The organism is Rhodopila globiformis (assembly GCF_002937115.1).
GTDB lineage: Bacteria > Pseudomonadota > Alphaproteobacteria > Acetobacterales > Acetobacteraceae > Rhodopila > Rhodopila globiformis.
Genome location: NZ_NHRY01000231.1, coordinates 1 through 50,192, shown reverse-complemented (window position 1 = coordinate 50,192; position 50,192 = coordinate 1). Strand labels below are relative to the sequence as shown.

General features: G+C 67.9%; 39 protein-coding genes, 1 tRNA gene and 1 pseudogene. 22 read left to right on the top strand and 19 right to left on the bottom strand.

What is annotated here, in order from left to right:
* Positions 1-2,377: recombinase (locus tag CCS01_RS22565; RefSeq protein WP_104521018.1), on the bottom strand; the 2,377-nt coding region annotated here is incomplete at its 3' end.
* Between the two features lie 126 nt (positions 2,378-2,503).
* Between CCS01_RS22565 and CCS01_RS22560 the strand changes: the two genes are divergently transcribed.
* Together CCS01_RS22560 and CCS01_RS22555 are read left to right on the top strand one after the other, a co-directional pair.
* On the top strand, positions 2,504-3,877 hold the full coding sequence (locus CCS01_RS22560; RefSeq protein WP_104521017.1) for an alkaline phosphatase family protein: 1,374 nt from the start codon (positions 2,504-2,506) through the stop codon (positions 3,875-3,877).
* Between the two features lie 66 nt (positions 3,878-3,943).
* Positions 3,944-4,753 carry a bestrophin-like domain gene (locus CCS01_RS22555; RefSeq protein ID WP_104521016.1) on the top strand — a complete coding sequence of 270 codons (810 nt, stop codon included), beginning with the start codon at positions 3,944-3,946 and terminating at the stop codon, positions 4,751-4,753.
* 7 nt (positions 4,754-4,760) lie between these two features.
* Here CCS01_RS22555 and CCS01_RS22550 read toward each other — a convergent pair whose 3' ends face one another.
* The 4 genes from CCS01_RS22550 to CCS01_RS22535 all read right to left on the bottom strand — a co-directional run bounded on the left by CCS01_RS22550 (position 4,761) and on the right by CCS01_RS22535 (position 8,397).
* Positions 4,761-5,243 carry a MaoC family dehydratase gene (locus tag CCS01_RS22550; RefSeq protein WP_104521015.1) on the bottom strand — a complete coding sequence of 161 codons (483 nt, stop codon included), beginning with the start codon at positions 5,241-5,243 and terminating at the stop codon, positions 4,761-4,763.
* Positions 5,221-5,886: a TetR/AcrR family transcriptional regulator gene (locus tag CCS01_RS22545; RefSeq protein ID WP_158258547.1), complete on the bottom strand. Its 666-nt coding sequence runs from the start codon at positions 5,884-5,886 to the stop codon at positions 5,221-5,223. The genes CCS01_RS22550 and CCS01_RS22545 overlap by 23 nt, the downstream gene beginning before the upstream one ends.
* A gap of 88 nt (positions 5,887-5,974) precedes the next feature.
* The gene (locus CCS01_RS22540) at positions 5,975-6,736 is read right to left on the bottom strand and encodes an enoyl-CoA hydratase/isomerase family protein (RefSeq protein ID WP_104521013.1); all 762 of its coding nucleotides are present in this window, start codon (positions 6,734-6,736) and stop codon (positions 5,975-5,977) included.
* Between the two features lie 8 nt (positions 6,737-6,744).
* Complete coding sequence (locus CCS01_RS22535; RefSeq protein ID WP_104521012.1) at positions 6,745-8,397, bottom strand: AMP-binding protein; 1,653 nt, start codon at positions 8,395-8,397, stop codon at positions 6,745-6,747.
* Positions 8,398-8,566: 169 nt separating this feature from the next.
* Between CCS01_RS22535 and CCS01_RS22530 the strand changes: the two genes are divergently transcribed.
* Complete coding sequence (locus tag CCS01_RS22530; protein WP_104521011.1) at positions 8,567-9,700, top strand: CaiB/BaiF CoA transferase family protein; 1,134 nt, start codon at positions 8,567-8,569, stop codon at positions 9,698-9,700.
* A 281-nt stretch (positions 9,701-9,981) separates the two neighbouring features.
* Here the strand turns inward: CCS01_RS22530 and CCS01_RS22525 are convergent, their stop codons facing one another.
* On the bottom strand, positions 9,982-10,776 hold the full coding sequence (locus tag CCS01_RS22525) for an enoyl-CoA hydratase-related protein (protein ID WP_104521010.1): 795 nt from the start codon (positions 10,774-10,776) through the stop codon (positions 9,982-9,984).
* Between the two features lie 137 nt (positions 10,777-10,913).
* Between CCS01_RS22525 and CCS01_RS22520 the strand changes: the two genes are divergently transcribed.
* The 5 genes from CCS01_RS22520 to CCS01_RS22500 are packed head-to-tail and all read left to right on the top strand — an operon-like array spanning position 10,914 to position 15,927.
* Entirely contained in the window at positions 10,914-12,047 is a 1,134-nt protein-coding gene (locus CCS01_RS22520; protein ID WP_104521009.1) for an acyl-CoA dehydrogenase family protein, read from the top strand.
* Between the two features lie 12 nt (positions 12,048-12,059).
* Entirely contained in the window at positions 12,060-12,806 is a 747-nt protein-coding gene (locus CCS01_RS22515; RefSeq protein ID WP_104521008.1) for an SDR family NAD(P)-dependent oxidoreductase, read from the top strand.
* 27 nt (positions 12,807-12,833) lie between these two features.
* Positions 12,834-13,802 (top strand): thiamine pyrophosphate-dependent dehydrogenase E1 component subunit alpha, encoded by a 969-nt coding sequence (locus tag CCS01_RS22510; RefSeq protein ID WP_104521007.1) that lies wholly within the window; start codon positions 12,834-12,836, stop codon positions 13,800-13,802.
* Between the two features lie 14 nt (positions 13,803-13,816).
* On the top strand, positions 13,817-14,830 hold the full coding sequence (locus CCS01_RS22505) for an alpha-ketoacid dehydrogenase subunit beta (RefSeq protein ID WP_104521006.1): 1,014 nt from the start codon (positions 13,817-13,819) through the stop codon (positions 14,828-14,830).
* The gene (locus tag CCS01_RS22500; protein ID WP_104521005.1) at positions 14,827-15,927 is read left to right on the top strand and encodes an acetoin dehydrogenase dihydrolipoyllysine-residue acetyltransferase subunit; all 1,101 of its coding nucleotides are present in this window, start codon (positions 14,827-14,829) and stop codon (positions 15,925-15,927) included. Before CCS01_RS22505 ends, CCS01_RS22500 begins: the two co-directional genes overlap by 4 nt.
* 5 nt (positions 15,928-15,932) lie before the next feature.
* Here CCS01_RS22500 and CCS01_RS22495 read toward each other — a convergent pair whose 3' ends face one another.
* The 3 genes from CCS01_RS22495 to CCS01_RS22485 all read right to left on the bottom strand — a co-directional run bounded on the left by CCS01_RS22495 (position 15,933) and on the right by CCS01_RS22485 (position 18,453).
* Entirely contained in the window at positions 15,933-16,364 is a 432-nt protein-coding gene (locus tag CCS01_RS22495) for a hypothetical protein (protein ID WP_104521004.1), read from the bottom strand.
* Between the two features lie 329 nt (positions 16,365-16,693).
* Positions 16,694-16,990, bottom strand: coding sequence for a hypothetical protein (locus CCS01_RS22490; RefSeq protein WP_104521003.1), 297 nt, complete (start codon positions 16,988-16,990; stop codon positions 16,694-16,696).
* 200 nt (positions 16,991-17,190) lie between these two features.
* A complete protein-coding gene (locus CCS01_RS22485) occupies positions 17,191-18,453 on the bottom strand; it encodes an NRAMP family divalent metal transporter (RefSeq protein ID WP_104521002.1) in 1,263 nt (420 codons plus the stop codon).
* A gap of 136 nt (positions 18,454-18,589) precedes the next feature.
* Between CCS01_RS22485 and cysS the strand changes: the two genes are divergently transcribed.
* Positions 18,590-19,939 (top strand): cysteine--tRNA ligase, encoded by a 1,350-nt coding sequence (gene cysS, locus CCS01_RS22480; RefSeq protein WP_104521001.1) that lies wholly within the window; start codon positions 18,590-18,592, stop codon positions 19,937-19,939.
* Positions 19,939-20,736, top strand: coding sequence for an RNA methyltransferase (locus tag CCS01_RS22475; RefSeq protein ID WP_104521000.1), 798 nt, complete (start codon positions 19,939-19,941; stop codon positions 20,734-20,736). The genes cysS and CCS01_RS22475 overlap by 1 nt, the downstream gene beginning before the upstream one ends.
* 157 nt (positions 20,737-20,893) lie before the next feature.
* On the opposite strand, the gene CCS01_RS22470 is transcribed toward CCS01_RS22475, so the two are convergent.
* The 3 genes from CCS01_RS22470 to yghU all read right to left on the bottom strand — a co-directional run bounded on the left by CCS01_RS22470 (position 20,894) and on the right by yghU (position 25,999).
* Positions 20,894-20,968: transfer RNA gene (locus CCS01_RS22470), tRNA-Thr, on the bottom strand.
* Between the two features lie 353 nt (positions 20,969-21,321).
* Positions 21,322-24,693 carry an OmpA family protein gene (locus CCS01_RS22465; RefSeq protein ID WP_146101903.1) on the bottom strand — a complete coding sequence of 1,124 codons (3,372 nt, stop codon included), beginning with the start codon at positions 24,691-24,693 and terminating at the stop codon, positions 21,322-21,324.
* A gap of 430 nt (positions 24,694-25,123) precedes the next feature.
* Positions 25,124-25,999 carry a glutathione-dependent disulfide-bond oxidoreductase gene (gene yghU / locus CCS01_RS22460; RefSeq protein WP_104520998.1) on the bottom strand — a complete coding sequence of 292 codons (876 nt, stop codon included), beginning with the start codon at positions 25,997-25,999 and terminating at the stop codon, positions 25,124-25,126.
* An 831-nt stretch (positions 26,000-26,830) separates the two neighbouring features.
* Between yghU and CCS01_RS22455 the strand changes: the two genes are divergently transcribed.
* The gene (locus CCS01_RS22455) at positions 26,831-27,307 is read left to right on the top strand and encodes a hypothetical protein (RefSeq protein WP_158258546.1); all 477 of its coding nucleotides are present in this window, start codon (positions 26,831-26,833) and stop codon (positions 27,305-27,307) included.
* A 71-nt stretch (positions 27,308-27,378) separates the two neighbouring features.
* Here the strand turns inward: CCS01_RS22455 and CCS01_RS22450 are convergent, their stop codons facing one another.
* Positions 27,379-28,380, bottom strand: coding sequence for an NAD(P)H-quinone oxidoreductase (locus CCS01_RS22450; RefSeq protein WP_104520996.1), 1,002 nt, complete (start codon positions 28,378-28,380; stop codon positions 27,379-27,381).
* 1,186 nt (positions 28,381-29,566) lie between these two features.
* Between CCS01_RS22450 and CCS01_RS22445 the strand changes: the two genes are divergently transcribed.
* The 3 genes from CCS01_RS22445 to CCS01_RS22430 all read left to right on the top strand — a co-directional run bounded on the left by CCS01_RS22445 (position 29,567) and on the right by CCS01_RS22430 (position 33,863).
* Positions 29,567-30,547, top strand: coding sequence for a hydroxyacid dehydrogenase (locus tag CCS01_RS22445; protein WP_104520995.1), 981 nt, complete (start codon positions 29,567-29,569; stop codon positions 30,545-30,547).
* Positions 30,548-30,964: 417 nt separating this feature from the next.
* Positions 30,965-31,954 carry an SGNH/GDSL hydrolase family protein gene (locus CCS01_RS22435; RefSeq protein WP_104520993.1) on the top strand — a complete coding sequence of 330 codons (990 nt, stop codon included), beginning with the start codon at positions 30,965-30,967 and terminating at the stop codon, positions 31,952-31,954.
* Positions 31,955-32,345: 391 nt separating this feature from the next.
* Positions 32,346-33,863 carry a Do family serine endopeptidase gene (locus CCS01_RS22430; protein WP_104521020.1) on the top strand — a complete coding sequence of 506 codons (1,518 nt, stop codon included), beginning with the start codon at positions 32,346-32,348 and terminating at the stop codon, positions 33,861-33,863.
* A 6-nt stretch (positions 33,864-33,869) separates the two neighbouring features.
* On the opposite strand, the pseudogene CCS01_RS36215 reads toward CCS01_RS22430, so the two are convergent.
* From CCS01_RS36215 to argE, 5 genes and pseudogenes are all read right to left on the bottom strand, one after another.
* A pseudogene (locus CCS01_RS36215) lies at positions 33,870-33,965 on the bottom strand (hypothetical protein); the annotation flags it as partial.
* A gap of 43 nt (positions 33,966-34,008) precedes the next feature.
* A complete protein-coding gene (locus CCS01_RS22425; protein ID WP_104520992.1) occupies positions 34,009-35,631 on the bottom strand; it encodes a flavin-containing monooxygenase in 1,623 nt (540 codons plus the stop codon).
* 196 nt (positions 35,632-35,827) lie between these two features.
* Positions 35,828-37,609, bottom strand: a complete 1,782-nt coding sequence (locus CCS01_RS22420) for an ABC transporter transmembrane domain-containing protein (protein WP_104521019.1) — start codon at positions 37,607-37,609, stop codon at positions 35,828-35,830.
* Positions 37,610-37,724: 115 nt separating this feature from the next.
* Positions 37,725-38,669 carry a M14 family metallopeptidase gene (locus CCS01_RS22415; protein WP_239992354.1) on the bottom strand — a complete coding sequence of 315 codons (945 nt, stop codon included), beginning with the start codon at positions 38,667-38,669 and terminating at the stop codon, positions 37,725-37,727.
* Positions 38,670-38,710: 41 nt separating this feature from the next.
* On the bottom strand, positions 38,711-39,886 hold the full coding sequence (gene argE, locus CCS01_RS22410) for an acetylornithine deacetylase (protein WP_104520990.1): 1,176 nt from the start codon (positions 39,884-39,886) through the stop codon (positions 38,711-38,713).
* Between the two features lie 269 nt (positions 39,887-40,155).
* Between argE and CCS01_RS22405 the strand changes: the two genes are divergently transcribed.
* From CCS01_RS22405 to CCS01_RS34785, 7 genes are all read left to right on the top strand, one after another.
* A complete protein-coding gene (locus tag CCS01_RS22405; RefSeq protein ID WP_204848402.1) occupies positions 40,156-41,361 on the top strand; it encodes an ABC transporter substrate-binding protein in 1,206 nt (401 codons plus the stop codon).
* A gap of 68 nt (positions 41,362-41,429) precedes the next feature.
* On the top strand, positions 41,430-41,981 hold the full coding sequence (locus CCS01_RS22400) for a hypothetical protein (protein ID WP_104520988.1): 552 nt from the start codon (positions 41,430-41,432) through the stop codon (positions 41,979-41,981).
* 429 nt (positions 41,982-42,410) lie between these two features.
* Positions 42,411-43,430 (top strand): HAD family hydrolase, encoded by a 1,020-nt coding sequence (locus CCS01_RS22395; protein WP_104520987.1) that lies wholly within the window; start codon positions 42,411-42,413, stop codon positions 43,428-43,430.
* A gap of 57 nt (positions 43,431-43,487) precedes the next feature.
* Positions 43,488-44,456 carry a formylglycine-generating enzyme family protein gene (locus tag CCS01_RS22390; RefSeq protein ID WP_104520986.1) on the top strand — a complete coding sequence of 323 codons (969 nt, stop codon included), beginning with the start codon at positions 43,488-43,490 and terminating at the stop codon, positions 44,454-44,456.
* Positions 44,453-44,665, top strand: coding sequence for a hypothetical protein (locus CCS01_RS34795; protein WP_204848399.1), 213 nt, complete (start codon positions 44,453-44,455; stop codon positions 44,663-44,665). The genes CCS01_RS22390 and CCS01_RS34795 overlap by 4 nt, the downstream gene beginning before the upstream one ends.
* A 21-nt stretch (positions 44,666-44,686) precedes the next feature.
* The gene (locus tag CCS01_RS34790; protein WP_204848398.1) at positions 44,687-45,112 is read left to right on the top strand and encodes a sulfatase-like hydrolase/transferase; all 426 of its coding nucleotides are present in this window, start codon (positions 44,687-44,689) and stop codon (positions 45,110-45,112) included.
* An 18-nt stretch (positions 45,113-45,130) separates the two neighbouring features.
* Complete coding sequence (locus CCS01_RS34785; protein ID WP_338049997.1) at positions 45,131-46,159, top strand: sulfatase-like hydrolase/transferase; 1,029 nt, start codon at positions 45,131-45,133, stop codon at positions 46,157-46,159.
* Positions 46,160-46,446: 287 nt separating this feature from the next.
* On the opposite strand, the gene CCS01_RS22380 is transcribed toward CCS01_RS34785, so the two are convergent.
* A complete protein-coding gene (locus tag CCS01_RS22380) occupies positions 46,447-48,048 on the bottom strand; it encodes an L-lactate permease (protein WP_104520985.1) in 1,602 nt (533 codons plus the stop codon).
* A 551-nt stretch (positions 48,049-48,599) separates the two neighbouring features.
* Between CCS01_RS22380 and CCS01_RS22375 the strand changes: the two genes are divergently transcribed.
* Positions 48,600-49,910 (top strand): NAD(P)/FAD-dependent oxidoreductase, encoded by a 1,311-nt coding sequence (locus tag CCS01_RS22375; protein WP_104520984.1) that lies wholly within the window; start codon positions 48,600-48,602, stop codon positions 49,908-49,910.
* The last annotated feature ends 282 nt before the right edge of the window (positions 49,911-50,192 follow it).

Sequence of the window (50,192 nt, the reverse complement as noted above, 5' to 3'; positions counted from 1 at the left end):
CCGCACACTGCAGGTGCACCAAATCCACCCCCTCCCTCGCCTCGGCATCATCAATCGCCTGCACGATCTCCGCGAACGCCTCCGCCGAGACCTCCTCCTCCGGCAGGTACTCATACCCCAACTCATGATCCGGCCGGCTCGGCAGCACCGCGCAGCACCGCACCGACGGCTGCTCATCCCGCACGATCGACCGGAACGACTCCAGGTCATGCCGATCGGTGAAGATCTTCAGCGTATAGCTGACCTGGTTGCCCTGGCGGGCGCCGATCCAGTGTTCCTCCAGCAGGCGCAGCCACAGGTACTGCGCCGCCGGCGGCGCCTCACCCGCGGTCACGCTGCGCTCGCCCAGGCCCAGGCGCATCAGCAGCGGCACGGTGGGGAACCCCACGATCGTCATGCCCGGGAAGGACTTCAGCGTCCGCATCGGGTAGCCGCGCCCGGCGTATTCCGCCAGCAGCGGGTCCGAATCCGCGGCCCATTCCCCGGTCCCCGGGTCACGCACGCCCTTGAACTGCACCCAGCGCAGGTACTGGCGGCGGGCCGGCAGGTGCGCGCCCTCGGTCAGGCCGAACAGCTTGCTGGTGGTGCCGGCCGGCTTCACCGTCGTCACCGTCACCGGATGCACCCGGCCCAGCACGTCGGCATAGCGGCGGCCTTCCTCTTTCGCGGCGTCCGACAGGCGCGCCATCATCGCCCAGAACGGCGCCGACTTCGCCTCGTCCAGCAAATCGTTGAAATCGAACCCGAAGCGCAGCCACGCATACTCATGCAGCCCGGTCGGCCCGATGCCCATGCGGTTGGTGCGGGCCACTTCCTCGGCATACAGCGCGTCCATGCCGTTGGCGCGCATCAGGAAGCGCACGCCCAGGCGCACCGAGTCCTCGACCCGCGCATCCCACAGCGCCGCGACGTCATCCGCCGGCCGGCCGGGCGTCACGTCGTCCAGCTTCACCGGGCAGGCCAGTAGCGGCGCGAAGTCGGCGATGACGCAGTAGCCGCCGGTGACGTGCAGCGCGATCTCGCCGCACGGGTTGGTGGTCACGGGAAAAGCTGACAAAGCGGCGCGGCGGGACGCTTCCGCCAGCAGGGAAGCGGCCTCGTCCACCTGGTAGCGGTCGCTGCGGAAGTCGCGGCCGTCCTCGTGCACCGGCTTGTTCCAGGCGGTGCCGGTGCGGTGGTCCTCCAGCGCGTCGCCGTTGATGAAGCCGGGCTCGCCGTTGATCCAGGCGCAGCGGGTGGCCTCCGCGAAGACCAAATGGGCGTGCCGCGACAGCGCGTCGTCCGTCGGTTCGGCCTGCACCAGGCGCCAGAAGTCGGCATCGACCATCACCGAGTGGTTCGCGGTCCACAGCCCGCCCTCCGACTTGGCGCGGATGAAGCGCAGGATGCCGGGGTCGCGCCAGGACTTGGTCGCCATGCGCGCCGCCCGCCGCGCGCCGCCGACCTGCACCTCGACCGACAGGTGGTGGTCGATCTGCAAGGCCTGTTCCCACGGCTGCATGGAACCGGCGACGTCGATGACGTGGCGGCGGATGTTCAGGAAGGCGCGCAGCAGCGACACCGGCCCGGACGCGGGCCGTCCCTGCATGCCGCGGATCGGCGCGCCGCAGGGGCGGATGTCGGACAGGTCCAGCACCAGGGTGCGGTCGCGCTCGCGCCGGAAGGTCATGGCTTCCAGGATCTCGACCGCCTTGGCCCAGCCTTCGCGGCTGTCGCCGATCTTGTGATAGACTGCGCCGGCCGGGACGGTGTCCAGGTCATAGACCAGGTGCTCGGCCAGGAAGGCGCGGACCGGATCGACGTTCTCGGCCGACGCCCCCCACGGCAGCAGCCCCAGGTCCACGCCCAGCCGGCACAGCGCCTCGTTGGAATGGGGGAAATCGACGTGCGACGGCGACAGGTGCAGCAGCAGGCGCGGCGCGTTCGCCCAGTCCACGAAGGTCAGCGCGTCGTCATAGGCGCGGCCGACGCCGGAGCCGTTCAGCAGCAGGTAGAACTTGGCGAACGAGGCGATGGCGGTGGCGCAGTTGGTGAACACCTCCATGTTGCGCCCGGGCTGTTCCAGGTCGCCGTGCTGCAGGTGGCGGCCGGAGGTCAGCAGCGCCCCGGTGGCGATGGCATTGCGCAGGCGGGCCTGCTCGATGCGCTCGGAGGGGCTGAGCGGGTGGCCGAGCAGCGCCATGTTGCCGGCGGCGACGCGATCTGCCACGCGGCCGAAGCACTCTTCGTCGATCGGCCGGAACACGGTGCGGCGGGCGACGGCGACGCCCATGCCGGCATCCAGGGGACGCGCGGGGAGTGGCGTTTCGCCGAAATGCGCGCCCGGTACAGCGGTCGATCGGGTCGCCGAGGAGAGATCGAATCCAAAGCCGTCCATAAGTGCCCTCCGTTCTGAGGGGTATATATAGCGGCGGGCGGCTTCAGGGAACACTAAATCTGGGTTTGGTGACCAAACCGGCTCGAATGCGTTGTGACTCGGCGGGAAAGCTGGAGTGACTCGGGAATGGCAGTTGATCACATCGTCGTGTTGATGATGGAGAATAATGGTTTCGATCGCATGCTCGGCTGGATGGGCGCGACGGATCGGGGCGTGGACGGAGTCGATCCGGCGAATCCGCGCGCGAATCCGGACACTGTCGGTGGCGGCCAGGTGGTCCAGGCCGAGACCCGGACCCGCACCATCGACCGCGATCCGCTGCACTACCTGGCCAACGCGCTGGCGCAGCTCGACGGCGGCACCAACCAGGGGTTTGTCAACGACTACGTCCGCACCTACCCCACCAGCACGCCGGCCGAGCGGCAGGAGATCATGGGCTGGTATCCCCGCGGATTCCTGCCCGCGCTGCACACGCTGGCCGAAACCGGGGTGGTGTTCGACCGCTGGTTCTCCTCCATGCCCGGGCCGACGTGGATGAACCGGCTGTTCGCCCACACCGGCACATCGCTGGGCCACGTGGCCGAACCGGGCAGCCTGTTCCATCCCAACCTGCACATCTATAGCGAGCGCACGCTCTACGACGAGCTGACCGACGCCGACGTGCCCTGGCACATCTATTATGGCGACGTGCCGCAGTCCCTGGTGCTGACCCACCAGTGGCGCCACCTGCACAACTACCGCGCCTTCCGCCACTGGGACGACGACGTGAAGGCCGGGAAGCTGCCGGGCTACAGCTTCATCGAGCCGACGTATTTCGGCCCCAACCAGAACGACCAGCATCCGCCGCACGACGTGATGCGCGGCGACGCGCTGATCGCCAAGGTCTACAATCCCCTGCGCGCCAACCCCGCCCTGTTCGCCCGCACCCTGCTGATCGTGCTGTACGACGAGCACGGCGGCTTCTTCGACCACGTCGTGCCGCCGGCCACGGTGCCGCCAGACGACCACACCGAGCACTACGCCTTCGACCGCCTGGGCTTCCGGGTGCCCGCGGTGTTCGTCTCGCCGCTGCTCGATCCCGGCGTGGTCAAGGCGGTGCACGACCACACCAGCCTGCTGAAGATGGCGGCGGAGATGTGGCCCGGCGTGCAGCCGCTCGGCCGCCGGGCGCAGCAGGCCAACAATCCGCTCGCCGCCCTGCGCTGGCGCGATACCCCACGGACCGACATGCCGGAGGCTCCGATCGCCTCCGACATCCAGCCGGCCTGGGCCTTGCCGAACGTCAAGGGCTTCAAGACCTCCCTGTTCGGCCTGAGCCACCACCTGGAGAGCCTGATCGGCCACGCCCGCCACCGCCTGATGGCGCGTGCGCACGAGGCACTGGACGACAGCCACATCCAGGGCCGCCTGATCACCGACCGCGTCGAAGCCTTCATGACCCATCAGCGCCGGGGGCAGGGCATGCTGGCCCGCCTGTTCGGCTGGCGCCGGCCGCGATGACTGGACGGTAGAAAGCCGTATCGTTGCACGGTAGCATTGCCGGCGGCTGCCGCCGGAGTCCTTTCAATGCTGAAGCCGACGTTTGACTGGCTGCTCAACACCCACGTGCTGGTGTTCGGGCTGGCGTGCTTCCTTCTGCTGTACCTGGTCGCCGAGATCGGCTTTCAGCTTGGCGGCCTGAGCCGCCGCCACCGCCCGTGCCAGGAGCGCGAACTGACCGGCGTCGGCACGATCACCGCCGGCATGCTCGGCCTGCTGGCCTTCACCCTGGGCATCACCATCGGCATCGCCCAGAACCGCTACGAGGCCCGCCGCGACCTGGTGGTGCAGGAGGCCAACGCCATCGGCACCGCCTGGCTGCGCGCGCACCTGGCCGGCGAGGACGGACCGGCCCTGGCCGCCCTGATCGAAGATTACGCAAAGGCGCGGCTGGCCTATACGACGGCCGATACCACGGCCTCCGAACCGGCCCTGATCGCCCGCACGAACGCCTTGCAGACCGAGATCTGGACAAAGGCGCAGGCTGTCGCCGCCCGCGCGCCGACGGCGGTCACCGCCACCCTGATCAACGCGCTGAACGACATGTTCGACCAGTCGCTGGCACAGCGCTTCGCGTTCGACAGCCAGGTACCCGCCAATCTCGCCTGGATGCTTCTGGTGGGATCGGTGCTGGCGATCGGGGCGATGGGCTTCCAGCTTGGCCTGGCCGGTACGCGGCAGGTCCTGCTGATGGTGTTGCTGCTGCTGATGTGGGGCGGCGCCATGATGCTGATCGCCGACATGAACCGGCCGCGGATCGGGGCGATCCAGGTGGACCCGGCGCCACTGCAGTGGACGATCGAAGGCTTCGGCTCCGGAGGCGCGACGCCGCATTGAGGGCGCCTTACAGGGCGCTCCTGGCCTTCACCATCCGCAACGGGTTGTATGTCAGCACCACCGTGCCGTCCTGCCGGCGGACCCGGTTGAACGTCCGCACCAGGCCGCGGTTCGGACGGCTGGCGCTGCGGCGGCTTTCCACCACCTCGCATTCCACATGGACCGTGTCGCCGGCGAAGGTCGGACCGAGGATTTTCAGTTCCATCTCCAGGAACGCGAATCCGGTGTGCTGCATCGTGGCGTGCACCAGCAGCCCCTCGGCGAAGGCATAGACCATCGCCCCCGGCACGACGCGCTGCTTGATGTCGCTTTCCGTGCGCAGGAACTCGGTGTTGGAGAACAGCACCTCGGTCATCCCGGTGACGCCGATGAAGTTCACCAGGTCCGCCTCGGTCAGCGTGCGCCCGATGGTGCGGAACTTGCGGCCAACCGGCAGGTCCTCGAAATACAGCCCAAGGCCGAGCACTTCATAGCCGTCGATGTCCGGCATTCTTCTTTCCTCCCTCAGGGGCGGCCGGCGCGACGCCGCTGGCCTCCAGCTTGCGCATCCATTTCGCGCCCGCCTTGGTCAGCACGCCGCGCAGCATCAGCCGCAGGCCGCGCTCCACGTACGTATCGACATCCATCTTCGGCGCGAAGTGCCACGCCTTCAAGGCCCAGGCATGGCAGAACATGACGATCTGGTAGACGAACAGGTCGACGTCGATGTCCTCGAACAGTCCGGCGTCGATGCAATCGCGCACGCAGGCGGCCATCAGTTCGTTTGTCTCCAGTTCCTTACGCATGATCGCGCTGCGCCGTTCCTTGCGCAGCGACTTGGTTTCGCGGTACGCCAGCACCGTGGCGTCGACCGAGTCGCCGTTCACCCGCGAATAGGCCTGCACCGCCACACAGAAACGATGCAGCGGCCCGGTGATCCCCTCCAGCGCCGGCGGGATCTGCCGCATGTAGCCGTCCAGCACCGCCTGCAAGGCCATGAACAGCAGGTCTTCCTTGTCGCCGACATACTGGTAGATCAGGCCGATGCTGACATCGGCCCGCTCGGCGACGTCGCGGATCGTGGTGGAGTGGTAGCCATGCTCGCTGAAGCAGGCGATCGCCGCCTGCGTCAGTTGCGCCCGGCGCCGTTCCACCAGCGCCGGGTCCTCCACCGTGGTCTTGATTTTCGTCGCTGGGACGGACTGGGCGGATCGTTTCAGCTTCCGGCTCCCCGTGCCAGGCCTAGCGGTTCGTGCCGGCCAGGAAAGCGCCGATCAGGCCCTGCGTCCGTTCGCTCATCAGCAGGCCGCGGGTCTGCTCCACCTCCTCGGAGAAGCCGTTAATCGCCGGGTTGTTGGCCGAGGCGATGCAGATCTTCGCCGCCTTCACCGCATGGACCGGCATCGCGGCATAGCGCTGCGCAATCGCGGCCGCCTTGTCGGCAAGCTCGGCCGCCGGCACGCACCATTGCACCAGGCCGAGCCGCAGCGCTTCGGCACCGTCCACCTGCTCCGCCCCCAGGATCAGCCGCAGCGCCGTCGGCCGCCCGGCCAGCCAGGTCAGGCGCTGCGTGCCACCGGCGCCGGGCAGCAGGCCCAGCCGCAGCTCTGGCAAGCCCATGCGAGCCTCCTGCGCGGCAATGCGCAGGTCGCAGGCCAGCGCCAGCTCGAACCCGCCGCCCAGCGCCGCACCGCCAATCTCCGCCAGGGTCACGCGCGGCAAGGCCACGATGCGGGCGAACAACGCCTGGTAGCCGCGGATGCCGTCGATCTGCCGGTACAGGCCGCTCGGCGTGTCGAACCGCTCGCGCATTTCCTTCAGGTCGGCGCCCGCGCCGAACACCTTCAGCGCGCTGCGGATCTGCAGCACCGCCCAGTCGTCGCGCATTTCCAGATCGTCCAGCACCGCATGGAAGCTCGCGACCCAGTCGTCGCTCATGGCGTTCACCGGCGGGTGGTCCATGACGATCGTCGCGACATTGTCGGCAAGTTGCAGATGAAACATGGTATCCTTTAGCCTCTTTCGTTTTCCGGCGTCAAAGTCTTGGCAATGCCCCGCAGCACGACCTTCTGGATCTTGCCGCTGGGCGTCTTCGGCATCGCCTCGATCACTTCCAGCCGTTCCGGCAGGTAGCTGCGGGCGAGGTGCTGTTGCTCCAGGAACGCCACCAGTTCCGGGAATGTCAGTGTCTGTTCCGGCCGCAGCACGGCGAAGGCGCAGGCGCGCTCGCCCAGCCGCGGGTCGGGCATGGCGACCACGGCGACCTCCTGGATCGCCGGATGGCGATAGATCAGGCCTTCGACCTCCACGACCGGAACGTTCTCGCCGCCGCGGATGATCACATCCTTGGTGCGGCCGGTGATGCGCACATAGCCGTCGGCGTCGATCCGCGCCAGGTCGCCGGTCTCGAACCAGCCCTCCGCGTCGGTGGCGTACCATTCCGGATGCTTCAGGTAGCCGACGAAGTTGCTCGCGCCCCGCGCCTGCAGCCGGCCTTCCCGGTCCGGCGGCAGCACCGCGCCGTTCTCGTCCACCACGCGGATTTCCATCCCTTTCATCGGGAAACCGTCGGTTTCGAACGTCTTGTCCGGCGGGTCGCCGATGCGCGTGGTGGTGACGGCGCCGTTCTCGGTCATGCCCCAGGCGGAGATGATATTGGCGCCCAGGCTCTCCGCCGCCCGCCGCACCAGCGCGCGGGGTATCGGCGCGCCGGCCGAGAGGAACGTGCGCAGCGTCCTGACGTCGTCCGGCCGTTTCGCCGCCTCGTCGGCCATGTCCGACAGGAACGGCGTCGCCGCCATGGTGAAGGTGACGCCCTCGGCCGCAATCAGGTCGACCGCCCGCCCCGCGTTCCACACATCCTGGTACACCACCCTGGCGCCCAGAACGATCGGCATCATCAGCCCGTACATGAACCCCGTCTGGTGCGCCAGCGGCGACGCCATCAGCACGGTATCGCCATTATCGAGGCCGAACCGCTCGGCATAGGGCAGGATGCTCGCATACAGCGTGTTCGACGTGTGCATCACGCCCTTGGGCTCGCCGGTCGTTCCGGAGGTGTAAAGCAGCTGGATCACGTCGTCCGGCCCCGGATGGTTGGGGGCCAGGCGGTCGAGCGTCGCGCCGTCCGGGTTGACCCCGCTGATCAGCTGCTCGAACGCGTTCGGCCCGTCGCCGCCGATGACCAGTACTTCCTGCAGCGCCGGCAGCGACAGGCGGATCGCCTCGACCATCGGCTCATACTGAAAGCCGCGGAATTCGCGGGGAATCACCAGCACCTTCGACTCCGCCAGGTGCAGCATGAACGACAGTTCGCGCTCGCGGAAAATCGGCATCACCGGGTTGGTGACGGCGCCCAGCCGCAGTGCCGCCAGGTGCAGCGCCAGGAACTGCCACCAGTTCGGCAACTGCATCGACACCACGTCGCCCCGCCCCACGCCGAGCCCGGCCAGCCCAGCCTCGATGCGGTTCACCCGCCGCGCGAGCTTCGCGTAGCTCATGACGGTGCGCTGCCCGGTCATGCTGTTGTGGTCGATCACCGCCACCTGGTCGGGCGTCTGCGCAACCCGGCGGTGGAAATCATCCAGCAGGATGCGGCCGGGCCACAAGCCAGACTCCGTCATCGCCCGCACGCGGGCCGGGGGCAGTATCGGTTCTGCGTGCATGTCGTTTCCCTTCCTGTCGCTCCGGTGTTCCCGGCTGCTTCGTTACTGTGGCCCGGCTTGACGCGGGCCGAATGAACGTTCATTTAGCTGCCATACTGCGCCATGACCAGTCAGAAATCCAGTGCCCATGCGTGACTGCTGATCTGTCACTTGCCGATGGAGCCGGTCGATGATTCAACCTCTTGCAGGTCTTCTTGTCCTCGACTTCACCACGCTGCTGCCGGGACCGCTGGCCGGGCTGATGCTGGCCGAGGCGGGCGCCGAGGTGGTGAAGATCGAGCGTCCCCCCGCCGGCGACGAAATGCGCGCCTACCAGCCGCGCTGGGGCGACGACAGCACCAACTTCGCGCTGCTGAACCGCGGCAAGGCCAGCGTCGTGCTGGACCTGAAGGACCCGTCGCAGAAACAGCGCCTGATGCACCTGCTGACCCGGGCCGATATCGTTATCGAGCAGTTCCGGCCCGGCGTCATGGACCGCCTGGGCCTGGGTTACAAAACACTCAGCGCGTTCAATCCACGGTTGATCTACTGTGCCATTACCGGCTACGGCCAAGCCGGTCCGAAGCGTGACGTGGCCGGGCACGACCTGAACTATATCGGCGACACCGGACTGTTGTCGCTGTCCAGCGGCGAGACGGCAAATCCGGTGGTCCCGCCGGCCCTGGTCGCCGACATCGCCGCCGGCGCCTATCCGGCGTTCATGAACATCCTGCTCGCCGTCATCGCCCGGCAGAGCAGCGGCCGCGGCACCTACCTGGACGTGGCGATGACCGACAATATCTTTCCGTTCCTGTACTGGGCCATCGGCAAGGGGTTCGGCACCGGCGAATGGCCCGGCAACGGCACCGACCTCGTCACCGGCGGCACGCCGCGCTATCGCCTGTTCCCGGCCGCGGACGGACGGCTGGTGGCGGTGGCGGCGATCGAGCAGAAATTCTGGGAGAATTTCTGCCGCCTGGTCGAGCTTGATCCCGACCTGCGCGACGATACAAGGGATCCGGCGGCGACGACCGCCGCGGTCGCGGGAATCCTGTGCCAGAAGCCGGGGGAACACTGGCGGGCGCTGTTCCAGGGGCAGGACTGCTGCTGCTCTGTCGTTGCCACGTTGCAGGAGGCAATGGAGGACCCGCAGTTCACCGAACGCGGATTGTTCCGTGGCACTGTGTCCGGCGGCGGGGGACGGCTGCCCGCGTTGCCGGTGCCGATCCTGCCGGTGTTCCGCGAGACGTGGCGGGACAAGCCGGCGCCGGCGCTTGGCGCGGACACGCATCATCTGGCGCCGGAGGTCGGACGGCCGTACTGACAGCGGCCGCTGCCGGCCGGCATTGGCGTTAAAATAGGGACACAGCCGGCGCAACTGCACCGTCGTCATGGCGATAGGGACACCGCCGGCGCGACTGCATCGTCGTCATGGCGGCCGCAGGGCCGCCATCTACGCCTTACGGTGCTGATATCAGCCAAAGGCGTGGATGGCGGGCCTTCGCCCGCCATGACGGTGTGGAAACGGCCGTGCCGCCGACCCCGCTATGTCAGCGCCTGTGCGGACACGCCAGGCCATGACGCTGATGCAACGGCCCGCCAGGCCTACTTGTAAAACTTGCGGAAGTCCGGCTTGCGCTTCTCCAGGAAGGAGGCGACCCCTTCCTTTGACTCGTCACTGTCGTAGAACAGCTTCAGCGCCTGCATCCCCAGCGCGCCGATGCCGGCAATGTTGTCGGAATCGGCATTGAACGAGCGCTTGGCGATGGCGATGGCAGTCGGGCTGCGCTCGACGATTTCCCTGCACCACGCCTCGACCTCGGCGTCCAACTGATCATCCGGCACCACCTTGTTGACCAGCCCCATCGCCTCGGCCTCCCGCGCAGTGTAGCGGCGGCAGAGGTACCAGATTTCCCGCGCCTTCTTCTCGCCGACGATGCGGGACAGATAAGCCGTGCCGAAGCCCGGGTCGATCGAGCCCATCTTGGGGCCGACCTGGCCGAACTGCGCGCTTTCGCCGGCGAGGGTCAGGTCGCACAGCGTCGCCAGCACGTTGCCGCCGCCGATGGCATAGCCGCGGACCTTGGCGATGACCGGCTGCGGCACGCTGCGGATGATGCTGTGCAGCGCCTCCATCGGCAGGCCGACGGTGCCCTTGCCGTCGTAGCTGCCCTCGTGCGCCGACTGGTCGCCGCCGGTGCAGAACGCCTTGGTGCCGGCGCCGGTCAGGACGATCACGCCGATGGCCTTGTTCCAGCCGGCGCGGTTGAACGCGTGGATCAGCTCGTCGCAGGTCTGGCCACGGAAGGCGTTGTACTTCGCCGGCCGGTTGATCGTGATGGTGGCGATACCATCCCGCTCCTCGTAGAGCAAGTCAGTGTACTGCGTCGTATCGGCCATGATTCGTCCTTCCTCCTGTTTATGGTCATGCGAAAACTGCCCGAGGCCGGTTGTCTGCGTGGCTTGACTTCGGACAGGCGCGCCGTCAACATCCCGGACTGACCGAGCACTCATTCAGTTATGGGGTCACCATACCGATGATCCTCACCGAAGAACAAGAGATGATCCGGGATACCGCGCGCGATTTCGCGCAGCGGCAGCTGGCTCCCTTTTCGGCGGAATGGGACCGCACGGCCACCTTTCCGCGCGACGCGCTGCGGGAGATGGGCAGGCTGGGCTTCCTGGGGATGACCGTCCCGGCCGAGTGGGGCGGCGCCGGCACGGACTACGTGTCCTATGCCCTGGCGATGGAGGAAATCGCCGCCGGCGACGCCGCCATCGCCACGGTCATGAGCGGCCACAATTCCGTCGGCTGCGGGCCGATCGTTGCATTCGGAACCAATGAGCAGAAGGAACGCTACCTGCGGGCGATGGCGCGCGGCGAATGCCTCAGCGCCTTCGCGCTGACCGAGCCCACCGGCGGATCGGACGCGGCGGCGCTGAAGACGCGGGCGGTGCGGCAGGGTGACGCCTATGTGCTGAACGGCTCGAAACATTACATCACCACCGGCAAGAACGCCGATATCTGCCTGGTCTTCGCCAGCACCGACCCGGCCAAGGGCAAGCGCGGCATCACCGCCTTCATCGTCGAGACCAACAGCCCCGGATACCGGGTCAGCCGGGTTGAGAAGAAGATGGGGCAGAACGCCTCCGACACCTGCGAAATCCAGTTCGAGAACCTGTCTGTGCCGGTGGCCAACCGCCTGGGCGAGGAAGGGCAGGGCTACCGAATCGCGCTGTCCAACCTGGAAGGCGGCCGTATCGGCATTGCCGCGCAGTCTGTCGGCATTGCCCGCGCGGCGTTCGAGCTCGCCCTGGCCTACGCGCAGGAACGCAAGAGCTTCGGCAAGATCATCTACGAACACCAGGCGGTGTCGCATCGTCTCGCGGAAATGGCGACGCAACTGACCGCGGCACGCCTGATGGTCCTGCACGCGGCGGACCTGCGCAGCCACGGCAGGCCGTGCCTGAAGGAGGCGTCGATGGCGAAACTGTTCGCCTCCGAGATGGCCGAACGGGTCTGCTCCGACGCGATCCAGACATTCGGCGGCGCCGGCTACATCGAGGATTCCGGCGTGGAGCGCCTGTTCCGCGCCGCCCGCGTCACCCGCATCTATGAAGGCACCAACGACATCCAGCGCCTGGTGATCAGCCGCGCGCTGGCGTCATGACGGGAGAGAAACATGAGGCTTGATGGCAAAACCGCCCTGGTCACTGGCGGCGTTTCCGGTATCGGCAAGGCGACGGCGTTCGAATTCGCCCGGCAAGGCGCGAAGGTGATCGTCGCTGACGTCAACACCGAGGGCGGCACCGCGACCGAGGCCGAGGCCAGGGCGGCCGAACTGCCGATCAAATACCTGCCGCTCGACCTGGCGAACCTGGAGTCCGTCGAGGCCTGCGCCGCCGCCGCGCTGGAGCGGCTCGAGCGCATCGATATCCTGGTGAACGCCGCCGGATGGGACCGCATCCAGCCGTTCCTGGAGAACTCCCCCGATTTTATCGACCGCGTCCTGGCGATCAACCTGCGAGGCCCCATCGGCCTGACGCAGAAGCTGGTTCCGGCGATGGCGGCGAACGGCTACGGCAAGATCGTCAACGTCGCCAGCGACGCCGGGCGCGTCGGCAGCCTGGGCGAAACGGTCTATGCCGCCGCGAAAGGCGGCATGATCGCGTTCACCAAGTCGCTCGCTCGTGAAACCGCCCGCTACCAGATCACGGTCAACTGCGTCTGCCCGGGGCCGACCGATACGCCGCTATTCCACGCGCAGCCGGACAAGCTGAAGGCGGCGCTGGAGAAAGCCATCCCGTTCCGCCGCATCGCTCAGCCGCAGGAACTGGCCGACGCGATCCTGTTCTTTGCAAGCTCGCGTTCCGATTATATAACGGCGCAGGTGCTGAGTGTCAGCGGCGGACTGACGATGGTGGGCTAACCACCCGTCAGCCAAGGGGGGAACACCATGCAACTGAACCGAGAGGCGCTTCTGAAGGCCTATCGCGACATGGTCACGATTCGCCGGTTCGAGGAGCGCGTACAGGACGAATTCTCCAAGGGCAACATCCCGGGCTTCGTGCATCTCTACGCCGGCCAGGAGGCCTCGGCGGTCGGCGTTTGCAGCCATCTCGGGCCAGACGACCATATCGCCAGCACGCACCGCGGCCACGGCCACAGCATTGCCAAGGGCTGCGACGTCGTCGGCATGATGCTGGAACTGTTCGGCCGGAAGGGCGGGCTGTGCGGCGGGAAAGGCGGGTCGATGCACATCGCCGATCTCGACCACGGCATGCTGGGTGCGAACGGCATCGTCGGCGGCGGGCCGCCTTTGGTCATCGGCGCCGCGCTGACGGCGAAGACGTTGCGAAACAGTAACGTTGCGGTTTCCTTCACCGGCGACGGCGGCTCCAACCAGGGCACCACGTTCGAGGCGATGAACATGGCGGTAGTGCTGAAGCTGCCGGCGATCTTCGTGTTCGAGAACAACGGCTACGGCGAATACACCGGCGCCGAATACGCCGTCGGCAGCCGCGACATCGCCGGCCGCGCCGCGGGCTTCGGCATGCCGGCCGTGCGGGTCGACGGCGACGACTTCTTCGCCGTCCACGACGCGATGCGGGAGGCGACGGAACGCGCCCGCGCCGGCGGCGGCCCCAGCGCGATCGAGGTCAGCACCTGCCGCTTCTACGGCCATCATTCCGGTGACGCACAGCTCTACCGCGTCAAGGACGAGGTGCGGAAACTGCGCGAGGAGCACGACTGCCTCAAGAACTTCCGCCGCCGCGTCACCGACGCGCGGCTGCTCGAAGCCGGCGACCTGGACGCGGTCGATGCCGAGGTGGCGGCGCTGATCGACCAGGCGGTCGCCGCGGCCCTGGCGGCGCCGCCGCCCGAGCCCGAGACGCTGATGACCGACGTCTATGTCTCCTACTGAGGAGGGCGCAGACCATGGCACAGAAAACCATCCGTCAGGCGCTGCATGAGGCGCTGGCACAGGAAATGCGGCGCGACCCGCGGGTCGTCGTCATTGGCGAGGACGTAGCCGGCGGTGCCGGCACCGGCGGCGGACGCGATGCCGCCGGCGGCGTGCTGGGCGTCACCAAGGGCCTGATCACCGAGTTCGGCGAGGACCGGGTGATCGACACGCCGATCACCGAATCGGCGATCATGGGCATGGCGGCGGGCTCGGCGGTCAGCGGGCTGCGGCCGGTGGCGGAGTTGATGTTCTCCGACTTCCTGGGCGTCTGCTTCGACCAGATCTACAACCAGGCCGCCAAGTTCCGCTACATGTTCGGCGGCAAGGCCCGCACGCCCCTGGTGATCCGCACCATGATCGGCGCCGGCCGCAGCGCCGCGGCGCAGCACTCGCAGAGCCCGTATGGCATTTTCACCAGCGTGCCGGGGCTGAAGGTGGTGATCCCGTCGAACGCCTACGACGCCAAGGGACTGCTGATCCAGGCCATCCGCGACGACGACCCGGTGATCTTCTGCGAACACAAGCTGATGTATGACCTCAAGACCGAGGTGCCGGACGAGGCCTATACCGTTCCGTTCGGCGAGGCCAACATCGTCCGCGACGGCGACGACGTCACCATCGTGGCCTTCGCGCGGATGGTCCATTACGCCGCCGCAGCGGCGGAAACGCTGGCGCGCGAGGGCATCGACTGCGAACTCATCGACCCGCGCACCACCTCGCCGCTGGACGCGGACACGATTCTCGACAGCGTCGCCCGCACCGGTCGCCTCGTTGTGGTGGACGAGGCTACGCCCCGCTGCAGCATGGCCGCCGACATCGCCGCCCTGGTCGCCGAGCACGCCTTCGGGGTCCTGAAAGCGCCCATCCGCCGGGTCACTGCGCCGCACACGCCGGTACCGTTCGCGCCCGGGCTGGAGAAGCTGTACATTCCGGACTCCGACCGGATCGCCGCGGTGGTGCGCGAGGCCCAAGGATACGCGCGATGAGCATCACCCCGATCACCATGCCCAAGTGGGGCCTGACCATGACCGAGGGCAAGGTCGTGCAATGGCTCAAGCCGCAGGGCGGCGCCTTCGCCAAGGGCGAGGAACTGCTGGAAATCGAAACCTCGAAAATCACCAACGTGCTGGAAGCCGAGGAGGACGGCACCCTGACGCGCATCGTCGCCCCGGAGGACACCACCCTGCCCATCGGCGCCCTGCTGGCGGTGGTTGCGCCGGAAACCACCCCGGCGGCGGAGGTCGACGCCTTCATTGCCGGCTTCGTCGTTCCGGAACCGTCCGAGGAAACAATGGCGGAGGCCGAGGCCGGCCCGCGCACGGTCGACATCGGCGGCCGAAGCCTGCGCTACCTGGAACGCGGCGCCGGCGTGCCGGTGGTGATGCTACATGGTTTCGGCGCCGACTTGAACACCTGGATGTTCACGCAGCCCGCCCTGGCTGACCGCCACCGCACCATCGCGCTGGAACTGCCGGGGCACGGCGGATCGACCAAGGATGTCGGCGCCGGCACGCTCGATGCGCTGGCCGATGCGGTCGAGGCCGCCCTGGCCACGCTGGATATCGACCGGGCGCACCTGATTGGCCACTCCATGGGCGGCGCGGTGGCCGCGGCGGTGGCGGCCCGCCGGCCGGACCGGGCGGCGACGCTGACGCTGATCGCACCGGCCGGCCTGGGGCCGGAGATCAACGCCACGTTCATCGACGGTTTCGTCCGGGCAACGCGGCGCAAGGACGCGGAAGCCGTGCTGCGGCTGCTGGTGCGCGACCCCGCCCTGGTCAGCCGCACGATGGTCGAGGACATGCTGCGCAACAAGCGCATCGACGGCGCCACCGCGGCGCTGGAGACGATCGCACACGCCTGGTTCCCCGGCGGGCATCAGGCAGTCGACATAACCGCCTCGGTGGCGGGGCTGGCCATGGCGGTGCAACTGATCTGGGGCGCGGACGACCGGATTGTCCCGGAGACGCACGCCCTGGCCGCGCGCGTGCCGGTTCATGTCGTGGAGCACGCCGGCCACCTGCCGCACATGGAAAAGGCCGGCGCGGTGAACGACCTGATCAGGCGGTTCATCGCCGCCTGAACGGGTCAGGACGTCGTGTTCTGCGACACCGCCTCGGGCGTCGCCGGCGGCGGGCTGTCGTCGATCTCGTCGCCATAGGGCGCCGCCGGATCGCCGGTCTGCACCGCCATCTCGGCCATGGTGAACTCCACCGCCGCGACGATGTGGGCGAGGTTGACCGTGGCGATCGTCGCCCCCGGCACCGGCGAGCCGAGGTAGTGCTTCGCCTTCCAGGCCAGGTCCACGCCAACCGGCACGCCCGCCACGTCCAGCAGCACGTCGAGCAGGACGATCCCGTCGGACGACAGGTGCGCCGCGGCGACCGAGGTCACCCGGATCACGTCGCCGGTGGTCAGCAGCAGCCCGAACGAGCCACGCAGCCCAACCATGCGGCCGGCGAACCAGGCGGGCAGGCAGGCTCCCACCTTCTCGGGGTCGGTTATCCGCGTCCAGGTCATTGTCCCATTCTCCCGGTCCACATCGGCGATGTGTCCTAAGATGACCATCAAAGCGGATAATTCCACCCCGGGATGCGACCGGTTGGCAAAACACAAGTTCCAACGCGGCCGGCGGGTTTCGATACGTTACGGCAGGCCGCGGGATCGGGAACAGGGCCTGGTCGTCTCCCTATCGTCATGGCCGGGACACGCCCGGCCATGACGGTGAGGCAATGGACCCGGCCCGGCCTCTTTATGTCACCGCGTCAGCGGACGAGCCGGGCCATGACGATGAAGGCAGGCCGTCGCCCTGTCCCAACCGGCCTGCGGTCTGTTGTCGTTCGCGGCTCCTACTTGCCCGCTGCGCCCTGCGCGCCGCTTCCGGCGGAATGGGTGCCCATTGCCTGCGACCCTGTCGATTTCTGGCCGCTCTTCGGAATGCCCGTGGATGGCCGCGTCGGATCGACCGACGAATGCCGGCTGGCCGGGCCAACGGCGCCGGCGCCCGGCCCCGACGAGGTTCCCTTGCCGGCGGCGGCGGAGTCGCCCATGCCGCCGGCCCCGCCGGTCTTCTGCGCCATCGCGGCCGCCGCGGGTGCCATGGCCAGCGCCGCCGCCAAGGCAAACGCATATGTCCTGTGGAGCATTGCGCAAATCCTTTTTCCTGGTTCCGCCCTTTCTGTCCCGATCCGCTCGCGGGAGCAGTCGCGCGCTCTTAACGGGCGCATGAACGCGCGGTTTGCCGGCGTTCATTGTTTTCACGCCAATGCGTCAGCCGGGACGGCCGGCGCGCAGCCAGTCGGCGCGCCCGGCGCGGCGCGGATTCGTTACAGCGGCGCGGCGCGGGCTACACCAGCCCCGCCCCGGACAGCCCGCCGAACACCCCCAGCGCGCAGGTCACCATTGCAACGCCGACGACCAGCCACAGGTACCACCCCTGTAGCCGGTACGCCCGCGGCAGCGCCCTGACCGCCAGCGCGATCAGGAACCCCAGTACCAGCGGCAGCATCAGCGCATTCATCACCTGCACGGCGACGTTCAGCGACACCAGGTCCGGCGCCACCGCCACCACGCTGGCGCCGACGATCACGCAAACCGCATAGACCCCGTAGAACCAGCGCGCCTTCAGCGGATGCATCTCCAGCGAATGGCGGTATCCGGTCACCTCGCCCAGGCCCCAGGCGAGGGCCAGCGACACCACGATCGCCGCCACCATGCCGGCGCCCAGCACGCCCAGGCCGAACACCAGGTTCCCCGTCGCGGTGCCCAGGAACGGCGTCAGCGCCTGCGCCATATCGCCGACGGAATCCAGGCTGGCCCGCGGCCGGCCGTGGCCGATGGTGGCGGCGCAGGCGATCAGCACTGCCACCATGATCAGCTGGGTCAGCAGCGCGCCGATGGCGGTGTCCCACCGCGCCGCGGTCAGGTGCTCGGGCGTCAGGCCTTTGTCCGCAACTGCCGACTGCTGGTAGAAAATCATCCACGGCATGATCACCGCGCCGATGTTCGCCGCCGACAGGTACAGGTAGTTCGGGTCGCGGTAGGGGATGCTGACCGAGCCGGTCAGCATCTCGGACAGGTTCGGATGCGCCACCCAGGCGACGAAGAAGAACGCCAGCTCGAACAGCCCGACGGCGATGGCGACCCGCTCCACCCGCCGGTACGACCCGGTGGCCACCACCGCCAGCAGCCCGATGGCGGCGATCGGCAGCGACACCAGGCGAGGCAGGCCATACAACTCGCCGACGCCGGCGACGCCGGAGAACTCGGTCAGCAGGGCGCCGATGGTGGCGACGCCGAGGCCGGCGGCGGAGATCCAGGCCCAGGCGGGGCCAAAGGTGCTGCGGATCAGCTCGCCATGGCCGCGGCCGGTGAAAATCGCCAGCCGCACCGTCAGTTCCTGCACCACATACAGGATCGGCACCAGCAGCAGTTGCAGCAGCAGCAGGCGATAGCCCCACTGCACCCCACTCTGCCCCGCGGTGATGACGCTGCCGACGTCGGTGTCCGCCAGCATGACCACGAGGCCAGGGCCGAAGACCGCCAGGAAACGGGCGAGGCGGGTTCCGGTGCGCAAAGTTGCCCCGGGAGTCACAATCGATCCGATCATTTGCAAGCAGTTCTCAGTAGCGCGTCTCCGCAGTACCGCCAGCGTATCGTGGAGTCAATGAATTCCGATTGTTTGCGTTGCGTCCGCCGCCGGTTTCCTGGAGAAAGCGCCGGCCGAACGAGGGGACAGCCCATCGATGCCTGACCTTTACCTGCACAACAGCCTGACCCGCCGCAAGGAGCGGTTCGAGCCGGCCGATTCGTCGAACATACGGATGTATGTGTGCGGCCCGACCGTCTATGACCTGGCACATCTCGGCAACGCCCGCCCGGTGGTGGTGTACGACGTCGTCGCCCGGCTGCTGCGGCGGCTGTACCCGAAGGTCACCTATGTCCGCAACATCACCGACGTGGACGACAAGATCAACGCCCGCATCCGCGAAACCGGCGAGCCCATCAGCGCGCTGACCGCCCGCACCACGGCGGATTTCCACGCCGACATGGCGGCGCTCGGCGCCCTGCCGCCGGACCGGGAGCCGCGGGCGACGGCGCACATCGCCGAGATGATCATGATCGTCCAGCGGCTGATCGAATCCGGCCACGCCTATGCAGCGGAAGGCCACGTGCTGTTCGCGGTGAAGTCCGACCCGGACTACGGCAAGCTGTCCGGCCGCAGCCAGGAGGAACTGCTCGCCGGAGCGCGCGTCGAGGTGGCGCCGTACAAGCGCGACCCGGGCGACTTCGTGCTGTGGAAGCCCTCCAGCGACGACCTGCCCGGCTGGGACAGCCCGTGGGGCCGCGGCCGCCCGGGCTGGCACATCGAGTGCTCGGCCATGTCGTGGAAATACCTCGGCGAGACGTTCGACATCCACGGCGGCGGCAGCGACCTGATCTTCCCGCACCACGAGAACGAGATGGCGCAGAGCCTGTGCGCCTTTCCCGGCAGCCACTTCGCCCACACGTGGATGCACAACGGCATGCTGCAGGTGAACGGCGAGAAGATGTCGAAAAGCCTTGGCAACTTCTTCACCGTCCGCGACGTGCTGGCCAAGGCGCCGGGCGAGGCGATCCGCCTGCTGCTGCTGCGCACGCATTACCGCTCGCTGCTGGATTTCAGCGACCAGGGCCTGGCCGAGGCGAAGAAGGAGCTCGACCGCTTCTACCGCGCCCTGGCCGCTTTCCCCGACGTGCCGGCGGGCGACCTGCCGGCCGCGGTGCTGGAGGCGCTGTGCGACGACATCAACACGCCGCAGGCCCTGGCCGTGATGCACGAGCTGGCGGCTCAGGCACTGGCGGGCGACCGCGCCGCCGCCGCCGGGCTGCGTGCCGCCGGGTTGGTGCTGGGCCTGCTGCAGCAATCCCCCGAAGCCTGGTTCCGCGGCGGCGCCGACGACGACACGGCGGCGATCGAGGCTGCCATTGCGGACCGCCTCGCCGCCCGTAAGGCCCGCGATTTCGCCCGCGCCGACGCCATCCGGGCGGAACTGGCGGCGCAGGGCATCCTGCTGGAGGATGGCCCCAAGGGGACCACCTGGCGGCGCGGCTGATGACCGGGCGGGACGGCGGCGCCGATCTGCGGCCCATCGGCAACAGCCCGGTGGTCGTGCTGGTGCGGCCTCAATTGGCCGACAATATCGGCGCTTGCGCGCGGGCCATGGCGAACGGCGGGCTGTTCCACCTGCGCCTGGTGGCGCCGCGTGACGGCTGGCCGCAGGAGAAGGCGTGGCGGAACTCATCCGGCGCCGATCGCATCCTGGACGCGGCGACGGTGCATCCGACGGTGGCCGACGCGGTGGCGGACCTGCACCACGTCTTCGCCACCTGCCCGCGGCCGCGGCACATCGTCAAGCCGGTGCTGACCGCCCGCGGCGCGGTGGCGGAACTGCGGCAAATCTGCGCCCGCGACCTGCGCGCCGGCCTGCTGTTCGGGCCGGAGCGCGCCGGGCTGGACAACGACGACATGGCCGAGGCCGACGCGCTGGTGCGCTTCCCGCTCAACCCGGCCTTCATGTCGCTGAACCTGGCGCAGGCGGTGATGGTGATGGCGTACGAGTGGTGGACCGCCGCCGACGACACGGTGCCACGGCGGCTGATGACCAACGAAAGTCAGGTGGCGACCAAGGGCCGGCTGGACAATTTCCTGACCCACCTGGTGGACCAGCTCGACGCCTGCGGCTTTCTGCGCAACCTGCCGAAGCGGCCGGGCATGGTGCGTAACCTGCGGCACCTGTTCCAGCGCGGCGAGGTGACCGAGCAGGAACTGCGCACGCTGCACGGTGTGGTGACGGAACTCGCCATCGGCCGCCGCCGGCGCGGGCGGCTGGAGACCGAGACCGAGGCGTGATAGCGGGCGCACGGGACCTCGGCAGGTTGGCGCCGGCGCGCGGGTGATGGGGACGTTCATCAGGCAGGACGCCTGCAACAAACGCCGCCGTGTCCGTCCGCGAACCACCAACATGCCATAATTCCTGTGCGGAGGTGGTGGGTGCCCCTCAAGCGGCTGGTGCCGGGTGAGGGATTTGAACCCCCGACCTTCGGTTTACAAAACCGCTGCACTACCGCTGTGCTAACCCGGCCCGGGCCTGGCTGAGGCGGGGAAAACCCGCCAACCGGCCGCCGCGCGCCGGACCATGCCACAGGATCGGCCATAATCCAAGTTGTTACGTTGCCCCTGCCCAAACCCCCGCCGCCTGAAGCCATGGACGCTCCCGGCGGCGGAAGCCGCTAACGGCATGTCCGGGAATAACCGCGGCATGTGGCGCATTCATGAAGAGCCCGGCTGCACGATGCCGTCATGGCGGGCGCAGGCCCATCATCCACGCCTTTGCCGCGATCGGCATCGCAAGGCGTGGATGGTCCGCCTTCGCGGACCATGACGGGGAGCGGCCGGTGCCCTGCACCCAATGGCGCGATTATCCCCTGACGGCCCCTACGATCGCTGCATGATCTCGAATTCCACCCGGCGGTTCTTCGCGTAGGCGGCCGGCGTGTCGCCCGGATCGATCGGCAGGCTGTCGCCGAAGCCGGCCGCGACCAGATGGTCCCGCGGCACGCCGGCCGCCTCCAGCGCCTTCACCACGGTAATGGCGCGCGCGGCGGACAGGTCAAGGTTGGGGATGCGCCCGGGCACCTTGTCGGCATGGCCCCCCACCAGCAGCATCCAGGCCGTATCGGGCGGCAGCGACGCGGTGGCGGCTTTCACCGTGTCGGCGATCTGCTGCAGCGTCTGCCGTCCGGTGGTGCTGATGGCGATGGTGCCCGGGATGAACAGGCCGTCATCTTGCACGATCAGCCGGTTATCCTCCATCGTCACGCCCGGCGCGCCCGCCAGCGCCTGCGACGCCTTGTTGTCGAAGTCGTTGCGCAAGTTCGGCACGATCGCCGCCTGCACCGCCTGTTGGGCCTCGCCGCGTGCCTCGGACAACTGCCGCTGCGTCGCCTGCAGATCGGCCAGCAGCTTCTCGCGCGCGACCGAGCCGGCGGAGATCCAGTTCCGCAGGTTCTCCTCCTGCTTCTGCATTTCCGCCTGCTTCAGCTGCGAGACCTGCAGTGCCCTGATCAGTTCCTGCGCCTTCCCCTGCGCTTCGGCGGCCTGCGCGGCGGCGTTGTCCTGCTGCTGCTTCGCCTGCGCGATCTGGTCCTGCTCGGATTTCAGCTGCTGCTGCAGGGCGTCGCGCTGCTGCACGGCCTGGTCGAGCTGCGCCTTGTCGTCCGACAGCTTGCCCTCGGCATCCGCCACGTCGTGCTGGGCGTGCTTTGCCTGGTCCTCCAGCGCGGCCACCTGCCGGGTGCGGTCATCCAGCGTCTGCTGCAGCGCGGCCAAGTGCTGCGAGGCGCTGTCGGCCTGGCTCTTCGCCTGTTCGGCGGCCTGCTGCATCGCGTCGCGGGTCTTGCCGGCTTCGTCGGCCTGGGTCTTCGCATCGGCGATCTGCTGCTGCAGCGCGTCCAGCTGGCTCTGGCTGGACGTGCGTTGCCGGATCGCCTGGTCCAGCTGCTCCTGCACGGATGCCAGTTGCCGCTGCAGGGCGTCGCGCTGCTGGGTGACCTGCTCCAGCTGCGTCCTGTCAGCGGCCAGCGTGCCGCTGGCGTCGGCCACATCGTGCTGGGCCTTGTTGGCCTGGGTTTCCAGCGCGGCCACCTGCTGGATGCGGTCTTCCAGCGTCCGCTGCACCGCGGCCAGGTGCTGCGAGGCGTTGCCGGCCTGGCTCTTCGCTCGGTCAGCGGCCTGCTGCATCGCGTCGCGGGTCTTGCCGGCTTCGTCGGCCTGGGTCTTCGCATCGGCGGTCTGCCGCTGCAACGCGGCGAGCTGGTCCTGGACGGCCGCATGTTGCTGCTTCGCCTGCGCCAGCTGGTCCTCGACGGATTTCACCTGCTGCTGCAGGGCATCGCGCTGCCGGGCGGCCTGCTCCAGCTGGGTCTTCTCGTCGCCCAGCTTGTCCTCGGCGTCGGCAACGTCATGCGCCGCCTGGCTGGCCCGGGTTTCCAGCGCGGCCACCTGCCGGGTGCGGGTGTCCAGCGTCTGTTGCAGCTCGGCCAGTTGCCGCGCCGCATCGTTGACCTGGCCATTCGCCTGGTCGGCCTGGCGCTGCACCGCCTCGCGGGTTTCATTGGCTTCCTCGGCGTCGGTCGCCGCTTCATCGACCTGCTGCCGCAGCGCGGCGAGCCGATCCTGCGCGTCCGAGCGCTGCGCCGTGGCCTGGTCCAGCGCGCCGCGCGTCGAGTCGAGCTGCGTCTTCTCGTCCGCCAGCTTTCCCCGGGCATCGGCGACCTCACGCCTCGCCTCCGTGGCCTGGTCCTGGAGCGCGGCGATTTGCTGGGTGCCGGCCTCCAGTTTCCGTTGCGTCTCGGCCAGTTGCTGCGCGGCGTCGTTGGACTGGCCTTTGGCCTGCTCGGCCGCCTGCTGCATGGCATCGCGGCTCCTGCCGGCGGCCTCGGCCTGGCTCCTCGCGTCGGCGAGCTGCTGCTGCATCGCGTCGAGCTGGGTCTGGGCGGCGGCGCGCTGCTGCATGGCCTGCTCCAGCCCGCTGCGTGCCGCCACCAGCTGCGCCTGCAGCGGCGCCGCGGCGGCCAGCACGGCGTGCAGTCCGGCCGCCATGTCGTTCTGCGTGGCCAGCAGTTTCTGCCGGGCGTCGTCAGCCGCCTTTGTGGCGTCGGGCAGCGCCGCCTCGGCCTGCTGCTGCGCGACGGTCGCGGCGTTCGCCGTGTCCGCGAGCTGGTCAAGCTGCGCCCGGTCGTCGCGGAACCGCCGCCACGCCTGCTGCCATGTGGCCTGCGCCTGGCTGCGGCTGGCGGCAATGGCATCCAGCGCCGCCTGTAGCTGGCCGATCTGGTCTTGCAGGGCGGTGCGCTGCATGCCGGCCGCGTCGCGCGCCTGCGCGGCGGTGGCGAGCCGCAACTGCGAATCCCAGAGCCGTTGCTGGGCCGCCACCACGGCCTTGCCGGCGTCGGACTGCGGCGTCTGCACGTCGGCCAGCGCCCGGGTCGCCGCCGCCAGCCGGTCGTTTGCCGCGTCCAGGTCGTGCTGGCGCTGGCTGACGGCGTCGTTCGCCTGTGCCGCCGACTGCCCGGCCTGATCGGCCTGCTGCAGGTTGGCCTGCGTCGGACCCTGGGAGTCTTCGGGCGCCGCCGCCCTGGGTGCCGCATCGGCCTCCTGCCGGACGGCCTGCAGCGCCTGCTCGGCATCTGCGCGCGCCTGGGTGGCCTGTTGCACGGCCGCTTCGGCGCTGGCCTGCTGCGCCGCGAACGCGTCCTTCGCTTCCTGCAGCGCCTTGCCGTCGGCCTCGGCCGTCTGCCGCGCGCTGGCCAGGCTGGATTCGGCCGCCTGCACCTGCTGGTCCGCCGCCTGCGCCTGTTGCTGCAGGGCGGACAGGTCCATCGCGCCCTGCATCGCCTTCGCGGTCAGCAGCGTGAGCGCCTCACGCTGTTCGGTCCCCTGCCGCTCGGCGTCCCGGGCATCCGCCTGCAGCCTGGCCTGGGCTGCCGCCGTGCCAGCCATGCTGGCCCTGGCCTGGTCCAGCGTCCGCTGGATCGCAGCCTGCCGATCCTGCGCCTCGGCCAGCGCCTTCACTGCCGCCAACATCGCATCGTGCTGCGCGCTGAGTGTCTGGGCGGCCTGCATGCCCTCGGCCTGGGCCTGCCTCAGGCTGTCGGCCTGCAGTTGCAGCTGGTCCTGCTGCGCCAGCATCTGCCGGCTGAGATCGGCCTGCGCGCCGTCAGCCCCGGTGCGTTGCGCCGGCGGGGCCGGCGGCTGGGTTTCGGCTGCATGGAGATATCCGGCACGACTGAAACCGGTCAGTGCCACAACCATGAGTGCAGTGGAAAGGTTGTGACGCTTCGTCTTTGCACGCTTGTTGTTGGACAAGGTCGTTTCCCACTTATTAAATTATCAAACTCTTTTTGACGGATGCTTCACTTAGCCTGATCCTGAAATGGCCCGCAAGCGCGGACGCCCGTGGCGAAAGCCGCCAGTGCATTCCTGCAAATTGTGAGATTTCAATTGATTGCATTGCCTCGGGCCGGACGACCGGATGCCCTGGCCCGCGGTAAAAATGCCCTGATTGGTAACCGGCTACCGGCGCGCGCGACACATCACCGCCGTCCGCGTCCGCGCTGCAGGACGCCGGGTGGAATTTCCGGCTTCCCGCCGCAGTCCGTTGCGGCCTGCGGTGCCTGCGCGGCAAGGCGGCATCGCTGGGGAAGCCATCCTCGCCGCGCAGGAAACCGGGTGTTCCCTACGATGACGCGGCCAGCTTGTCCTGTGTTTTGGTTTCGAAGTCACTGGCGTCATGACGCTCATGCAACTGCCTGGACGGGTCGCCGCTGGTGCGGTTGACCATCCGCCCGCGCCGCACGGCCGGCCGTTCGCCGATGGCGCTCGCCCAGCGCTGCACGTTGCCATAGTCCTGCACCGAGAGGAACTCGGCCGCCTCATACAGCAGGCCCTTTGCCAGGCCGCCGTACCAGGGCCAGACGGCCATGTCGGCAATGGTGTAGTCGCTGCCTGCGACATAGTCGCTCTCCGCGAGGCGGCGATCGAGCACGTCGAGCTGCCGCTTCACCTCCATCGCGAAACGATCGATGGCGTATTCGATCTTCGTCGGCGCATAGGCATAGAAGTGGCCGAAGCCGCCGCCGAGGTATGGCGCGCTGCCCATCTGCCAGAACAGCCACGACAGGCACTCGGCCCGCGCGGCCCGCCCGGTCGGCAGGAACGCGCCGAACTTCTCGGCCAGGTACATCAGGATCGCGCCCGACTCGAACACCCGCACCGGCTTCGGCTCGCTGTGGTCCACCAGCGCCGGGATCTTGGAATTCGGGTTGGCCGCGACGAAGCCGCTGCCGAACTGGTCGCCGTCGCCGATGCGGATCAGCCAGGCATCATACTCCGCGCCGGCATGGCCGAGCGCCAGCAGTTCCTCCAGCATGATGGTGACCTTCTGGCCGTTCGGCGTCCCCTGCGAGTAGAGCTGCAGCGGATGCCGGCCGATCGGCAGGTCCTTTTCGTGGGTTGGGCCGGCGATCGGGCGGTTGATGTTCGCGAACCGGCCGCCGTTCTCCTTGTCCCACTGCCAGACCCTCGGCGGCGTGTAATCAGACGAATTGGTCATTCTCACGACTCCTGAACATCAAGCGGATGCACGCTCTCTCGGCGCGGCGTAAACTTAGTGGCCGCCATGGATTAGACCAGGGCCGGCTTTCAGAGCCGTTGGGGCCGCCGCCCCATCTGTTTGATTGAATTGGGCTTTGAGTTCCGGAGCGGTTGCTGTCTGGGTGGAAACTGGTGCTGGGAGGCATGCGTGAAGGATTGAGGCGTGAGCTTCCTGGTCCGGCTTGGCCGTGGTCGGGGATGGTGCGTCTCTGGTGGGGACAGCGCGGTTGATGGCGTATTTCTGTTCGCACGGAGAATAACGGAGGGCCTTGGAGGGCCGCGGAGCGTCAGGGGGATGTCGCGCAGCCTGGTGCGGGTGTTGCCGTCGTGGCGGGTAGCGTCGCCGGTCCACCCGTGTGGCGATGCCGGGCGATTCATGGTGCGGCGGTGCCGGTTGTCATGCGCTCGCGCGTAGCGCCCAAACGTCTTCCCTGTGGCCCTCCGCGACCCTCGGCTTTCCTCTGTGGTTACATGTCAGGACGATCCACCCGCACGCCCGCCGCCAATGACCCTCAATCAGCAGAAACGCAGACATAGCCTGTCCTTGCCGCCGGCGTTCAAACCATCGGCCGCTTCCGCAAGAGGAGTTCGGTCAAACTGGCTCCGGTCTGGACGCCGCTTTTTGTTTTGGCTCCGATCTGTCGGGAAGAGCCTGCCGGAACCTCTACTCCGGCCCCGGCGCACCAGCCTGCTGCCTCCCGCGGTGGCCGTGACGCCACACGCAACAATGAACCGGCGGGCCAAGACCCCGGCGATGTCGGAGGCGTTCTGGGTGCAGGAACATACGCCGATGAAGAGACACATTCTCTGGATCGTGCCGGCACTGATGGCACTGGCCCCGGGCGGTTGCGCCCTCAATAATCTGCCCCCCGCCAACACCGTACAGGCCCGGTTCAACCCACGCGCCCGGGTGGTGCAGGTCATGGTCAGCCAACCGGAGCGGACAACACAGGCGGACCTGGTCCGGGCCGACGGTGCGCCGGTTCAGGCCGGGCGCGTGGCCTTGGTCAGTGTGCCGCATGTCTTCTACAATATTGCCAGCGGCTGCGGGTTTGGCACGCCTTTTGCGACGGCCGCGCTCCCGCCAAGCGGGCCGCCGCCGAGTTGTGTCGCCGAGGAGAGCAACCAGTATGTCATGTCCGTCTCGATCCCGGCACCGGCGGACTATGCGCAGCGCTGGACCGACTACCGCGTCAGGCTGCAGGTCGGGAACCGCTGGCTGACGGTGGCCGCGCCGCCGCCCACGGCAGGTCCGGCGCACACCTGAAGCGAACGCGCCGGCTTCGCGCCGGTGTGCCGGGAACCCGGCGCCACATCGCCAACCAGCCCGGCCCGGCTCTATTCGACGCGCAGCACGATCTTGCCGATATGCTGGCTGGATTCCATCAGCCGGTGCGCCTCGGCGGCCTCGGCGAGCGGGAAGGTCGCGTGGATCACCGGCGGGCACCGCCCAGCATCCAGCGCCGGCCAGACCTTCGCCCGCAGGTCCGCCGCGATGGCGCCTTTCTGCGCCGTCGTGCGCGGCCGCATGGTGGAGCCGGTGATCGTCAGCCGCCGCACCATCACCGGCGTGAAGTCGAAGTCCTGCACTTTCGATCCTTGCAGGAACGCGATCATGACCAACCGCCCGTCCAGCGCCAGGCTGCGGACGTTGCGGCTCATGTAGGGGGCGCCGACCATGTCCAGGATGACGTTGACGCCGCGGCCTTCGGTGAGGGTCTTCACCTCGGCGGCAAAGTCCCGGGTGCGGTAGTTGATCGCCGCGTCGGCGCCCAGCCGGAGGCAGGCGGCGCATTTCTCGTCCGATCCTGCGGTGGCGTAGATGCGGGCGCCGAACTCGTGGGCGAGCTGGATGGCGGTGACGCCGATGCCGCTGGTGCCGCCGTGCACCAGCGCGGTTTCGCCCTTTGCCAGCCGGCCGTGCTGGAACAGGTTGGCCCACACGGTGAACGCGGTTTCCGGCAGCGCGGCGGCGCGGATGACGTCGTAGCCGGCCGGCCAGGGCAGGCATTGCGGGGCCGGAACGGCGCAGTATTCGGCGTACCCGCCGCCGTTGGCCAGGGCGCAGACGCGGTCGCCGATGGCCAGGGTGGTGACCTGGTCGCCGCAGGCCACGACCTCGCCGGCGACCTCGAGGCCCAGGATCGGGCTGGCGCCGGGCGGCGGCGGATAATGTCCCTGGCGCTGTATGACATCAGGCCGGTTCACCCCGGCCGCCTGCACGCGGATTAGCACCTCGTCCGGCTTCGGCACGGGGACCGGGCCGGTGGCAAGGCCGAGCACCTCCGGCCCTCCGGTGCCGTTGGCCTGCACGTGGGTCATGGTCTGCGGGATGGTCATGGCGGGATTCTCCGATGCATCATTGAGCGAAAGCGGGCGGTGCGGCGGCCGCAACGGTTCGTGGCGCGGCCGTTGCCGTTGCGTCGCGGCCGGGGTTGGCCTCATGCGTATCAGGATAGGACGACGGGTGGAGAAGGATTTGGCGCCCGGCCCGTTGCCTCGCCGTCATGGCCGGGCGTGTCCCGGCCATCCGCCCCCAATCGTCGAAGCGCGGATGGCCGGGACACGCCCTATCAGGTTCACAGATCGTGGAAACGATTCCGTAGTGGTGTCGATAACGGACTGTTGGACGCGCTGCTGCCCGATCTGGTACTCCGAATGTATCGTAATGAGCCGAAAAAACCCGACTTTGAAGACCACCGGACGATCGTTCGCACGATGTGTGAATTTGATAGGGACACGCCCGGCCATGACGATAGGGAGAAGACCTTGCTCCGCCGGACGCCCTATCCTGATCCGCATGGGGGTTGGCCTGGCTATCCACGCCCTTGCCTGCTTCAGCACCGCCAGGCATGGATGCCGGACCGGAGCTTGTGCCCGGGCTTGTCCCGGCTACCCGGCTTGACGGGACAGCAACGGCTGTCGTGCCGTTGCACAACAGGAACCGACTCCCGGCCGTTCTGTCCCTGTTGCGCCAGCCAGGGCGAGCGGGACAAAGCCATCGCGACCGCAGATCGCCCGAATCGCTGCTCTGCGTGCTCTGCGCCCCGCTCTGCGATCTCTGCGTTGAATCGCGGTGGCCGGGGCGCCACCGATGCTTCGTATTGGCCAACCCACTGGTAACGCCGCTCTTTGTTGCATCACCGCATTTTTCAACGCAGAGATCGCAGAGCGGGGCGCAGAGGCCGCAGAGAAGAATTTGTTGCGACCTGCGGTTGCGGTGCGCCGGGGGCGATCGTCGTGCCGTACCCGGACCGGGGCGACCGACAGACCGGGCGGGCCACGTGATGACAACGCCGCCGCTTCCGGCCAGGGTGACGGAACTCCTGTCGACAGGAAGCGCATCAATCATGCCTGAGCGGCCTGCGCCGGCCACGACGGGTGGTCCCGTCCGCGCGCACTTGCCGGAAACCCGGGCGCCCGGCGTCACTTGACGCTCCCGGTCGGACCCTCAATCGTGGCCGCGACAGCCGGCCGGAACGCCTGCCGGCACCGCTGAACCGCGCAACACAGGGAAACGTCACGAATGGCAACCAACAAGCGCAAGGTCATGCTGCCTCATACAATGGGCCAGGAGGGCGTCAACCTCATCCGCGCCCGCGGCGACATCGAGACTTTGATCTATCCCGCCGGCATCAGCCAAGCCGAGTTCCTGCCGCTGCTGGCCGACTGCGCCGGCATCGCCCTGTCGCTGACGCCGTACCGCCAGGCCGAGATGGCGGCCTCGCCGGTGATGCAGGTGGTCGCCCGCATCGGCGTCGGCTACGACACGGTCGAGGTCCCGGCGCTGACCGCCCGCGGCGTGCCGCTGATGGTCGCCGGCACCGCCAACTCCACCTCGGTGGCGGAGCAGGCGTTCAACCTGATGATCGCGCTGGCGAAGAAGAACGCCCTGATGGATCGCCTGGTGCGGCAGGGCCAGTGGCACGATCGGCACGGCGGGCTACCGATGGAACTGGCGGGCAAGACCGTGCTGATCGTCGGCTTCGGCCGCATCGGCACGCGTTCGGCCCGGCGCTGCCTGGGCTTCGACATGACGGTGCTGGTGCACGACCCCTATGTCGATCCCGCGACCATCGCCGCCGCCGGCTGCGAGCCCGCCGGCGACCTGGACGCCGCGCTGCCGCGCGCCGACTTCGTGTCGATTCACTGCCCGAAGGGTCCCGAAACGGTCGGCCTGTTCAACGCGGCCAGGCTGGGTCGCATGAAGAAGGGCGCCTACATCGTCAACACCGCCCGCGGCGGGATCATCGACGAGCCGGCGCTGCACGCGGCGCTGGCCTCGGGCCATCTGGGCGGCGCCGGGCTCGACGTGTTCGAGACGGAGCCGACGCCGGTGAGCAACGACCTGCTGAAGCTGGACAGCGTGATCGCCGCGCCGCACATGGCCGGCGTGACGGTGGAGGCGCTGGCGGCGATGGCGGTGGCGACGGCGCGCAACATCCTGTCGGTGCTGGACGGCGTGCCGAACCGGGACAACGTCATCAACAAGGAGGTGCTGCGGTAGTCCCGTGGCATCCACCAGGCCACCGGCAACGCGCATCCGCCTGTCCTGACGCATCGCTCGCCGCGATGTCCGGGCCGATCGGGTCACGGCTGATGAGGCTGCTGTCCAGGAAGGAAGCGGCCCCCTTTCTCTGCCATGAAAATACGGCCTCGCCGGCGCCGGTCGTCTCTCTATCGTCATGGCCTGGCGTGTCCCGGCCATCCACCCCCGCCGCCTGTGCGCAGATGGCCGGCACACGCCCGGCCATGACGGATAGGCAACGGACCACTCTCCCATTTTCCGCCATGGCGGTGCCGGCGCGCCGGCTGGCTAACTATTTTGCATCATGCGCGTCCAGTGCCGCGAGGATGTTGCGGATTTTTAAATGATGCCCTATCGTTACACTGTCGGGGCGCTTCCCCGTGCAGGAGCTTGATCATGAGAATGAGACGCGGGGCCGCTTCCGTCGCCGGAATGCTTGCTTTCCTGGCGCTGCCCATGACGGCGCAAGCCTATTCGGCGCTGTACGTGTTCGGCGACAGCCTGTCCGACGCCGGCAACGTCTATATCGCGACCAGCGGGACTGGCGCGCAGCAGCCGGTGGCGCCGTACGCCAACGGGCAGTATTCCAACGGCCCCACCTGGGTGCAGGATCTTGCCCAGAACCTGGGCCTGGGATCGGTGACGGCGTCGCTGGCCGGCGGCACCGACTATGCCTTTGGCGGCTCCACCACCGGCTATGCGATCACCGGGGTGCTTCCCGCCACCAGCGTGCCGACGCTGACGCAGCAGATCGGCACGTTCTCCACCGCCGTCGGCGGGGCGGCGTCATCGACCGCGCTGTATGCCGTCTGGAGCGGTGCCAACGACCTGTTTGCCATCCTGGGCAGCGGTGCATCCAACGCCGCGGCGGCGGCGGCGGCGGGCGCCGCGGCAACCGAGGCCGGGGCCATCGCCACGCTCGCTGGCATGGGGGCGAAGGACTTCGTCGTGCCGCTGCTGCCGGACCTCGGCCAGACGCCGGCCATGACGGCCGTGACGGGGGCATCCGCCCTGGCGACCGCGCTTGCCGCGGCCTACAACGCGTCGCTGGTCAGCGATATCCAGAGTCTGGTCGCCGGCACCGGCATCTCGGTCAGCCTGGTTGACACCTTCAGCCTGATCGATGCCGCCGTCGCCGATCCGTCCGCCTATGGTTTCACGAACGTCACCGCCCCCTGCTATGTCGGCCCCTATACCGGCGGCGGCACCGTTTGCGCGACGCCGAATCAGTATCTGTTCTGGGACGGCGTTCACCCGACCGCAGCGGGCCAGGCGATCGTCGCGGCGGCGGCGGAGGCAGCCCTGCCGGAACCGGGGACGCTGGCCGTGCTGGGGTGCGGCCTTGCCGGACTCGGTGCCCTGCGGACCCGGCGACATCGGCGCTAACTCAGGCGACCGGCGGCACGGCCTGGCGCGCTGCCCCGTCGTCATGGCGGCCGCAGGGCCGCCATCCACGCCTTGCGGTGCTGGTATCAGCAGAAGGCGTGGATGGTGGGCCGTCGCCCACCATGACGACGGGGCGATGCGCCACGGCCGGCCGCGTGAGTCAGCGCCAATGGGACCCGGCGACGGCCATTCTGTTGCGCAAGCGCCACATCAAAGAAAAAGCCACAAACCTGAACAAGTCTTAATGCGCATGACTCCAGTTTAATCGCTCCATGCAGAGAACGGTTACCTCCTGATCCGCATGTTCACGCCGTCGTTGATGGCGGTGGTCCGCACGACTGCCGCATCGAACCACGCGATTGAACTGAAATCGGAAACAGGAGACGCGAACATGAACACCCAACCCGAACGCCACCCGGTGCGACGGGCGGCCCTCGCGGCGGTGCTGCTCGCCGGCACCAGCCTGGGCGGCTACGCGATTGGCCACACCGCCTGGGCCGACCAGACTGCCCCCGTCAACCCGCCCGGCGCCCAGGTCCAGCAGCAGAAACTGCCGGACTTCACCCATCTGGTGGAGCAGGTGAAGCCGGCGGTCGTGTCGATCACCACCAAATTCCGCGCCACCCCGGCGGCGATGGAGGATGAGGACGGCCAAGGCATGCAGGGCGAGATGCCGCAGTTGCCCTTCCCGTTCAACCAGTTGATTCCGCACGGCCAGATGCAGCAGAGCCGGCCGGTTGAGGCGCGTGGCTCGGGCTTCATCATCTCGGCCGACGGCATCATCGTCACCAACAACCACGTGGTGAAGGATGCCCGCAGCGTCAGCGTCACGCTCGACGACGGCAAGGTGCTGCCCGCCAAGGTGATCGGCACCGATCCGCGCACTGACATCGCGGTCCTGAGGGTGCATGCGGACCACCCACTGCCGTTCATCACGTTGGGCAATTCCCGCGACGTGAAGCCGGGTGAGTGGGTCATCGCCGTGGGCAACCCGTTCGGCCTGGGCGGCACCGTCACCGCCGGCATCGTCTCGGCGGTAAGCCGCGACATCGGCGACGGACCGTATGACCAGTTCATCCAGATCGACGCGCCGATCAACCCCGGCAACTCCGGCGGGCCGCTGTTCACCCAGGACGGCAAGGTCATCGGCATGGACACCGCCATCCTCTCGCCCACCGGCGGGTCGGTCGGCATCGGCTTCGCCATCCCCTCCGACATGATCCGCACCGTGGCCGCGCAGCTTGAGCACGGCGGCAAGGTGACGCGCGGCTATATCGGTGTCGAGGCGCAGGAGATCACGCCCACCACCGCCGAGGCGATGCACCTGAAGCAAGGTGAAGGCGCGCTGCTGGCCGGCATCATGCCTGACGGCCCGGCCGCCGGCGCAGGGCTGCAGCCCGGCGACGTGATCGAGTCGGTGAACGGCACCAAGGTCGCCAGCCCGCGCGACCTCGCGGTCGACATCGCCAATGTCCAGCCCGGGCAGGAGGCGCACCTGACGGTGCTGCATGACGGCCAGAACAAGGACGTGTCACTGAAGGTCGGCACCCTGCCGAACGAGCAGGTCGCCAGCAACAATAACCAGGGCGGCGCCGAGCATCACGCCCGCCTTGGCCTGGCGCTGGGCCCGCTGTCGCCGGATGTCCGCAGCCAGCTTGACGTGCCGGATGGCACCAAAGGCGCGGTGGTGCGCGGCGTGCAGCCCGGCTCGCCCGCCGAGGCCGCCGGTTTGCAGCCGGGTGACGTGATCGTCGGCGTCGGCACGCATGCGGTGACCTCGCCGTCCGATGCGGTGAAGGCGATGCGCACGGCGATGAACAACAACGACCACGCGCTGGCGCTGCGGGTGATCCGCAACGGGCAGCCGGTGTTCGTCGGCGTGAACCTGCACCAGTCCAACCAGGGCTGAGCGGGGCGGACAGGGGGCCGTTTGCCGTCGGGCGAACGGCCTCTCTTTTTTCTGAGCGCTGTTGGTCGTCTCTCTAGCTGTTGGTCGTCTCTCTATCGTCATGGCCGGGCGTCTCCCGGCCATGACGGAGGTGCAACGGCGGTCCTCAGCGGCTCAAGGCAAATCCCTCGTATCCCTTCGCCGCGACGTCGGCGCAGATCTGCCGGTAATGCGCCATGCCGCCGGCGTAGGGCATGAACACCCGCGGCTTGCCGGGCACGTTCGCGCCAAGGTACCAGGAATGCGTCGCCTGCGGCAGCAAGGTCGCGTCCGCGGCGGCGTTGACCTGCTTCACCCAGGCCTCCACCGCCTCGGGCGCCGGCTCGATCCGTTCCAGCCCCTCGGCCCGCATGTGGCCGATGCAGGCGGTGATCCATTCCACGTGCTGCTCGATCGCCACCGGCATGTTGCACAGCACCGAGGGGCTGCCAGGCCCGGTCACGGTGAACAGGTTCGGGAACCCGGCGACCTGCAGGCCGAGGTAGTTGCGCGGCCCCGCCGCCCAGGCCTCGGCCAGTTCCAGGCCGTTGCGGCCCCGGATGTTCAGCCGCAGCAGCGGGCCGGTCATCGCGTCGAAGCCGGTGGCAAAGACGATAATGTCCAGCGGATAATCGCCTTCCCGGGTCCGGATTCCCTCGGGAACGATCCGCTCGATCGGCGTTGTCCGGACATCGACCAGGGTGACGTTCGGGCGGTTAAACGTTTCGAAATAATCCGTATCGATCGGCGGACGCTTCGCCGCGTATGGATGATCGATGTCGGACAGCTTCGCCGCGGTTTCCGGGTCCTTGACGATCTCCCGGATCTTGCCGCGGATGAACGCCGAGGCGGTGTCGTTGGCTGCCTTGTCCACCAGCAGGTCCTGGAACGCGGCGCGGAACTGCAGGCCGCCTTTTTCCCAGGCGGCCTCATAGATCGCCTGGCGTTCCTCCGGCGCGATTTCCAGCGCCAGGCGTTCCGAGATGGTGAACGGATGCCCGTTCGGCGTGGCCTGGGTGACCCGGCGGATCTCGGCGGCGTTGTCCCGCACCCACTGCTTGAACTCGGGCGTCAGCGGCGCATTGCGCGCGGGCACGCTGTAGTTCGCGGTGCGCTGGAACACCGTCAGGTGCGCGGCGGTCTCGGCGATCACCGGGATGGCCTGGATGCCGGTCGATCCGGTGCCGATGATGCCGACGCGCTTGCCGGTGAAATCCACCCCCTCATGCGGCCACTGGCCGGTGTGGTACCATTTGCCGGCGAAATCATCCAGGCCGGGGATGTTGGGCACGTTGGCGGTGGACAGGCAGCCGACGGCGGTGACCAGGAATTTCGCGGTGAAGGCCGCGCCGGTCTCGGTGCGAACGCGCCAGCGGTTGGCTGCCTCGTCGTATTCCGCCGCGATGACGCGGGTGTTGAAGCGGATGTCCTTCTTGAGATCGAAACGATCCGCCACGTGGTTCAGGTAGCGCATGATCTCCGGCTGTTCCGGATAGCGTTCGGACCACTCCCATTCCTGCATCAGCTCTTCCGAGAAGGAATAGCAGTAGGCGTGGCTTTCGGAGTCGCAGCGGGCGCCGGGATAGCGGTTCCAGTACCAGGTGCCGCCGACGCCGCCCGCCGCTTCCAGCACCTGAACCGACAGGCCCAGGCGGTCGCGCAGGCACAGCAGTTGATACAGGCCGGAGAAGCCGGCGCCGATGATCAGGGCGTCGAACGCGCGGGGCGCGCCTGGCGCGACAGATGTCATGGTCCATTCCCTTCCATTGTTGAGGTAAGGGGTCGCATGGACGTGCGCGGGAGGCAATGGCTCGGGGTTGATGTTTCCGATACGGAACTTTCAGCGGCGGTGCCGTTTCGCCTATCGCTTTTTACGCGGAGGCAAATACGCCTCGGTCCCATCCCCATCGGCACGCATGAAACAAACCGGCGACGGCAGAACGAAATCACGCCTCCACGCTGAACTGCAGCCGCGCCAGCCGCGCATAGATCCCGCCCTCGCGGATCAGCGACTCATGCGTGCCCGTCGCCACCACCCGCCCGGCGTCGATCACCACGATCCGGTCCGCGTTGCGCACCGTCGCCAGCCGGTGCGCGATGACGATCGTCGTGCGGTCCCGCGACAGCGTCGCCAGCGCCTGCTGCACCGCCTGCTCCGACTCCGCATCCAGCGCGCTGGTCGCCTCGTCCAGCAGCAGCACCGCCGGATCGCGCAGGATCGCCCGCGCGATGGCAATGCGCTGCCGCTGCCCGCCCGACAGGCGGATGCCCTTCTCGCCCAGGAACGTGTCGTACCCCTCCGGCAACAAATCGAGGAAACCGGCATGCGCGGCCTTGCCGGCGGCGCGGACCTCGGCCTCGATCGCCTCCGGCCGCCCATAGCGGATGTTCTCCAGAGCGGAGGCGCTGAAGATCACCGGGTCCTGCGGCACGATGCCGATGCGCCGGCGCAGGTCCTCCGGCGCCACCTGGGCGATGTCGACGCCGTCGAGGCGGATCACTCCGCGCCCGGGATCGTAGAAGCGCAACAGCAGTTGCAGCACCGTCGTCTTCCCCGCCCCCGACGGGCCGACCAGCGCCACCGTCTCCCCGGGCGCCACCGACAGGGAAAAATCCGCCAGCGCCGAGACGTCCGGCCGCGCCGGATAGCGGAACGTGACGGCCTCAAACGATACATGCCCCCCTGGCCGCCCCTCCGGCCGCGCCGGCAGCCGCAGCGGCCGCGGCGGCGCGGTGATCGTCGGCCGCTCGGCCAGCAGCTCCCGCAACCGGTCCGCCGCGCCGCTGGCCCGCTGCAACTCGCCGAACAGCTCGCTCATTTGCGCGCCCGACGTTGCGGTCAGCACGGCGTAGAACACGAACGCCGACAGGTCGCCGCCGCTCATGGCCCCGGCGATCACGTCGCGCCCGCCGACCCACAGGCTGAACACGATCGCACCGAAGCCGAGCAGGATGACGATCAGGATCTGCGTCGCCCGCGTCTGCACCCGCCGCAGCGCCGCCCGCACCGAGCGTTCCGCCTCGGCGGCGAAGCGGGCGCGGTCGATCGGCTCATGCGTGAACGCCTGCACCGTGCGCAGGGCGTTCAGCGTCTCCTCGGCATAGGCGCCGATATCCGCCACCCGGTCCTGCGCCGCGCGCGACAGCCGCCGCTCCCGCCGCCCGAACAGCACCAGCGGCACGACGACCAGCGGCACCACCAGCAAGACGATCCCCGCCAGCTTGGCGCTGGTGACCAGCAGCATGGTGAAGGCACCCAGCAGCAGGATGGCATTGCGCAGCCATTGCGAGATGGCGGAGCCGATCAGCGCCTGCAGCACCGAGATATCGGCGGTCAGCCGCGTCAGGATGTCGCCGACGCGCGCCGTCTCGAAGAACGCCGGCGACAGCATGATGACGCGGTCGAACATGTCCCGCCGCAAGTCGGCCGCGATGCGCTCGCCCAGCCAGGAAACCTGGTGGAAGCGCGCCGCGGTGGCGAAGGCGAGGGCGGCGACGATGACGACCAGGCCCAGCGCGGCGTGGTCCAGGTGCGTTGTGTCGCCGGTGGCGAAGCCGACATCGATCAGCCGGCGCAGCCCCTGCCCCAGCGTCAGCACCAGCGCCGCCGCGGTCAGCAGCGCCGCCAGCGCGCCGAGGGTGCGCAGGCGGTAGGGCCGCAGGTAGGGCAGCAGCACGGCAAGCGGGCCGAGCCGCAGGCGGCGGCGCTTCGGCAGGGGTGTCGGCATGTCGGCCACGTAGGCGCTCCTGGCGGTTGCCCGCGGCTCCTACCGCAAACCGGCGGTTGGATGAAACAGGCTGACGATGCGCCGTCTTGCGTCTCGCTCGCAGGACGGCATGCGCCTACCCCGGCTCGAACCGCGCCAACCGCACCGCCGTGTGCCCCCGGCTCGGGCGCAGCGCCGGCATCACCAGCAGGCAATCGTCGTGCGGCGTGCGGATCTCCGTCCCGCCATCCATGGCGATCAGCGTATTGCGCCGGGGAATGACGTCGCCGCCGCGATAGGTTTGCACGAACGCGAAACCGGATGTCATCGCCGTCACCGCCGTGGTCACCGTGGCCATCCGCGGCACGCCGGCGGGCGGCGGCGGCGGCAGCGGCGAGTCCGCCCCGGCCAGCCCGAGGTGCCGCAGCAGTCCGGCGACGCTGTCCAGCATGGTGTCGACCGTCGTTTCTTCCCAGTGCTGCCCGGCCTCGACCAGGCATCCGGCACAGGGCGTTTCGGCGCTGGAGAAGCGCGGATAGTCGATCAGCCGCCGCCCGTTCACGTGCCCGCTGTCCGCCACCACCAGCGACGGCGTGCCGATGCCGCGGGCCAGCGCCTTGCCCTTTTCCGGCACGCCGCTCAGGATCAGCGGCTCGGACGGCCACAGCATCGAATGCAGGTCCATCAGCACGTCCACGGTATCGATGAACGGACGGATCTCCCGCGCCCGGTCGAGTTCCCGCGAGTGCCGCGGCCCGTCGAGAATGGCCTTGTCCCACACCCGGTTCAGGTCCTCGTCGAGGAAGCGCGACGCCGTCGGCCGCCGCGGGTCGAACTGCCCGAACGCATCGAGGTTGACGAAGCCGAACGACAATTTTCCGGTCGCCGGCCGCAGCCCGGCGCGCAGCAGCCGATCCAGCACGATCGGCCCGGCGATTTCGTTGCCGTGCACCAGCGACAGGACGGCCACATGCGGCCCCGGGCGCCCGGAATCCCGGGAGGTGAAGCCCGGGATGCCGGTGTTGCCCGCGATCCACGGCGCGATATCCGGTCGGCTGATGCGGACTTTGAAATCCAGCATTGGGGACAGCGAATCCGGAGACCGATTCATCGCCACCAGACTCACAGCAAAAGCCGATCGGCCAGGCGCCGGATGAACTGGTCGCAGGCGTCGAGCTGGGATTCGGCGATCCATTCGTCGGGCTGGTGCGCCTGCGCGATGTCGCCCGGGCCGCAGATGATGGCGGGAATGCCGGCCGTCTCGAAGAACCCGCCTTCGGTGCCGTAGCTGACCTTGCCGGTGTCGTTGCGGCCGGAGACCTGCCGGACCACCTCCGCCAGCGCATGATCGGCCGGCAGCGCCATGCCGGGCATCTCCAGGGCAATATCGTAGGCGAAGCCGCAGGCGGGATGCACCGCCTTCATGGCCGGCTCGATCGTCGCGGCGATCCAGGCCCGCATCCGGGCGACATGCCGATCGGCCGCATCGCCGGGGATCGGCCGCCACTCCATGGCGAAGCCGGCATGTTCCGGGATAATATTGAGACTGGAGCCGCCCTGCATCGTTCCGACATGAATCGTCGTATGCGGCGGATCGAACCCGTCCTCGAACGGTCCTTCCGCGGACAGCCGGCGCGCTTCCCGCGCCACCCAGGCGATGGCTTCGCCGGCGGCCTGCACCGCGTTGGCGCCTTTCCCCGGTTCGCTGGAGTGGCCGGGCAGGCCACGGACGGATACGTTCAGGTTGAGCTTCCCCTTGTGCGCCAGGACCGGCTGCATCCGCGACGGCTCGCCCACGACACAGTAACTGGGGCGCAATCCGGATTCGTCCAGATCCCGCAGCAGGCGCTTGACGCCGTGGCAGCCCACTTCCTCGTCATAGCTGATGAACAGGTGCAGCGGCCGGCGCAGGCCGCGCGCCTGGACATCCGGCACCGCGGCGAGGCAGGCGGCGACGAAGCCCTTCATGTCGCAGCTGCCGCGGGCGATCAGCGTGCCGTTGCGGCGGCGCAGCGTGAACGGGTCCCCGGTCCAGGCCTGGCCGTCCACAGGGACCGTATCGACATGGCCGCTCAGCGCCAGCCCGCCGGCCTCGCGCGGGCCGATGATGGCGTGCAGGGCCGCCTTCTGCCCGCTGGCATCGGTGCAGACGCGGTAGAACACGCCATGCCGATCGAGAAGACTTCTGATGAAATCGATCAGCCCGAGATTCGGGTTCCGGCTTGTGGTGTCGAAGGCGACCAGGCGCTCCAGCACCCCGGCGGTCGTCAGTCGGTCCGCGACGTCAGAATTCTGCATCGGCCCAGTCTATACGGCTTCGCGCCGGCGGCAACCGACCCGGGCCCCCGGGTTGCGGCGCGACGGCTTATTGCCAGAAAGGTCAGCGACGCTATGGGACAAGACTTCTTCACGTTGATGTGAGAACATCCCCGCAACCGATGCGTGTGCGGCTGGACAAACTTCGGGTCGCGGCCCCGATGGCGCGGGATGCCACGCGCGGCTGTGTCTGGACTCCGCCCCAGGGCTGTGCGGCGATACGCTCCGTGCAACGAGACGGGGGCAATGTCGTGAACACAAGATGCCGAGGCGGCGCGGCGCTGATGGTCCTGGGCGCGCTGGTGCTGGGCGCGGAGGCGGCGCTGGCGCAGAAGCCAACGCCCGGGGTGACCGGCACCGAGATCAAGATCGGCCAGAGCGCGCCGTTCAGCGGCCCGGCCAGCGCCTATGGCCAGATCTCCACCGCCGAGGCGGACTATTTCAAGATGATCAACGACCAGGGTGGCATCAACGGCCGCAAGATCCGGCTGATCGCGCAGGACGACGGCTACAGCCCGCCGAAGACGATCGAGGTGGTGCGCCGCCTGATCGAGGAGGAACAGGTGGCGATCCTGTTCCAGACCATCGGCACCGCGCCGAACGCGGCGATCCGCCGCTACGTCAACCAGAAGAAGGTGCCGGATATCTGGCTCGGCTCCGGCGCCTCGATGTTCGTGTCCGACTCGAAGGCGTATCCGTGGAGCATTCCGTTCCAGCCCAGCTATCGGCTGGAAGGGCAGATGTACGCGAAATACATCCTGGAGAAGAAGCCGGATTCCAAGGTCGCCATCCTGTACCAGAACGACGACCTGGGCCGTGACTACGTCGCCGGGTTGAAGGACGGGCTTGGCGGGAAGTTCGCGACGATGGTGGTCAAGGTGCTGTCCTACGAGGTGACCGACCCGACGATCGATTCGCAGATCGTCGAACTACAGTCCTCGGGCGCAAACGTGCTGGTGGATGCGAGCACCCCGAAATTCGCGGCCATGGCGATCCGCAAGGTCGCCGACATGGACTGGCACCCGCTGCACATCATCGACTCCAACGGCGCCCTGGTGAAGCCGGCGCTGGAGTCGGCGGGCTTCGACAAGTCCGCCGGCGTGGTCACGGCGGCGTATCTGAAGGACCCGACCGATCCGCAATGGGCGGATGATCCGGGGATGAAGGACTTCCAGGCCTGGCGGGCGAAATACGCGCCCGAGAGCGACCCGGCGAACCCGGTCTGGGCCTATGGCTACACCATGGCGCAGGCGCTGGTGGTGGTGCTGAAGCAGGCCGGCAACGACCTGTCGCGCGCGAACATCCTGAAGGCGGCGACGCACCTGCCGGACACCACGAAACTGCCGCTGGTGCTGCCGGGGATTGCCATCAGCACGTCGCCCACGGACTACCGGCCGATGAAGAGCATGCGGCTCGCGCAGTTCGACGGCAAGCGGTACCATCTGCTGCCGGAATGACATCGCCGGCCTGCGCAGGCCCCGGCGGCGCAACGGTCATAGGAAGGATTGTCCTTGCCGCGGGCCTGATGACGGCTTCGCTCGACGCCTGTTCGCCGATGTCGGAGTCCGCCGCGATCGAGAGCCACCAGAATTCCGTGGCGCAGTTTCGGATTGCCGCGGACAAGGCGCTGGCGTGCCGGAACGCCGCGGCGGAGAGTCCGCGGTATCAGGTCCTGTTCCGCCACGTCCCGCTCGCCGACATCGACGCGGCAAGCCTGCGGCAGATGGCGGACCGAAGCTTTGCCACCGGCGAGGAAAGTGCCTTGCTCGGCGGATGGATAGAGAGTCTCAACCATTGCACCCGTCCCCTGCTCCAGGCGACGGCGGTTACGCTTCCGAACCTTGGCCCGGTCATCGAGGCATCCCTGAATAACGACGATGCGGTATACGTCGGCCTCGTGCAGCACCGTCTTGCCTGGGGCGAGGCCGTTCTGAGGCTGAAGTCCAACCGAACGAAAATGCGCGCCGAGCTTCTTGCCGGGGCGGATCGGATCCTCGAGCAATCGATCGAGCGGCAGCAGGGAACGTTGAATCGTCGCGCCAACCTGCTGAGTTCGGTGATCCGTATCATTCCCTGACGGCCGATCGCCTGGCGAGGAATTTTGTTCCGTTACAATAACGCAATGCCGGCTCCGACCGGGATACGAAGCAGTCGCCCCGCCCGCCCGCGGGCACGACGGTGGGGCCCGTGCGGAACCGTACTTTCATAGCAGGGAAGCAACAAATTGAACGCATCCGTGGCGCCCGCGAGCGGCGCTGTGATTTCCGGGTATCCGCCGCACCTTGCATTATCTCCTGGCGTGCCACCTATGGAAGGGTGATACGGGCACCAGTCGTATCGGTTCCGTTGCGTAGCGTGCGCAGTCGAAGACGTCCGTCAAAGCCGCCATTCGCCGGAGGGAAGAGGACGATGAGCAGACGTTGTGACGTAGCCGCATGGCGCTGGCCGGTGCTTGCGGTGTAGGCCGATGACAATTCGTATCCGGCCATCCGCGCGGCGCAGGTTCATGGCAGGGCTGTCCGGGGCCGCGCTGGCCATCTCGGGCGCCCCGGCGTTCGCCCGGGCGGATCCACTGCCCTCATGGAACCAGGGGGCAGCCAGGCAATCGATCATCGGGTTTGTGACGCGTGTGACGAGCCCACACGGCACCGATTTCGTGCCGATCGAACAACGTATCGCGACCTTCGACAATGACGGCACGTTGTGGAGCGAGCAGCCGGTCTATTTCCAGGTGGTGTTCGCGCTGGACCGTGTCCGGGCCCTGGCGGCGCAACATCCGGAGTGGACGGACAGGCAACCGTTCAGCAGCGTGCTCGCCGGCGACGGGTCCGTGCTGGCGAGATTGAGCGAGAAGGACCTGCTTGAAATCGTCGAGGCCACGCACTCCGGCATGACGGTGGCCCAGTTCGAGAACATCGTGCTGGCCTGGATGGCGACCGCACGCCACCCGCGTTTCAACCGGCCCTATACCGACCTGGTCTTCCAGCCGATGCTGGAGCTTCTGGCGTATCTGCGCGGCAACGGGTTCAGGACGTTCATTGTTTCCGGCGGCGGTATCGAGTTCATGCGGCCCTGGGCGGAAAAGCGCTACGGCATTCCGCCCGACCAGGTCGTTGGTTCGTCTGGCGAAACGGCATTCCGGATCGCGGCGGACGGCACGCCGGAACTGGTCAAGTTGCCAAAGGTGGAATTCATCGATGATGGACCCGGTAAGCCGGTTGCCATCAACCGCTTCATCGGGCGCCGGCCGATTCTTGCCTTCGGCAATTCGGATGGCGACCAGCAGATGCTGGAATGGACGGCGGCCGGCGGCGGGGCGCGCTTCATGGCCCTTGTGCACCACACGGATGCCAGGCGGGAATGGGCGTATGACCGTACATCGTCGGTTGGGAAGCTCGACAAGGCCTGGGACGAAGCGACACGGCGCGGTTGGCTGGTGGTCGACATGAAACGAGACTGGGGTGTGATCTATCCATTCGAGAAACAGGTCACCGGCAGACATCCGGCTGGCAGGGATGGCGGTTGACGAGGCTGGCGAAGCGTATCGACGACCCCGGAACAACAGGATGACGTGAGGCAGTGAATGGGCGTTTCCCTCGCAGCTTCGGGCGCCATTGCAGCCCGTGACGGCATGATCCGCGTGCCGGGCGGCACCTTCCAGATGGGTTCGGATGCGCACTATCCGGAGGAGGCGCCATCGCACCGCGCAACGGTCGACGGCTTCTGGATCGACGCAACCCCGGTGACCAACAGGCAGTTCCGGTCGTTCATTCGTGCCACCGGTCACGTGACCTTTGCCGAGACCATGCCCGATCCAAAGGATTATCCGGGGTCGTTGCCCGGCATGATCTTCGCCGGCTCGCTGGTCTTCACGCCGCCGAAACATCGCGTCGACCTGCGCGACTGGAGCCAGTGGTGGACCCTGCTTCAGGGCGCGAACTGGCGGCATCCGTACGGTCCGAAGAGCAGCATCAAGGATCTCGACGATCATCCCGTTGTGCACGTGACCTTCGCCGACGCGCTGGCCTATGCCACGTGGGCCGGCAAGGCGCTGCCGACCGAGGCCGAATGGGAGTTTGCCGCGCGCGGCGGGCTGGACGGCGCCGAATTCGGCTGGGGCGACGAATTCATGCCCGGCAATCGCCCGATGGCGAACACCTGGCATGGCGAATTTCCCCATCAGAGGCAGTCTCGTTTCAGGCGCACCTCGCCGGTGGGGGCGTTCCCGCCCAACGGCTACGGCCTCTACGACATGATCGGCAACGTCTGGGAATGGACCACCGACTGGTGGTCGGCACAGCATCAGGCGGAACCGCCGAAAGCCTGCTGCATCCCCAGCAACCCGCGGGGCGGGCCCGAGGCCGGGAGCTACGACCCCTCGCTGCCCGCCATCCGGATTCCGCGCAAGGTCATCAAAGGCGGGTCGCACCTCTGCGCGCCCAACTACTGCCGGCGCTACCGACCGGCAGCGCGCCACGCGGAGCCGGTCGACACCTCCACCAGCCATCTCGGGTTTCGCTGCGTCATTCGGGAAACGAGGAGAACGCCATGAACGAAGGGAAGCAGGACGGCAAGGGCAGCGGCCTGAGCCGCCGCGCCATGCTGCGAGGAACAACGAGCGTCGTGGCCGCGTCGGCACTGGCCGCGTCAGCGAATGCGCAGGCGGCGGATGCGCAGCCGGTGACGGGGGCGGGCGGCAAGAAGCCCAACATCATCATGATCGTTTCCGACGATTTCGGCTGGGGCGACGCCGGCGCCTAGCTGGGCGGCGAGGCGCGCGGCATGCCGACGCCGAACATCGACCGCATGGCGGCCGAAGGCATGATGTTCACGTCGTTCTATGCGCAACCAAGCTGCACGCCCGGCCGCGCCGCCATGCAGACCGGCCGCATTCCCAACCGCAGCGGCATGACGACGGTCGCCTTCCAGGGCCAGGGCGGCGGACTGCCGGCAGCCGAGTGGACCCTGGCGTCGGTGCTGAAGACAGCCGGCTACAAGACGTTCTTCACCGGCAAGTGGCACCTGGGAGAGGCCGACTACGCGCTGCCGAATGCGCAGGGCTGTGACGAGATGAAGTATTGCGGCCTGTATCACCTGAACGCCTACACCTATGGCGACCCGAAATGGTTTTCGGACATGGACCCCAAGCTGCGGGCGATGTTCCAGCGGATGACCAAGGGCGCGTTGTCGGGCAATGCCGGGGAGTAGGCGCGGGAGGACTTCAAGATCAACGGGGAATATGTCGATACGCCCGACCGGGGCGTCGTCGGCATTCCGTTCTTCGATGCGTATGTCGAAAAGGCGGCGCTCGACTATCTCGACCGGAATGGCGGGTCGGGCGAGCCGTTCTTCATGAGCATCAATTTCATGAAGGTGCACCAGCCGAATCTGCCGGCGCCGGAATTCCAGGGCAAGTCGCTATCGAAATCGAAGTATGCCGACTCGGTCGTCGAGAATGACGCCCGCATTGGCCGCATCATGGACAAGGTCCGGGCGCTCGGCCTGGACAAGAGCACCTATGTCTTTTGGACGAGCGACAACGGCGCCTGGCAGGATGTGTATCCGGATGCCGGCTATGCGCCGTTCCGTGGCACCAAGGGGACGGACCGTGAAGGCGGCTCGCGGGTTCCGTCCGTTGCCTGGGGGCCGGGCATCAAAGGCGGGGGCAGGAACTCCGAGATCGCCGGCGGCCTGGACTACATGGCGACCTTCGCCGCTCTGGCAGGGGCGAAGCTGCCCGATAACGACCGGGAGGGAAAGCCGATCAGTTTCGATAGTTATGATATGAGTCCGGTCCTGTTCGGTAAAGGCAAGTCGCCGCGGGATTCGTGGTTCTACTTCACGGAAGACGAGTTGACCCCCGGCGCGGCCCGGGTTGGCCACTACAAGGCCGTGTTCAACCTGCGCGGCGACGATGGCGAAAAGACCGGTGGCCTCGCCGTTGACTCGAACCTTGGCTGGAAGGGTCCGGAGTCCTATGTCGCGACCGTCTCCCAGGTTTTCGATCTCTGGCAGGACCCGCAGGAACGGTATGATATCTTCATGAACAACTACACCGAGCATACCTGGGTGCTGGTGACGATCAACGCTGCGGTCAAGGACCTGATGAAGACGTACATCAAGTACCCGCCGCGCAAGCCGCAAGGCGAGTCGTACACCGGCCCCATCACGCTGTCGCAATACGAGCGGTTCAAGTTTGTCCGTGAAAACCTGGCAAAGGAAGGGATCCAGCTTCCGTTGCCGACTGGAAACTGATCATCGCATGATACAGATGGGGTCGGAAGTGACCGGCTGACGGACGGTGCAACGCCTTCGTCACGCATGATGCCATGCGCATAAGTTTGCGCATGGCATCATGCCGCCGATGATCGCGTCGATACCGGTGTTGGAACTGGCTCAGCCAGTCGGGACAGCCATCGGTTGTCGCGATGACATCGTCCGGGCGATCGACACGATCATAAGCGCGCCTTGAGGTAGGCACCCACCCCAGGCCGAACAGCGGCGTGGAAGGCCCTCGCGCACCACTGACGGCACCCGGGCCGTTACGGGATCATCCACGGCACGACATACTGCTGCAGCATCACCAGCAACCCCAGCAGGATCGTCAGCGCCACGCTGTGCTTGAAGGTGCGCGCGAACACCACGCCCTCCTGCCCCTTCAGCGCCGTCACCGACACGCCGGTGGCGATGTTCTGCGGCGAGATCATCTTGCCCATCACCCCGCCCGAGGAATTCGTCGCCGCGATCAGCACCGGATTCAACTGAAGCTGGTTCGCCGCCACCACCTGCAGGTTGCCGAACAGCGCGTTGCCCGAGGTGTCGCTGCCTGACAGGAACACCGCCACCCAGCCCAGGAACGGCGAGACCAGCGGAAAGACCAGCCCCACCGAGGCGACGCCCAGGCCCAGCGTGTAGTTCAGCCCGGAGTAGTTCATCACGAACGCCAGCGCGATGATCAACATCACCGTCAGGATGGCGATCCGGCTCTGCCGCCAGGTTCCCGCCACGGCGTGTATGAACCGGCCGGGCCCGACGCCGACCAGCGCGGCGGTGATGATCGCCGACAGCAGGATCGCCGTGCCGGTCGAAAGCGGCTGGAACACGAAGTTCGCGGCATAGGGCTTGTCGTGGTACAGCGTAATCGCCACCGCGTCATGCAGCCCCGGCCAATGGAAGGTCTGCGCCGCGATGGCGGCGATCTTCAGGTGCGTCCAGGCGATCACCACCACCGACACGACGATCCACGGCAGCCAGCCCTGCCACAGCGGCACTCCGGCCTGCCGTCCGGTGGGCTCCAGCGTCACGTTCAGCGCGAATTCCGGGTCCGGCGCCGGCTTCCACACCTGCAGGAACAGCAGCGTGACGATCAGCGCCGTCAGCGACGACAGCACGTCGGTCAGCGCGTAGTCCAGGAAGTTCGAGGTGACGAACTGGGCCGAGGCGAAGCTGGCGCCGGCGACCAGCAGCGCCGGCCACAGCGCCCGCACCGAGCGCAGCCCGCCATAGATCGCGATCACGTAGAACGGCAGCAGCAGCGCCAGGAACGGCAACTGCCGGCCGATCATGGCGCCGAGCCTGGCCGCGGGCAGGCCGGTGACCTGGCCGAGCACGGTGACCGGCACCCCCAGCGCGCCGAACGCCACCGGGGCGGTGTTGAAGATCAGGGTGAAGGTCAGCGCCTCCAGCGGCGGGAAGCCCACGAGGATCAGCAGCGCGCTGGTGATGGCCACCGGCGTGCCGAAGCCGGCGATGCCTTCCAGCAAACAGCCGAAGCAGAAACCGATGACCACCAGCACGATGCGGCGGTCGTTCGGCAGGTGCGTCAGCACCCACTGGCGGAACGCGTCGAACCGGCCGGAGATGACGGCGATGTTGTACAGCAGCAAGGCGTTGAAGACGATCCACATCACCGGCCAGAGCGCGAACACCGCGCCGTTGGCGGCGCTGTTCAGCGCCAGCTTTACCGGGAACGCCCAGGCGAGGACGGCGATCACGAAACCGACGACCAGACCGGCCAGCGAGGCCTGCCACGCCGGCCGGTGCAGCACGCCCAGCATGACCAGCACCACCGCGATCGGCACTGCCGCCACGGCGAAGGACAGAGGCATGCTGCCGCCGATTGGCGTCAGGAGTTGGTGGAACATGGTTTCTCTTGGACCTTCATCGTTGAACGCATCCCCGATTGACGCACGGAGGCTTGATTTCGCTGCTGCAAGGGGGCCTCCATGCCGCAGCCGGGGTCGGGCCGCAAGGGGAAACCGTGCTGGCTGGCGCGACTGCTCGTTGCAGCTTGCCATCACGGCTCGGATTGTCAATGAATAGGCAAGACCATGACTCTGACTTCACAGACTGGTGAAATCCCGGATTTTATTATCATTTCATACTAACTCTGGATCCGTCCTGTGTCGGCAGGCTGACGTCTTCATGCCGGGGTATTCCCGTGCCACGCTATCTGCCGCCCGGGGCGGCCGCGTCTCTCGTTCTTGGCGTTACGATCCCTGGCCAGCCCCCTCCCTGTCAATCGGCGCCTGATCCGAACACCACGCGGGCCGCCGGCACCGGGCGGCTGGTTGATGCAGACCCTCCCCATGGCACCGCCGGGCAGGCATATACGTGGCCGGCCGGTTTATCGGCCCGGTAGCCAGAAGCCGCCGCCCCGTCCTAAGCTCGCCGCCTGACCGAGACAAAGACCCGCATGTCCCCTGCCGTCGATCCCGTTGCCCCTGATCCCACGCTGCCCGGCCGGACCGACGTGGTGATCATCGGCGGCGGCATCATCGGCGTCACCACCGCCCTGTTCCTGGCCGAGAAAGGCATTGCCGTCGCGCTGTGCGAGAAGGGCCTCATCGGCGGCGAACAGTCCTCGCGCAACTGGGGCTGGTGCCGCACCATGGGCCGGGATCAGGCGGAAATCCCCCTGGCGCTGGAGAGCCTGCGCCTGTGGCGCGGCATGAACCGCCGCACCGGCCGGGAAACCGGCTTCCGCCAGCCGGGAATCCTCTACCTGTGCGAAACCGAGAGGGAAGTCGCCGCGCAGGAAGCCTGGCTGGAACAGGCCCGGTGCCACCAGGTCGACGCCTGCCTGCTGCGCGGCGCGGCGCTGAATGACGTCATGCCCGGCGCCGCCAGGGGCTTCATCGCCGGCCTGCACACGCCCAGCGACGGTTGCGCCGAACCCGCCCTGGCCGCCCCCGCCATCGCCGAGGCCGCCCGCGATCACGGCGCGCAGATCTTCACCCGCACCGCCGTCCGCGGCATCGAGACCGAGGCCGGGCACGTCAGCGGCGTGGTGACCGAGCGGGGGCGCATCGCCTGCGGCGCCGTCGTGCTGGCCGGCGGCGCCTGGTCGCGGCTGTTCGCCGGCAATGCCGGGCTGGACCTGCCGGTGCTGAAGATCCTCGGCTCGGTGTTCCGCACCGCCCGGCTGCCCGGCGCGCCGGAGGTCTCGGCCGCAGGATCGGTGTTCGCCTTCCGCAAGCGCCTGGACGGCGGCTACTCGATCGCCCGCCGCAACGCCAATGCTGCCGAGATCACCCCCGACCATGTCCGCCTGCTGGCCGACTTCCTGCCGCGCCTGATCAGCAGCCGCAACGAAATCCGCCTGCGCATTGGCCGGCGGTCGTGGGAGGAACTGCGCACGAGGCGGCGCTGGAGCCTGGACGAGGTCACGCCGTTCGAGGCTGTGCGCGTGCTCGACCCGAAGCCGCGCCGGGGGCTGTTGCGTGAGGCCCGCGCCGCGCTGTCGCGTACCTTCCCCGCCTTCGCCGCCATGCAGGTGGTGGAAAGCTGGGCCGGCCTGATGGACGTCACGCCCGACGCGGTGCCGATCATCGGTGGGGTGGAGGGAAGGCCGGGCTTGTTCGTGGCGACGGGATTTTCCGGCCACGGCTTCGGCATCGGGCCCGGCGCCGGGCGGCTGATGGCCGACCTCGTCGCCGGCGACCAGCCGGTGGTGGATCCGGCGCCGTTTCGCCTGAGCCGCTTCGCCCGCGCGAAAACCGTCTGACGCATACGCGCCATACCGCGAAGTCTCGGCAGCGCGGCGGGCGATCGGTTAGTTAACCCGAACTATGGATAAGGGGTGAGGGGATTTCCAAAAGATCAAGGGTTTGACAGCATCGGTTTGCCAAAACGGAAGGTCAAACCAGGTTCGGAAGGATCCTCAGGTATCCCCTCATTTTAGCCATAGCATGGCATCGACACAAAAGAATCGGCAGCGCGGCCGGGGATTCTGAAAAGAATCACGGTCCCGGCGCTGATGTAAGGTTCTTGCGTTTTGCGCCGAGCC

Excerpts from the sequence above, each read along its gene's own strand:
- CCS01_RS22560 (WP_104521017.1), top strand. The coding sequence starts at position 2,504 with ATGGCAGTTGATCACATCGTCGTGTTGATGATGGAGAATAATGGTTTC.
- CCS01_RS22555 (WP_104521016.1), top strand. The coding sequence starts at position 3,944 with ATGCTGAAGCCGACGTTTGACTGGCTGCTCAACACCCACGTGCTGGTG.
- CCS01_RS22550 (WP_104521015.1), bottom strand. The coding sequence starts at position 5,243 with ATGCCGGACATCGACGGCTATGAAGTGCTCGGCCTTGGGCTGTATTTC.
- CCS01_RS22540 (WP_104521013.1), bottom strand. The coding sequence starts at position 6,736 with ATGTTTCATCTGCAACTTGCCGACAATGTCGCGACGATCGTCATGGAC.
- CCS01_RS22535 (WP_104521012.1), bottom strand. The coding sequence starts at position 8,397 with ATGCACGCAGAACCGATACTGCCCCCGGCCCGCGTGCGGGCGATGACG.
- CCS01_RS22530 (WP_104521011.1), top strand. The coding sequence starts at position 8,567 with ATGATTCAACCTCTTGCAGGTCTTCTTGTCCTCGACTTCACCACGCTG.
- CCS01_RS22525 (WP_104521010.1), bottom strand. The coding sequence starts at position 10,776 with ATGGCCGATACGACGCAGTACACTGACTTGCTCTACGAGGAGCGGGAT.
- CCS01_RS22520 (WP_104521009.1), top strand. The coding sequence starts at position 10,914 with ATGATCCTCACCGAAGAACAAGAGATGATCCGGGATACCGCGCGCGAT.
- CCS01_RS22515 (WP_104521008.1), top strand. The coding sequence starts at position 12,060 with ATGAGGCTTGATGGCAAAACCGCCCTGGTCACTGGCGGCGTTTCCGGT.
- CCS01_RS22510 (WP_104521007.1), top strand. The coding sequence starts at position 12,834 with ATGCAACTGAACCGAGAGGCGCTTCTGAAGGCCTATCGCGACATGGTC.
- CCS01_RS22505 (WP_104521006.1), top strand. The coding sequence starts at position 13,817 with ATGGCACAGAAAACCATCCGTCAGGCGCTGCATGAGGCGCTGGCACAG.
- CCS01_RS22500 (WP_104521005.1), top strand. The coding sequence starts at position 14,827 with ATGAGCATCACCCCGATCACCATGCCCAAGTGGGGCCTGACCATGACC.
- CCS01_RS22495 (WP_104521004.1), bottom strand. The coding sequence starts at position 16,364 with ATGACCTGGACGCGGATAACCGACCCCGAGAAGGTGGGAGCCTGCCTG.
- CCS01_RS22490 (WP_104521003.1), bottom strand. The coding sequence starts at position 16,990 with ATGCTCCACAGGACATATGCGTTTGCCTTGGCGGCGGCGCTGGCCATG.
- CCS01_RS22485 (WP_104521002.1), bottom strand. The coding sequence starts at position 18,453 with ATGATCGGATCGATTGTGACTCCCGGGGCAACTTTGCGCACCGGAACC.
- cysS (WP_104521001.1), top strand. The coding sequence starts at position 18,590 with ATGCCTGACCTTTACCTGCACAACAGCCTGACCCGCCGCAAGGAGCGG.
- CCS01_RS22475 (WP_104521000.1), top strand. The coding sequence starts at position 19,939 with ATGACCGGGCGGGACGGCGGCGCCGATCTGCGGCCCATCGGCAACAGC.
- yghU (WP_104520998.1), bottom strand. The coding sequence starts at position 25,999 with ATGACCAATTCGTCTGATTACACGCCGCCGAGGGTCTGGCAGTGGGAC.
- CCS01_RS22455 (WP_158258546.1), top strand. The coding sequence starts at position 26,831 with ATGAAGAGACACATTCTCTGGATCGTGCCGGCACTGATGGCACTGGCC.
- CCS01_RS22450 (WP_104520996.1), bottom strand. The coding sequence starts at position 28,380 with ATGACCATCCCGCAGACCATGACCCACGTGCAGGCCAACGGCACCGGA.
- CCS01_RS22445 (WP_104520995.1), top strand. The coding sequence starts at position 29,567 with ATGGCAACCAACAAGCGCAAGGTCATGCTGCCTCATACAATGGGCCAG.
- CCS01_RS22435 (WP_104520993.1), top strand. The coding sequence starts at position 30,965 with ATGAGAATGAGACGCGGGGCCGCTTCCGTCGCCGGAATGCTTGCTTTC.
- CCS01_RS22430 (WP_104521020.1), top strand. The coding sequence starts at position 32,346 with ATGAACACCCAACCCGAACGCCACCCGGTGCGACGGGCGGCCCTCGCG.
- CCS01_RS22425 (WP_104520992.1), bottom strand. The coding sequence starts at position 35,631 with ATGACATCTGTCGCGCCAGGCGCGCCCCGCGCGTTCGACGCCCTGATC.
- CCS01_RS22420 (WP_104521019.1), bottom strand. The coding sequence starts at position 37,609 with ATGCCGACACCCCTGCCGAAGCGCCGCCGCCTGCGGCTCGGCCCGCTT.
- CCS01_RS22415 (WP_239992354.1), bottom strand. The coding sequence starts at position 38,669 with ATGCTGGATTTCAAAGTCCGCATCAGCCGACCGGATATCGCGCCGTGG.
- argE (WP_104520990.1), bottom strand. The coding sequence starts at position 39,886 with ATGCAGAATTCTGACGTCGCGGACCGACTGACGACCGCCGGGGTGCTG.
- CCS01_RS22400 (WP_104520988.1), top strand. The coding sequence starts at position 41,430 with ATGACGGCTTCGCTCGACGCCTGTTCGCCGATGTCGGAGTCCGCCGCG.
- CCS01_RS22395 (WP_104520987.1), top strand. The coding sequence starts at position 42,411 with ATGGCAGGGCTGTCCGGGGCCGCGCTGGCCATCTCGGGCGCCCCGGCG.
- CCS01_RS22390 (WP_104520986.1), top strand. The coding sequence starts at position 43,488 with ATGGGCGTTTCCCTCGCAGCTTCGGGCGCCATTGCAGCCCGTGACGGC.
- CCS01_RS34795 (WP_204848399.1), top strand. The coding sequence starts at position 44,453 with ATGAACGAAGGGAAGCAGGACGGCAAGGGCAGCGGCCTGAGCCGCCGC.
- CCS01_RS34790 (WP_204848398.1), top strand. The coding sequence starts at position 44,687 with ATGCCGACGCCGAACATCGACCGCATGGCGGCCGAAGGCATGATGTTC.
- CCS01_RS22380 (WP_104520985.1), bottom strand. The coding sequence starts at position 48,048 with ATGTTCCACCAACTCCTGACGCCAATCGGCGGCAGCATGCCTCTGTCC.
- CCS01_RS22375 (WP_104520984.1), top strand. The coding sequence starts at position 48,600 with ATGTCCCCTGCCGTCGATCCCGTTGCCCCTGATCCCACGCTGCCCGGC.